The 56,668-nt window shown below is 68.9% G+C and carries 53 protein-coding genes, 2 tRNA genes and 1 pseudogene (2 of these 56 running past the window's edge); 21 read left to right on the forward strand and 35 right to left on the reverse strand.

What is annotated here, in order from left to right; translation table 11 throughout:
* Positions 1 to 564, reverse strand: the 5' portion of a protein-coding gene (locus D6T63_RS04870; protein WP_120147889.1) for a 2-hydroxyacid dehydrogenase. 408 nt of this gene lie to the left of the window's left edge; only the first 564 of its 972 coding nucleotides appear in the window; the start codon lies at positions 562 to 564; its stop codon lies off the left edge, out of view.
* Positions 565 to 647: 83 nt separating this feature from the next.
* Here D6T63_RS04870 and D6T63_RS04875 point away from each other — a divergent pair, with 83 nt between their 5' ends.
* From D6T63_RS04875 to D6T63_RS04895, 5 genes are all read left to right on the forward strand, one after another.
* On the forward strand, positions 648 to 1,775 hold the full coding sequence (locus D6T63_RS04875; RefSeq protein ID WP_120147890.1) for a PQQ-dependent sugar dehydrogenase: 1,128 nt from the start codon (positions 648 to 650) through the stop codon (positions 1,773 to 1,775).
* 92 nt (positions 1,776 to 1,867) lie between these two features.
* Positions 1,868 to 1,940: transfer RNA gene (locus tag D6T63_RS04880), tRNA-Lys, on the forward strand.
* 199 nt (positions 1,941 to 2,139) lie between these two features.
* Complete coding sequence (locus tag D6T63_RS04885) at positions 2,140 to 2,382, forward strand: hypothetical protein (RefSeq protein ID WP_120147891.1); 243 nt, start codon at positions 2,140 to 2,142, stop codon at positions 2,380 to 2,382.
* 121 nt (positions 2,383 to 2,503) lie between these two features.
* A complete protein-coding gene (locus tag D6T63_RS04890) occupies positions 2,504 to 3,214 on the forward strand; it encodes a hypothetical protein (protein ID WP_235830558.1) in 711 nt (236 codons plus the stop codon).
* A gap of 126 nt (positions 3,215 to 3,340) precedes the next feature.
* Positions 3,341 to 3,808 carry a VOC family protein gene (locus tag D6T63_RS04895; protein WP_120147893.1) on the forward strand — a complete coding sequence of 156 codons (468 nt, stop codon included), beginning with the start codon at positions 3,341 to 3,343 and terminating at the stop codon, positions 3,806 to 3,808.
* Positions 3,809 to 3,825: 17 nt separating this feature from the next.
* On the opposite strand, the gene D6T63_RS04900 is transcribed toward D6T63_RS04895, so the two are convergent.
* The 5 genes from D6T63_RS04900 to D6T63_RS04920 all read right to left on the reverse strand — a co-directional run bounded on the left by D6T63_RS04900 (position 3,826) and on the right by D6T63_RS04920 (position 8,990).
* Positions 3,826 to 4,836, reverse strand: a complete 1,011-nt coding sequence (locus D6T63_RS04900) for a cation diffusion facilitator family transporter (protein ID WP_120147894.1) — start codon at positions 4,834 to 4,836, stop codon at positions 3,826 to 3,828.
* Positions 4,837 to 4,902: 66 nt separating this feature from the next.
* Complete coding sequence (locus tag D6T63_RS04905; protein ID WP_120147895.1) at positions 4,903 to 5,091, reverse strand: DUF2795 domain-containing protein; 189 nt, start codon at positions 5,089 to 5,091, stop codon at positions 4,903 to 4,905.
* Positions 5,092 to 5,152: 61 nt separating this feature from the next.
* Entirely contained in the window at positions 5,153 to 6,016 is an 864-nt protein-coding gene (locus D6T63_RS04910) for a glycosyltransferase family 2 protein (protein ID WP_120147896.1), read from the reverse strand.
* Positions 6,013 to 7,578, reverse strand: a complete 1,566-nt coding sequence (locus D6T63_RS04915; RefSeq protein WP_120147897.1) for a PfkB family carbohydrate kinase — start codon at positions 7,576 to 7,578, stop codon at positions 6,013 to 6,015. Before D6T63_RS04915 ends, D6T63_RS04910 begins: the two co-directional genes overlap by 4 nt.
* Entirely contained in the window at positions 7,578 to 8,990 is a 1,413-nt protein-coding gene (locus tag D6T63_RS04920) for an aldehyde dehydrogenase family protein (protein WP_120147898.1), read from the reverse strand. Before D6T63_RS04920 ends, D6T63_RS04915 begins: the two co-directional genes overlap by 1 nt.
* A gap of 355 nt (positions 8,991 to 9,345) precedes the next feature.
* Here D6T63_RS04920 and D6T63_RS04925 point away from each other — a divergent pair, with 355 nt between their 5' ends.
* Positions 9,346 to 10,503, forward strand: a complete 1,158-nt coding sequence (locus D6T63_RS04925; RefSeq protein WP_120147899.1) for a glycosyltransferase family 9 protein — start codon at positions 9,346 to 9,348, stop codon at positions 10,501 to 10,503.
* Here the strand turns inward: D6T63_RS04925 and D6T63_RS04930 are convergent.
* The 7 genes from D6T63_RS04930 to D6T63_RS04960 all read right to left on the reverse strand — a co-directional run bounded on the left by D6T63_RS04930 (position 10,469) and on the right by D6T63_RS04960 (position 17,259).
* A complete protein-coding gene (locus D6T63_RS04930) occupies positions 10,469 to 11,194 on the reverse strand; it encodes an SDR family oxidoreductase (RefSeq protein WP_120147900.1) in 726 nt (241 codons plus the stop codon). The two genes, D6T63_RS04925 and D6T63_RS04930, sit on opposite strands and share 35 nt — an antisense overlap.
* A gap of 61 nt (positions 11,195 to 11,255) precedes the next feature.
* Complete coding sequence (rfaE2, locus tag D6T63_RS04935; protein WP_120147901.1) at positions 11,256 to 12,623, reverse strand: D-glycero-beta-D-manno-heptose 1-phosphate adenylyltransferase; 1,368 nt, start codon at positions 12,621 to 12,623, stop codon at positions 11,256 to 11,258.
* Complete coding sequence (locus tag D6T63_RS04940; protein WP_120148055.1) at positions 12,620 to 13,189, reverse strand: D-sedoheptulose-7-phosphate isomerase; 570 nt, start codon at positions 13,187 to 13,189, stop codon at positions 12,620 to 12,622. The genes rfaE2 and D6T63_RS04940 overlap by 4 nt, the downstream gene beginning before the upstream one ends.
* A 137-nt stretch (positions 13,190 to 13,326) precedes the next feature.
* Positions 13,327 to 14,616 carry a glycosyltransferase gene (locus tag D6T63_RS04945; RefSeq protein ID WP_120147902.1) on the reverse strand — a complete coding sequence of 430 codons (1,290 nt, stop codon included), beginning with the start codon at positions 14,614 to 14,616 and terminating at the stop codon, positions 13,327 to 13,329.
* Positions 14,613 to 15,614, reverse strand: a complete 1,002-nt coding sequence (locus D6T63_RS04950; protein ID WP_120147903.1) for a glycosyltransferase — start codon at positions 15,612 to 15,614, stop codon at positions 14,613 to 14,615. Before D6T63_RS04950 ends, D6T63_RS04945 begins: the two co-directional genes overlap by 4 nt.
* A complete protein-coding gene (locus D6T63_RS04955) occupies positions 15,611 to 16,729 on the reverse strand; it encodes a glycosyltransferase family 9 protein (RefSeq protein ID WP_235830559.1) in 1,119 nt (372 codons plus the stop codon). Before D6T63_RS04955 ends, D6T63_RS04950 begins: the two co-directional genes overlap by 4 nt.
* Positions 16,711 to 17,259, reverse strand: a complete 549-nt coding sequence (locus tag D6T63_RS04960) for a D-glycero-alpha-D-manno-heptose-1,7-bisphosphate 7-phosphatase (RefSeq protein ID WP_120147904.1) — start codon at positions 17,257 to 17,259, stop codon at positions 16,711 to 16,713. The genes D6T63_RS04955 and D6T63_RS04960 overlap by 19 nt, the downstream gene beginning before the upstream one ends.
* Before the next feature lie 130 nt (positions 17,260 to 17,389).
* Here D6T63_RS04960 and D6T63_RS04965 point away from each other — a divergent pair, with 130 nt between their 5' ends.
* Positions 17,390 to 18,439, forward strand: coding sequence for a glycosyltransferase family 9 protein (locus D6T63_RS04965; protein WP_120147905.1), 1,050 nt, complete (start codon positions 17,390 to 17,392; stop codon positions 18,437 to 18,439).
* Between the two features lie 37 nt (positions 18,440 to 18,476).
* Here D6T63_RS04965 and D6T63_RS04970 read toward each other — a convergent pair whose 3' ends face one another.
* Complete coding sequence (locus D6T63_RS04970; RefSeq protein WP_120147906.1) at positions 18,477 to 19,307, reverse strand: sigma-70 family RNA polymerase sigma factor; 831 nt, start codon at positions 19,305 to 19,307, stop codon at positions 18,477 to 18,479.
* Between the two features lie 241 nt (positions 19,308 to 19,548).
* Positions 19,549 to 20,055, reverse strand: coding sequence for a MarR family winged helix-turn-helix transcriptional regulator (locus D6T63_RS04975; RefSeq protein ID WP_120147907.1), 507 nt, complete (start codon positions 20,053 to 20,055; stop codon positions 19,549 to 19,551).
* Between the two features lie 165 nt (positions 20,056 to 20,220).
* Here D6T63_RS04975 and bcp point away from each other — a divergent pair, with 165 nt between their 5' ends.
* From bcp to D6T63_RS05010, 7 genes are all read left to right on the forward strand, one after another.
* Complete coding sequence (gene bcp, locus D6T63_RS04980; protein WP_120147908.1) at positions 20,221 to 20,694, forward strand: thioredoxin-dependent thiol peroxidase; 474 nt, start codon at positions 20,221 to 20,223, stop codon at positions 20,692 to 20,694.
* A 70-nt stretch (positions 20,695 to 20,764) separates the two neighbouring features.
* Positions 20,765 to 20,846 (forward strand) — tRNA-Leu (locus tag D6T63_RS04985).
* Between the two features lie 269 nt (positions 20,847 to 21,115).
* Positions 21,116 to 21,826 (forward strand): fasciclin domain-containing protein, encoded by a 711-nt coding sequence (locus D6T63_RS04990; protein WP_120147909.1) that lies wholly within the window; start codon positions 21,116 to 21,118, stop codon positions 21,824 to 21,826.
* A 205-nt stretch (positions 21,827 to 22,031) separates the two neighbouring features.
* The gene (locus tag D6T63_RS04995; RefSeq protein WP_235830560.1) at positions 22,032 to 23,774 is read left to right on the forward strand and encodes an ABC transporter substrate-binding protein; all 1,743 of its coding nucleotides are present in this window, start codon (positions 22,032 to 22,034) and stop codon (positions 23,772 to 23,774) included.
* A gap of 110 nt (positions 23,775 to 23,884) precedes the next feature.
* The gene (locus D6T63_RS05000; protein WP_120147910.1) at positions 23,885 to 25,378 is read left to right on the forward strand and encodes a malate:quinone oxidoreductase; all 1,494 of its coding nucleotides are present in this window, start codon (positions 23,885 to 23,887) and stop codon (positions 25,376 to 25,378) included.
* A gap of 51 nt (positions 25,379 to 25,429) precedes the next feature.
* A complete protein-coding gene (locus D6T63_RS05005; protein WP_120147911.1) occupies positions 25,430 to 28,771 on the forward strand; it encodes an efflux RND transporter permease subunit in 3,342 nt (1,113 codons plus the stop codon).
* Positions 28,772 to 28,880: 109 nt separating this feature from the next.
* Positions 28,881 to 29,381, forward strand: coding sequence for a MarR family winged helix-turn-helix transcriptional regulator (locus D6T63_RS05010; RefSeq protein WP_120147912.1), 501 nt, complete (start codon positions 28,881 to 28,883; stop codon positions 29,379 to 29,381).
* Positions 29,382 to 29,482: 101 nt separating this feature from the next.
* On the opposite strand, the pseudogene D6T63_RS05015 reads toward D6T63_RS05010, so the two are convergent.
* Positions 29,483 to 29,728: pseudogene (locus D6T63_RS05015) on the reverse strand (transglutaminase); the annotation flags it as partial.
* A 123-nt stretch (positions 29,729 to 29,851) separates the two neighbouring features.
* On the opposite strand from D6T63_RS05015, the gene D6T63_RS05020 reads away from it, so the two are divergent.
* Positions 29,852 to 30,772, forward strand: coding sequence for an oxidoreductase (locus D6T63_RS05020; protein WP_120147913.1), 921 nt, complete (start codon positions 29,852 to 29,854; stop codon positions 30,770 to 30,772).
* 118 nt (positions 30,773 to 30,890) lie between these two features.
* Here D6T63_RS05020 and D6T63_RS05025 read toward each other — a convergent pair whose 3' ends face one another.
* The 6 genes from D6T63_RS05025 to D6T63_RS05050 form a co-directional block, all read right to left on the reverse strand.
* Complete coding sequence (locus D6T63_RS05025) at positions 30,891 to 31,661, reverse strand: hypothetical protein (protein WP_120147914.1); 771 nt, start codon at positions 31,659 to 31,661, stop codon at positions 30,891 to 30,893.
* A 36-nt stretch (positions 31,662 to 31,697) separates the two neighbouring features.
* Positions 31,698 to 32,870: a cysteine desulfurase family protein gene (locus D6T63_RS05030; protein WP_120147915.1), complete on the reverse strand. Its 1,173-nt coding sequence runs from the start codon at positions 32,868 to 32,870 to the stop codon at positions 31,698 to 31,700.
* Positions 32,857 to 33,825, reverse strand: coding sequence for a carboxylating nicotinate-nucleotide diphosphorylase (nadC, locus tag D6T63_RS05035; protein WP_120148058.1), 969 nt, complete (start codon positions 33,823 to 33,825; stop codon positions 32,857 to 32,859). Before nadC ends, D6T63_RS05030 begins: the two co-directional genes overlap by 14 nt.
* Positions 33,826 to 33,854: 29 nt before the next feature.
* Positions 33,855 to 35,552, reverse strand: coding sequence for an L-aspartate oxidase (nadB, locus tag D6T63_RS05040; RefSeq protein ID WP_120147916.1), 1,698 nt, complete (start codon positions 35,550 to 35,552; stop codon positions 33,855 to 33,857).
* Entirely contained in the window at positions 35,549 to 36,832 is a 1,284-nt protein-coding gene (nadA, locus tag D6T63_RS05045) for a quinolinate synthase NadA (RefSeq protein WP_120147917.1), read from the reverse strand. Before nadA ends, nadB begins: the two co-directional genes overlap by 4 nt.
* A 179-nt stretch (positions 36,833 to 37,011) precedes the next feature.
* Positions 37,012 to 37,830 (reverse strand): NUDIX hydrolase, encoded by an 819-nt coding sequence (locus tag D6T63_RS05050; RefSeq protein ID WP_120147918.1) that lies wholly within the window; start codon positions 37,828 to 37,830, stop codon positions 37,012 to 37,014.
* Between the two features lie 248 nt (positions 37,831 to 38,078).
* Between D6T63_RS05050 and D6T63_RS05055 the strand changes: the two genes are divergently transcribed.
* Together D6T63_RS05055 and D6T63_RS05060 are read left to right on the forward strand one after the other, a co-directional pair.
* Positions 38,079 to 38,876 carry an alpha/beta fold hydrolase gene (locus D6T63_RS05055; RefSeq protein WP_120147919.1) on the forward strand — a complete coding sequence of 266 codons (798 nt, stop codon included), beginning with the start codon at positions 38,079 to 38,081 and terminating at the stop codon, positions 38,874 to 38,876.
* Between the two features lie 143 nt (positions 38,877 to 39,019).
* Positions 39,020 to 40,006, forward strand: coding sequence for a serine/threonine-protein kinase (locus tag D6T63_RS05060; RefSeq protein ID WP_120147920.1), 987 nt, complete (start codon positions 39,020 to 39,022; stop codon positions 40,004 to 40,006).
* A gap of 41 nt (positions 40,007 to 40,047) precedes the next feature.
* Here the strand turns inward: D6T63_RS05060 and D6T63_RS19145 are convergent, their stop codons facing one another.
* From D6T63_RS19145 to D6T63_RS05080, 5 genes are all read right to left on the reverse strand, one after another.
* On the reverse strand, positions 40,048 to 40,206 hold the full coding sequence (locus tag D6T63_RS19145) for a hypothetical protein (RefSeq protein ID WP_182976874.1): 159 nt from the start codon (positions 40,204 to 40,206) through the stop codon (positions 40,048 to 40,050).
* 88 nt (positions 40,207 to 40,294) lie between these two features.
* Entirely contained in the window at positions 40,295 to 41,641 is a 1,347-nt protein-coding gene (locus D6T63_RS05065) for an MFS transporter (protein ID WP_120147921.1), read from the reverse strand.
* Between the two features lie 71 nt (positions 41,642 to 41,712).
* Positions 41,713 to 44,814, reverse strand: coding sequence for an AAA family ATPase (locus D6T63_RS05070; RefSeq protein ID WP_120147922.1), 3,102 nt, complete (start codon positions 44,812 to 44,814; stop codon positions 41,713 to 41,715).
* Between the two features lie 9 nt (positions 44,815 to 44,823).
* A complete protein-coding gene (locus D6T63_RS05075; RefSeq protein WP_120147923.1) occupies positions 44,824 to 45,987 on the reverse strand; it encodes an exonuclease SbcCD subunit D in 1,164 nt (387 codons plus the stop codon).
* 66 nt (positions 45,988 to 46,053) lie between these two features.
* Positions 46,054 to 47,094, reverse strand: a complete 1,041-nt coding sequence (locus D6T63_RS05080; RefSeq protein WP_120147924.1) for an aquaporin — start codon at positions 47,092 to 47,094, stop codon at positions 46,054 to 46,056.
* A 150-nt stretch (positions 47,095 to 47,244) separates the two neighbouring features.
* Between D6T63_RS05080 and D6T63_RS05085 the strand changes: the two genes are divergently transcribed.
* Positions 47,245 to 48,393: an ADP-ribosylglycohydrolase family protein gene (locus tag D6T63_RS05085; protein ID WP_120147925.1), complete on the forward strand. Its 1,149-nt coding sequence runs from the start codon at positions 47,245 to 47,247 to the stop codon at positions 48,391 to 48,393.
* Positions 48,394 to 48,483: 90 nt separating this feature from the next.
* Positions 48,484 to 49,398 carry an SDR family NAD(P)-dependent oxidoreductase gene (locus D6T63_RS05090; protein WP_120147926.1) on the forward strand — a complete coding sequence of 305 codons (915 nt, stop codon included), beginning with the start codon at positions 48,484 to 48,486 and terminating at the stop codon, positions 49,396 to 49,398.
* Between the two features lie 35 nt (positions 49,399 to 49,433).
* Here D6T63_RS05090 and D6T63_RS05095 read toward each other — a convergent pair whose 3' ends face one another.
* The gene (locus D6T63_RS05095; RefSeq protein ID WP_120147927.1) at positions 49,434 to 50,426 is read right to left on the reverse strand and encodes an exonuclease domain-containing protein; all 993 of its coding nucleotides are present in this window, start codon (positions 50,424 to 50,426) and stop codon (positions 49,434 to 49,436) included.
* A gap of 93 nt (positions 50,427 to 50,519) precedes the next feature.
* Here D6T63_RS05095 and D6T63_RS05100 point away from each other — a divergent pair, with 93 nt between their 5' ends.
* A complete protein-coding gene (locus tag D6T63_RS05100; RefSeq protein WP_120147928.1) occupies positions 50,520 to 51,212 on the forward strand; it encodes an HAD family hydrolase in 693 nt (230 codons plus the stop codon).
* Positions 51,213 to 51,286: 74 nt separating this feature from the next.
* Here the strand turns inward: D6T63_RS05100 and D6T63_RS05105 are convergent, their stop codons facing one another.
* From D6T63_RS05105 to clpS, 7 genes are all read right to left on the reverse strand, one after another.
* Positions 51,287 to 51,967, reverse strand: a complete 681-nt coding sequence (locus D6T63_RS05105) for a DedA family protein (RefSeq protein ID WP_407923709.1) — start codon at positions 51,965 to 51,967, stop codon at positions 51,287 to 51,289.
* Between the two features lie 142 nt (positions 51,968 to 52,109).
* The gene (rdgB, locus tag D6T63_RS05110; protein ID WP_120147930.1) at positions 52,110 to 52,760 is read right to left on the reverse strand and encodes an RdgB/HAM1 family non-canonical purine NTP pyrophosphatase; all 651 of its coding nucleotides are present in this window, start codon (positions 52,758 to 52,760) and stop codon (positions 52,110 to 52,112) included.
* Complete coding sequence (gene rph / locus D6T63_RS05115) at positions 52,753 to 53,544, reverse strand: ribonuclease PH (protein ID WP_120147931.1); 792 nt, start codon at positions 53,542 to 53,544, stop codon at positions 52,753 to 52,755. The genes rdgB and rph overlap by 8 nt, the downstream gene beginning before the upstream one ends.
* 65 nt (positions 53,545 to 53,609) lie before the next feature.
* On the reverse strand, positions 53,610 to 54,407 hold the full coding sequence (locus D6T63_RS05120; protein WP_120147932.1) for an MBL fold metallo-hydrolase: 798 nt from the start codon (positions 54,405 to 54,407) through the stop codon (positions 53,610 to 53,612).
* Entirely contained in the window at positions 54,404 to 55,315 is a 912-nt protein-coding gene (gene murI / locus D6T63_RS05125) for a glutamate racemase (protein WP_120147933.1), read from the reverse strand. Before murI ends, D6T63_RS05120 begins: the two co-directional genes overlap by 4 nt.
* An 83-nt stretch (positions 55,316 to 55,398) precedes the next feature.
* Positions 55,399 to 55,974 (reverse strand): DUF2017 domain-containing protein, encoded by a 576-nt coding sequence (locus tag D6T63_RS05130; protein WP_120147934.1) that lies wholly within the window; start codon positions 55,972 to 55,974, stop codon positions 55,399 to 55,401.
* A gap of 9 nt (positions 55,975 to 55,983) precedes the next feature.
* Positions 55,984 to 56,292, reverse strand: coding sequence for an ATP-dependent Clp protease adapter ClpS (gene clpS, locus D6T63_RS19490; RefSeq protein ID WP_220725877.1), 309 nt, complete (start codon positions 56,290 to 56,292; stop codon positions 55,984 to 55,986).
* A gap of 132 nt (positions 56,293 to 56,424) precedes the next feature.
* Here clpS and D6T63_RS05135 point away from each other — a divergent pair, with 132 nt between their 5' ends.
* Positions 56,425 to 56,668, forward strand: partial view of a nicotinate phosphoribosyltransferase gene (locus tag D6T63_RS05135; protein WP_268878005.1) — the 5' end (the start) only. 1,070 nt of this gene lie beyond the right edge of the window; only the first 244 of its 1,314 coding nucleotides appear in the window; its start codon is at positions 56,425 to 56,427; its stop codon lies off the right edge, out of view.

Here is a 56,668-nt window from a genome sequence, read left to right on the forward strand (position 1 = left end):
GACGTGCCCGAGGTCGTCGTCGCGGGCCGCGCTGCCGACCCGGGTCACCTCCGCCTCGAAGGTCACGAGCCGGCGGCGGATCTCCTCGCCGATGCCACCGACGCCGACGAGCAGCACCCGCCGGTCCGCGAGGCCCGGGTAGCGGGCGCTGTGCCACCGGCCCTCGGACTGCTGCCGCACGGCGTCGTCGATCCCGCGCAGCGACGCGAGGGCCAGCCCGACGGCCAGCTCGGCGGTGGCCGCAGCGTGCACCCCGGCTGCCGTCGCGATCGCCACTCCCGGTCCGACGAGGTCCGCGACGCCGTCGTACCCCGTGGACTGCGTCTGCACGAGCCGCAGGTTCGGCGCCGCATCGAGGGCTCCGTCGAGGTGCGCCCGTCCCGTGTAGGGCAGGACTGCGGCGTCCAGCTGCGCAGGGTCGAAGCCCTCGGGGGCATCGCTGAAATCCCACAGCACCACGTCGACGGCTGGAGAGACGTCTGCCAGCGAATCGCGCAGATCCGCGGAGGGGACGCTCAGGGTTCGGACGATCGGGCCGGCGGAAGGAGTCGAGGGGTCGGTCATGGTGCCAGCCTAGCGCCGGGGCTGCGGCTGCCCCGCGGCCGACGAGGGTGGACACCCGGAAAAGCCCGTCCTAGGGTCGGAACATGTCAGCCGCAGCACGACGGCGACCCGCCCGATCCCCCTCCCGGGCCATCCTGCCGGCCCTCGCACTGCTGGTCCTGACCGCCTGCTCACCCGAGGCGGCCGAACCGGAGCCGGTCTTCGCCGGTGCCTCCGCAGCCTCCGCTCCCGTCGCGGGTGCCTCGGCCGCCGTTCCTCCCGCCCTGTCCTACGAGGGTGATGCGGTGTCGGGGCTCGGCCTCCCGTGGTCCATCGTGGTGCTCGACGACGGCAGCCTGCTCGTCTCGGAGCGCGACACCGGGGAGATCAGGCGGATCAACGAGACCACCCGGGAGGTCATCGGCACCATCGCCGACGCTACGGCCGCGGCCGGCGAGGGAGGACTCCTGGGCCTCGCCGTCGCAAACAGTGCCGACCCCGCAGTCCTGTACGCCTACTACACCTCGGCCATGGACAACCGCGTGGTGCGCCTCCCGCTGAGCGACGGCGGGCTCGGTGCCCCGGAGCCGATCCTGACAGGCATACCGAAGGCCGACATCCACAACGGCGGGCGGATCGCCGTCGGGCCCGACGGTCACCTCTACATCGGCACGGGCGACGCCGGAGTCCGCCCGAACGCGCAGGATCCCGGGAACCTCGGCGGAAAGATCCTCAGGATCACGGTCGACGGCGACATCCCCGCCGACAACCCCATTCCCGGCTCCCCCGTCTACAGCCTGGGACACCGAAACGTGCAGGGCCTCGCCTGGGACTCCGCCGGTGCACTCTGGGCGACGGAGTTCGGACCGGAGATCGACGACGAACTGAACCTCGTGCAGCCGGGCGGGAACTACGGCTGGCCCGAGGTCACCGGCGCTCCGGGCGATTCCCGTTTCCTCGACGCCCAGGTGGTGTGGCCGTCGACGGCGTCGTCCTCCCCCAGCGGCATGACCATCCTCGATGACATCGCCTACATCGGGGGCCTGCGCGGGCAGCGGCTGTGGCAGGTCCCGCTCGAGGGCGGCACGGCCGGGGAACCGGTCAGCCACTTCGACGGGTCCTACGGACGCCTGCGGGACGTCGCAGGGGCGGGGGACGGTTCGCTGCTCGTCGCGACCAACGAGTCCGGCGGAGCGAGGATCCTGCGCATCGCCGTCGGGCTGTCGGGGTGAGCGTCCGGTTTCATGTTTGGGCGGAAGTGCTGGTAGAGTCTCATGCTGTTGCGGATGACCAGACCGGGTGAAATCGGGAGGTAGAAAGCCACGCACCTCTAGCTCAATTGGCAGAGCAATTGACTCTTAATCAATGGGTTTCGGGTTCAAGTCCCGAGGGGTGCACTTCGTTACCCCGTTCTTCAGGTCTCGCCGCCTGGAGGGCGGGGTTTCGTTATGCCCGGATGTTGTCGAGGGTTCCCGACATGGTCGGCGCGGGGTCAAGCCCGTTCCCAGGTCCCATCACTCATTGCACCACGGTCCACCGGTCTGCACGATGGAAGAAAGCGTGCAGGCGCAGGTGTCGGTCGGCGGAGGGACGTAGATGACCAGGAATGCCGCGGACGATCGGCCCGCCTTCGACTACCATCCCTGGCCCCGTCCGATCCCGGCGCCCTACCTTCCCCTTGTCCGGTTGGCCATCCTCCTCGGCCTCCTGACCGTCCTGTTCCTGACGGTCCTGCCCTCCCTGTCGATCCTCCACCTCCTGGTGAGCACCCTGGTCCTGGTGTCGTTCTTCCGCCGCACGAGGAGGATGCAGAAGCGCCGCGGGGACACGAACGGCTGACGCACGTCGCGCCGTCACGGCGGCCACCGGGCGTGCCGCGACGGCGCCTGCAGCAGTATCGGCACCAGCACCTCGTCATCACGCCGCCGACATGCTTGTCCCCCGGGCCTACGATGGACGCGTGAACGAAATCCTGTCCTTTGCCGGGAACTACTGGTGGCTTGTCTTCCCCCTGTCCGGGGTATTCGCGGTATGGGGTAAGTCGTGGTCCGCGGCGGGCGAGCGGCGCCACCAGCGCAGGATGGAGCTGTACCGGCTCAAGAATCCGGCACTCCCGCAGGCACCGCAGCAGCCGACCGGCGATCCGGCACAGAACCGGGCCGGCCGGGAGCGTGACGTCCGGCACGTCGAGCGCATGCATGACGAGGTCGACAGGAAATGGCTGTCCTACGAGCTCGATGCTGCCAAGCTCATCGACTACCCGATGATGACCGACGTGCGGGAGCCGCTCACCGTCGCCTTCCTCCGCGCCAAGCGGGAGGCCGACTCACTGCGGCCACAGGAACCCGCGGGCGTCTCGTCCGAGGAACTCGCCGCGTACCGCTCGGCGGTCACCTCGTTCGACGTCGCGTTCCAGGTGGCCGAAACCGAGGCCCGACGCGTCAGGGCGAGCGGGTTCACGACCGATGAGCGCCTGCGCCTGGACACGGCGCGCAAGCTCGTCACCGTGGCCGTCGACGACGCCGCGACAGCAGCTGAGCGCCAGACGGCGTATCGACGCGCGCGCCGGGAGCTGGACGGGCTGATCGTCCTCCCCGACGCCACCATCACCTCTCTCGAGAAGAAGGTTGCCGGTGCGATCGGTGCGCGGCCGGAGCCCTCGCCGTCCTGAGCATCGGATGGACGGGGCGGGCGGCGCCTACGCGCCGGGTCTTCCCTGACTGCTCCCACGCGGAGCATAATCGCTCCCACAGGCACCTTCGCCCAGACAGCGCGGGTTATGACAGGAGCAGACATCATGGCGGCGACGATCAACACGTACCTGAATTTCAAGGACAACGCGACTGAGGCGATGGACTTCTACCAGTCGGTGTTCGGCGGTGAGCTGCAGCGCAGCACCTTCGCCGAATACCAGGTCAGCGAGGACCCGGCGGAGCAGGACAAGGTCATGCATTCGATGCTGACGACTCCGTCAGGGCAGGTGCTCATGGCCGCCGATACGCCGAACAGCATGGAGTACAGCGCTCCGAGCGGTCATTCGCTCTCGCTCAGCGGCGACGACGAGGCGGAGCTCCGCGGCTACTGGGATGCCCTCGCCGGGAGCGGCACCGAGATCATGCCGCTGGCTGCGTCACCGTGGGGTGACAGCTTCGGCATGTGCATCGACCGGTTCGGCATCTCATGGATGGTCAACATCGCCGGGGCTGGTGCGGGTCCCGACGCGGGCGGAGCCACCGATGCCCAGGAGGCAGGGATCGGCGGGTAGGAGCCGCCGCTCGACCGTCAGGCCCGCGCACCGGTCTCGAAGGTCAGTGTCGGTTCGTCCGGCATGGACAGCGTGAGCACGGCCTCCTCGATACGCTCGTGGTCCTCGATGTCGTGTTCGACCGCACGGAGGGCGATGGCGACGTCGTGCTCCCGACGGTCCCCCACGAGGTCCACCGCCGCCACCAGGTACAACCGCTCGGGTCCCACGTACTCGAGGTGGAGATAGGTCACGCGCTCGATGCTCCGGTGCGCGCTGAGCCGCTCGGCCACCGACTCGAGGAGGGCGGGAGACACGGCCTGCCCCACGAGGAAGCGCCGGTTGCGGTCGATCAGGATCACGGCTATCACTCCCAGGAGGACGCCCACGAGGATGGAGCCGATCGCATCCGGTACGGGTGAACCCGTGAGCTGGTGCAGGAGGATGCCCACGAACGCGAGGACAAGCCCGATCAGGGCAGCCGAGTCCTCTGCGAAGACAGCGCGGAGCGTCGGGTTCGACGTCGTCGAAACGCTGTGCAGGGTTGAGGTGCCGCTCTCGCGCCCAGCCCTGCGGGCCTGCCGGAACGCCTGGGTGAACGAGATCCCCTCGAGGACGAACGCGACCGCGAGGACGGCGTAGGCGATGCCGTAGTCACCGGCGGGTTCGGGCTCGAGCAGTTGCTGGACCCCGTGCGTGATGGACACGACGGCGCCGGCCGTGAAGAGCCCGAAGGCGGCGAACATGGACCAGACGTAGGCCTCCCGTCCGTACCCCATCGGGTGTGTGCGGTCCCGGTGGCGCCTGGACTTGCGCTCGGCGACGAGCAGGAAGATCTGGTTCCCGGTGTCGGCCCAGGAGTGGGCTGCTTCCGCGGTCATCGAGGCGGACCCCGTGACGATCGCCGCGAAGGTCTTGGCGGCGGCGACCACGAGGTTCGCGACGAACGCGATGATGACCGTCAGCGTGCTGTCGCTGCCCGGGGACGGCTGAGGTGCGTCCGCGGCCGGCGGCGCCTCGGTCACCGGGGTGTATTCCTGGTTCTTCATGCCGTCCTTCCGGGACGTCGGACGACGACGGCGGCACCCACCCCGGGCACCGCCGTCGGGCGCCTCCTACCTGGATGCTTCCTTGTTCACATCCGTCGGCGAATCGAACTCACGGTCCGGCAGGTTCTTCAGCGTTTCCAGCACGGATCCGTCCGCGCCCTTTCCCTCGGCGTGCTTGACGAGGTCCTCCCTGGACGCCGGATACTCCATGCCGCCCAGTGCCTTCTGGATGTCGATCGGACTTGGATCTGCCATGTGGTGCTCCTTCGTATCGGTTCGATTTCCCTGCATGGTGGCGCTCCCGGCGGGGGCGCCGTCACTGGCCCAGGATCACGTGGGCAGCGTCTATCTCACGGTCGGTCACCGTGGTGGGCGCCTCGAGGTGCACCGCGCCGGAGGGGATGATGCCTGCTCCGCCGTAGCGCTCCATGACGCGCCACTGCGCGGCGACGTCCTCTCCGGCGTGCCCGGGCGGAAGCCTGTCCCAGAAATCGAACCCACCGCACGCCACGAGGGCCTCGCGGTCGAACAGGACGCACCCGCCCACCCACGCGACGCGGTACAGCCGCCACTCCCCCTGCGGGATCCCGAGCTCGGCGGCGGCGTGGGCGAGGTTGGCGGCATTGTGGAGGGGCCAGCGGGAAAAACCCTCACTCCCCGGCCGGATCCGCTCCGGGAGCACCTCGTCGTCCGGCCACAGAGCCAGCCCGATACGCTCGTGCGGCCTGCGGTCGGTGAGGTAGGACAGACCCTGCACGGCAGAACCGATGAACCCGCAGCCCGATGCCTCCAACGCCCTGCTCATCCGTACCAGCGAGCCGGGTTCGAGCCATACGTCGTTGTCGAGGAAGAGGACGAAGGGGGCACTCGCCAGTCCCAGGAGGTAGTCCCGGTGCTCGGCGAGCCCCCTGCGGGGCAGGTGACGCTCGAGCTGCACGCGGTGGCCCTGGGCCTCGAGGACCCGGACCATCGCCCGGACCGCCGGCTGCATGAAGGAGGCGGCCTCGCCCTCGGTCTGGTCACTGACGATGACCCGGAAGGGCACACCCTCCTGCGCTGCGAGCCCGGAGAGCGTCACGGCGAGTTCCGCGGCCCGTCCGTAGGAGGGGATCAGCACGTCGACGAGAGGCTCCTCGCTGGGAGCCTCGAGCGCCCACTCCCCCGACCAGCGTGGTGTCACGGCGCGTCACCGGGGACCGGCGTCGACCGGATCCTGCGCACCACGGCGGCGGTCGAGCGCTCGGGCACGTAGTCGAGGATGCTGACCCTGCCCCCGCAGGCCTCGACGGCCGGCGTCTCCTCCAGCATCTGCGCGGTGTAGTCACCGCCCTTCGCATAGACATCGGGCCTCAGGAGCTCGATCAGCGGGACAAGGGTGTCCGTATCGAACACGGTCACGTAGTCCACGCAGCTGAGGGATGCGATGATCCCGGCACGGTCGGCGATCGGGTTGATGGGCCGGTCCGGTCCCTTGAGCCGACGGACGCCGTCGTCGTCGTTGAGAGCGACGACGAGGATGTCGCCGAGCTGCTTGGCCTGGTTGAGGTAGCGCGTGTGGCCGCGGTGCAGCACATCGAAGCAGCCGTTGGTGAGGACGATGCGCCTGCCTGCTGCGCGGTCCTCCTCCACCCGCCGCAGGAGGTCGGCCGTCGAAAGCGCGGTGTCCGCGACCTGCTGGAGGTGGCGCGTGAGATCCGCCGTCGTGCAGACGGAGGTGCCCGGGCGGTGCACGACGACGTCGGCGGCGGCCTGGGCGAGGTCGAGGCTCGTGGTCAGCGGGAGCCCTGCCGCTCGCGCGACGGTGAGGCTCGCGACGAAGGTGTCTCCTGCGCCGGACGCCTGCTTCTCCGTGGCGGGCCTGGCCCACGTCCGGTGTCCGCCGCCGTCCCGCGTGAGGAGCACCGTCCCGTCACGGTCCAGTGTCACGACGACCGCGGCGGCGTTGGTCGCCGCGAGCAGTTCGGCACGGCGCGCGGTAACTGCGGCAGCCCTGTCCGAGCGCGGATCGAGGCGGGTCGCGAGGACCTGCGCCGCTTCTCCGGCGTTGGGCGTGACGAGGTGCGGATTGAGCTCCGACCAGGCAGCGGTATCGTGCGCGTCGACCACGATCAGGATGCGCGGGTCGATGGCCGACACGGCCACGAGAGCCGCGCGGACCTCGTCGCCGAGCGCGCCCGAGCCGTAGTCGCAGACGACGACGGCGTCCACCCCAGCGACGGCGTGCGGGACCCGGGCGGCGAGCGCACTGATCGCCGGCCCGGGGAGCTGGTCGTGCGTGTCGTCGAGGCGCAGCATGACCTGGTCGCCGCCGAGGATCCGGTACTTCGTGGTGGTGCCGACGCGATCGTCCTGCACGAGGTCGGTCGTGTCCACACCGGCGTCATCCAGGATCGCGCGGAGGCGGCGTCCGGCGTCGTCGGTCCCGATCAGGCCGCACATGCGCACCCGTGCTCCGAGGGCGGCGAGGTTCATCGCGGTGTTCGCCGCACCACCGGCTGCGTAGTCGCGGCGCGTGATGTCGACCACGGGTGCAGGCGCCTCACGGCAGAAGCGCTCGATGGTTCCGCTCCACCAGCCGTCCAGCATGGCATCGCCGACCACGGTGATGCTCGGGGCACGGTCTGCGATGGCAGCGGGCACCCAGGCAGCGAGCCCGCGTACCTCCGAGAGCTCGTCCCCGTCACTTCCCCCGTCCGGTTCGTCCGCTGCGGGGCCGAGCCGGTCCTGGAACGATTCCGCCATCAGGCGCCCCCCTGCGGCGGCGAGCTGATGTGGACGACCTTCACGAGGGCGAACTCGTCGAGGAGTTCCGGTCCGTAACCGAAGCCTGCGCCGCTGATGCCGCGCGGCTGGGCGGACCCGCCGGGCGCACCACCGAAGACGGCGTTCACCTTGACCGTGCCCACGGCGAGTCCGGCGATGGCCCGCTGCGCGTGTGCGATGCTGCCGGTCAGGACGGAGGCCGCCAACCCGTAGGGTCCGGCCGCGGCCAGGCGAAGACCTTCGTCGAAGGTGTCGACGACGGTCACGGGGGCGACGGGTCCGAAGGTCTCCTCGGTCATGACGGTCATGGTCCCGGTGCAGTCGGCGAGGACGGTCGCCGGGTAGTGCGCTCCGGGGCCTTCCGGGACAGCGCCGCCTGCCAGGCAGCGCGCCCCTGCGCGGATCGCCTCGCTGACCTGGGCATCGACGGCGTCCCGCATGCGGCGATCGACGAGCGGCGGGAAACTACCGCTCGCGGTACGGGTGCGGGCCTCCTCCGTCAGTGCGGCGAGGAAGGGCTCGGCAATGTCCCGGTGGACGTAGATGCGTTCCACGGACGTGCAGATCTGGCCTGCGTTGGCGAAGGCTCCGAGGGCTGCCTGACCCGCTGCCCAGACCGGATCGACATCGGCGTCGACGATCAGGGGGTCGTTGCCGCCGTTCTCGCGGATGACGTGGGCTCCCGTGAGGACTGCGGCCCGCGCGATCCGCGCACCCGTGGCACTGGAACCGACATGGGCGAACACGTCGACGTCGGTCTCCATGGTGATCATCTGCCCGACCTCGGCGCCACCCGTCAGGGTGGTGAGGACGCCGTCGGGGAAGGACGGCTGGAGCAGGCGTCCGAGCAGTTCGCCCACGTGCGGGCAGCGCTCGCTGGGCTTGTGGATGACGGTGTTGCCCGTGACGAGCGCTGCACCGATCAGACCGGCCGCCACAGCCACGGGATCGTTCCACGGGGTGAGGAGGACCGCGACGCCGCGCGGCTCGGCGACGGTGTAGTCGGTTGCGGTCACGGCTCCCCGCAGGCTCAGCCCGCGGTGCACCGGACCGAGCTCGGCGTACTGTTCGAGCGTCGAGATGCCTGCCTCGATGCCGCCGAGCGAGTCCGAGAACGGTTTTCCGGTCTCTCTGGTATTGAGTTCCGCGAGTTCCCGGGCTCCGTCGCGGAGGGCTGCCGCTGCCCGCCGGAGGGCTGCTCCGCGATCGGCCGGGCTGGTGGCCGCCCACTCGGGCTGTACCGTCCGGGCCAGCGACACCGCAAGGGCGACCTGCTCGCGGGCGGTACCGGGCAGGGTGCCCACCTCGGTGCCGTCCACAGGACTGACGATCGTGATGGACGCGCCCTCCTGCGCATCGAGCAGGGAGGGTGCCTGGGACTGGACGGACATTGCGCTCCTTGATATCGACTGACTGCAGAGGTGCCGCTGCTCTTCGTTCCGGCAGCACGGCTAGTGGTTCCATACCCCCGCTCCCGCTGCTTCACACAGGGAGTCAGCTGATTTCTCCGCCGCGCCGCGCAGCCATCAGCACGCTTAGCATAGGGTGGCGGAAACAGGCCCGGCGGTTCCCGGGCGCCAGGAAAAGGCGTGGACAGCAGCAGCAGCGCTGTGTAGAGGTGGAGGGGGACCCCGAGCCGGCTGCGGTGCGTGCGCAGGGCACCAGGGGTCCATCAGCGGGTCATCGACAGTCTCCAGCTGCGAGCTTCATCAGCAGTGGTGGCGGACAGGAACGGGGAAGGGCTTCATGCGGAACGCGAACACGACGGCGGACTTCGGCGGACGACAGGACACGGCGAGGTCCGTCGGACCCGTCCTCGCCCCGTTCGAGGACGTGCGCCGGATCGCCGTCCTGCGCGGAGGAGGCCTCGGTGACCTCATGTTCGCCATGCCGGCCATCGCTGCCCTGAAGCGCTGCTACCCCGATGCGGACATCACCCTGCTCGGCATGCCGGGGCATGCCGCCCTCCTGGAGGGCAGGCCCGGTGCGGTCTCCCGCATCGTCGAGCTTCCCTACTTCCCCGGAGTCCGTCCGGGCCATGACGAGGATCCTGTCGCCGTCGAGCAGTTCTTCGCCGGCCTCCGCGGATCCTTCGACCTCGCTGTGCAGCTGCACGGTGGTGGACGCAACTCGAATCCCTTCCTCCTGCGCCTGGGCGCGCGCCACACCATCGGTACGCGGACGCCCGACGCCGTCGGGCTGGAGCGGACCATTCCCTACGTGTATTACCAGCACGAGGTCTTCCGCGCGCTCGAGGTCGTCGGGCTGGCGGGCGCCGTGCCGGTGGACCTCGAACCCCGCCTGGACCTGAGGCCGGAGGAGGTCGAGCGCGCGGCGCAGCTGACAGGCGGCGGACCCGTGGTCGCACTGCATCCCGGAGCCACGGATCCCCGCCGACGGTGGCCGTCGTCGTCGTTCGCGGAGGTCGCACTGCGCGCGGCGGCCGACGGGTGCGAGGTGGTGGTCGTAGGGGACGAGACCGATGCCCCGACGGCGGAGGAGATCGTCCGCCTCGCCCTTGAGGCGGACCCGACCGCGAACGTCCGCTCGCTCGCCGGTCGGCTCACCCTGGGAGAGCTCGCCGGGATCCTCGACCGGAGCGCCGTGATGGTCGGCAACGACAGCGGTCCGCGGCATCTGGCCCAGGCGGTCGGCACGCCGACGATCGGCGTCTACTGGATCGGCAATGTGATCAACGCGGGCGCCATGGGACGCTCACTCCACCGCGTGCACTTCTCGTGGGTGACCCGGTGCCCGGTGTGCGATGTGGACGTCACGCAGGTCGGCTGGACGGCGACACGCTGCGAGCACGATGACTCGTTCGTTGCGACCGTCCAGCCCGACGCCGTCTACGCGGACGTGGCGGAACTCAGGGCCACGAGCCTTCTTCTGCGTGGGCGATGACCATCTCGCGGATCTCGCAGCTCTTGGGCTGCGAGAGCGCGAAGAGGATCGCCTCGGCGACCCGCTCCGGGTCGTTGAGCCGTGAGTCGTCCTGCGGCTTGTACTGCTCGTCGCGATCGTCGAAGAACCGTGTCTTCATGCCGCCGGGAATGATCGTCGTCACCCCGATCTGACCTGCCGTCTCGGCTGCGAGGGCCTGCGAGAAACCCATGACGCCGAATTTCGAGGCGCAGTAGGCCGTCGCGTCGCCGACGGCCTTGATGCCGAGCGTCGAGGCGATCGTCACGACGCGGCCGTGTGTCTTCTTCAGGTACGGCAGCGCGGCGCGCGCGGTCGACGCCGTGCCCATGAGGTTCACGCCGATCACCTTCTCCCACTGGTCGGCGGGGACGGTATCGAGCGCACCGCAGCGGTCGATCCCGGCGGCGGTCACGACGGCGTCGAGCCCGTCCATCATCTCGGCGGCCTCCTGCACGGCTTTCTCGACGGCCTGCCGGTCGGCCACGTCCACCTCGAAGGCCTTGACGCCGGTCACGCGGCTGATGTCGCGGTCGAGGACCACGGGGGTTCCCCCGGCCCTGATGACGCCCTGCACGATGGCGGCGCCGAGGCCGGAGCCTCCGCCGGTCACCAGGACGCGTCCCGGGTTGAAGCCGTTCGTTCCTGTGGTGGTCGTTGCGTTCTCAGTCATGCTGTTCCCTTCGGTGCTTGGCTACGGACCGACGGTTCGGTCCGGCCGGATTTGCAGCTCGTTACCCGACGCGTGCGAGCGCGGCTGCGAGTTTGGTGGTGGAGCGGGCGGGTATGTAGGGGACGGTGACCGTTCTGCCGCCCCAGCTGCTCACGAGTGCGGCTTCGGGGAGGTCCTCCGCCGCGTAGTCGCCGCCCTTGACCCAGATGTCGGGCTGCAGGCGGGAGATGGCGTTCTCCGGTGTCGACTCGCTGAAGACGAGGACGGCATCGACGCACTCGAGCGCGGAGAGTAGTTCGGCGCGGTCCTCCTGCTTGATGATGGGGCGGTGTTCGCCCTTCAGCCCCCGCACGGATTCGTCGGAGTTGAGGCAGACGATCAGGCAGTCCCCGAGCCGACGGGCCGCCGCGAGCGTCCGGGCGTGGCCGGCGTGCAGGAGGTCGAAGCACCCGCCGGTCGCCACGACGGTGCCGCCGGCTTCCCTCGTGCGCTGCGCGACGGTCAGGGCATCGAGTCCGTCGACGGGCAGTTGCCGGGGAGCGTCTTCGACCCGCCGACCCATGGCGCCGACGCCGCCGGACCCGAGGAAGTGCGCCGCGGCCTCCGTCGCCTGCTGCGCGGCCGCATCGATGGGGAGGCCCTGCGCGAGGCCGGCGGCGAGGGCCGAGGCGAAACGGTCTCCTGCCCCGCACGGGTCGGCGGCGCCGACCCGTGGAGCGGGCACCACCTGGGGCAGCAGGCCGGACGCTACGACGAGGGCTCCGTGTTCGCCCATCGTGACGATAACGGCCCGGCTCCTCCAGGCGGCCAGCAGCACGTCGGCGGCGGCGGCGGCGGCCTGGGTGCCGGGGCCCCTGACCTCGGCGAACCGGAGTGCTTCTCCGAGGTTCGGCGTCACGGCGGCGACCCCCGGTACCGGCTGCGCCCCCGAGGGGTGGGGATCCCATACCACCGGAGTGGATTCCACGAGCGCTTCGAGGCGAGCACGGAGCTCCTCGTTCGCGAGCAGTCCCCTGCCGTAGTCCGCCGCGATGATCGCGTCGGCGCCGTCGAGCGCTGCGAGCATGTCCGCCGTGCACCCCGGAACGGGCGGCGTCGCACATCCCTCGTCGAACCGGACCACGGGCTGGCCAGAAGCACGGACGCGCGTCTTGACGGGCGTGGGCGCACCCGAGGGGCCCGCGACGAGGGTGATGCCGTCCAGCTCGGCGCGGAGCAGGGCAGCGGAGTCGTCGTCACCGAGGACCGTCACCAGAACGGCATCGTGCCCGTCGGCCTGCAGCATGCGGGCCACGAGACCTGCGCCGCCCGCGCGGCGCTGGACGGCGTCGACATCGACGACGGGCACGGGTGCATCCGGCGACAGCCGGCCGGCTCCACCGGACAGATCAGTGTCGAGGAGGACGTCCCCCACCACCACGATCCTCATCGCTGCTCCTCCTGACGACGACGGTGCACTTCTGCGTCGAAGGCCCGGCAGATGGCGTGGAGGGCGATGAGATGGCCCTCCTGGGCATTGGCGGACTGTGCCTCGACCGCCACGAAGTCGTCCACGCACTCGGTCAGGGGATTCGGTCCGGCGCCTGTGAGCGCCCAGGTGGTGATTCCGGCTGCCCTGGCGGCGGCGACGGCGTGCAGCAGGTTGGGGCTCCTGCCGCTCGTGCTCAGCAGGACCAGGATGTCGCCGGGACGGCCGTGGGCGCTCACCTGGCGGGCGAACATCCGGTCGAATCCGTAGTCGTTCGCGATGGCGGTGACCGCGGAACTCTCGGCGTGGAGCGAGATCGCGGAGAACGGTTCGCGCTCCCCGTCGAAGCGGCCCACGAGCTCCGCCGTGAGGTGCTGCGCCTCCGCGGCGGACCCTCCGTTGCCGGCCGCGAGGAGGCGCTGGCCCGTCATCAGGCGCGAAGCCAGTTCCACCCCCCATGCCGCGAGGGTCCCGGCGTTCTGCGCCAGGGACTCGAGGGCGGGGGTCACGGCCCGGAGGTGCTCCATGACGATCCGGCGCGCATCCTCCTGGACGACATCCTGCGGACGTGCTTCCTGGACGCGGCGGTTCGGGGACGTCGGTAGCGCCTGCGGCGGCGCAGTGTCGCTGCGTGTCTGCAGATATGCGTCTGTAAGGTGCGTGGTCACAGTGCCCTGCCTCCGGTGCTCTCGAGTCGACGCGCGGCACTCCGCCGCGCGGTGGCCGGTTGGGTGGGTGCCGCCGCGCCCAGTGCCGACTGGTAGGCCCTCTCCGTGTCGGCGGCGATGCGGCTCCAGGAGTAGCGGGCCCTGACGCGGCGATGACCGTGGTCACCGAGTTCGCGCGCCCACTCGGGATCGGCGATCATCTCGGCGACAGCGGCGGCGATCGCCCCGGAATCCTGCGGCGGGACGTGGAGACCGGTCTTCCCGTCCACCACGGTGTCGACGAGACCTCCGACCGCCGCGGCGATCACGGGTACGCCGCAGGCCATGGCTTCGAGTGGAACGATGCCGAACGGCTCGTACCAGGGAGCACAGACGACGGCGTCGGCGCTCCGGAGGACTGCCGGCATCTCTGCGCGGGAGACCTGGCCGCGGAGGATCACCCGGTCGGCGATCCCGAGGTCAGCGGCCAGGCCGAGGAGCCGCTGCGCCTCCGGATCATCCTCGAGCCCGGAGGTGTTGCCGCCGCCCACGATCACGAGCTCGACGTCGTCGCGCCCTTGGTCCGCGAGGTCGCGGAGGGCGCGGATGACGAGGTCCATGCCCTTGCGCGGGACGAGCCGCCCCACGCTGACGATCCGATGGGCGCGGCCGCGGTCCTCCACCGGTCCCCGGGGAGTGAACAGCTCGAGATCGACGCCGCAGGGCGCGATCGAGATGCGACTGCCGGACACTCCCATGGCCTTGAGCTCGAACACCTCGTCCGAGCAGGTGGCGACGACCCGGTCGGCACTGCGGCCCACCATGGCCTCCAGCATGAGCCGCTCGGACGGGCTCGTGTCCTCCGAGCCCTGGTGGCGCCGCTTGACGGTGCCGAGGGCGTGGAAGGTCTGGAGGACCTGCACGGGCCGGCCGGCGCTGCGCGACTGGCGCGCGGCGTCGAGCGCTGCCAGGCCCGACATCCAGAAGTGCCCATGGACGATGTCTGGTGGCTCCTGTCCCCAGTCCTCGACGATCCCGTCCGCGAGGTCACCCATGAACGGCAGGAGCATGTCCTTCGGGACGTGGCGGACCGGACCGGCCGTGATGTGCACGACCTCCAGATGCGGGTCCGTCCGTACCCGGTCCGGCAGGGCGGGGTCGTCTCGGCGCGTATACACGGTCACATCGTGTCCCCGGTGGGCGAGCGCCAGGGACAGTTCGGCGACGTGGACGTTCTGCCCTCCGGCGTCGACTCCTCCCAGGGCCGCGAGCGGGCTTGCATGCTCAGACACCATCGATATCCTCACTGTGCATTCCTTTCTGTAACCGCCAGGACCCGGTGCCGCGTCGGCTCCTGCTCGAGGACGTCGTCCCAGTCGGCGAGGAACCGGGCGAGCCCGTACTGTTCGAGGGCCGCTTCGCGAGCGACCAGCCCCCGTGCTCGAGCCTCATCCGGGTCGGCGATGAGGCGTGCCGCCATACGGACGAGGTCGTCGACGCGCGTCGAGATGGCGCCGGCTCCGGCGGGGACCGCGCGTGCGGCCTCCGTCGTCGCGAGCGCCAGCACCGGAAGCCCCACGTGCATGGCCTCCAGGAGCGAGAGACCGAGCGAGGTCCACCGCAGCGGGTGCACATACGCCCGGGAGCGCCCCAGCCTGGCGTGCAGCTCCGCCATCGGCAGGTCACCGCCGATACGCAGCTCTCCCGGACCGAGATCGAGTGTGTCGCCGAGGCCGTCGGTCCCCATGCCGAAGACTTCCACGGGCGCGACGCCGGCGAACCGCGGGAGGAGGTCGGTGCCGGTGATGCGGCCGCGGCGGACCGGCTCGTTGATGACGGCGGCGAGCTGCTCGACCTCACCGGTGTAGAGGTAGCCCGGATCGACGATGCCGTGCTCGATGACCGTGGTGCTCGCTACGCCGCTGTCCCAGAACAGCTCGTTGAAATGGGTGACGTGGATGACGGGGATGTCCGTCTGGGCGGCGAGCGGATGGACCGTGCCCACGATGTCCCGGCGCGGAGTGTTGTGCTCGAGGAACACGGCCGGAAGGTCCTGGCCGGGCGTCCGCCCGAGCAGGCGTTCGCACTCGGCGATCTCCTCGATCCGCTGCAGGACGACGAGGTCGATGTCGGCGTCCGCGAGGTCGGAGGGTGCCACCTCGATGACGGATGCGGGCCAGTCGCGCCCCGCCCGCCCGAGACCCCAGGCGCCGCCGTCGGGCGTGGTGGGCAGCACGTAGGTGTGCCTGCCCCTCACGAAGGCGTCGGTCCACCCGCCGTGGACGTGCCATAACAGGATCCTCATCGGTTTCCCCTCGTTGTTCTGCGGCCGTCGGTGCGGCCGATGCTGCGGCGTGAGCCGAGCGACGATATTCCGGAGCTGAGCCGGAGGACGGCGTCGACGACGTCCTCGGGTGAGACGTTGGACAGGCACGGATGGCCCTGGACGGGGCAGATCCGGGCCCGGCTCAGTGCGCAGGCCGCATCTTGGTCCCCGAGGAGTTCGACCGGGACGCGGTACGGGGCCCAGCGGATGGCCGGGACCACGGGTGAGAAGAGGCAGACGACCGGAGTGCCGACGGCGGCGGCCAGGTGGGCGGGACCGGTATTGCCCGTGATGACCACGGAGGCCCCTGCGAGCACGGAGCCCAGCACGGCAAGGTCAGTACGGCCGCCGAGGTCGACGGCTTCCGGACCGGCGACGGTGGAGGTGAGGTCCGTCTCGGTGGGTGAGCCCGTGACCACGACGCGGAACCCGGCAGCGGTCAGGAGTTCGACGGCGGCGGCGTGATGCAGGGGCGGCCATGCCCGGGCGGGCACGGAGGCGCCGGGGTGCACGACGACGTAGGGTCCTCTACCGACGAGGGCCGAGGCATCGGCGAGGTGCGTCACCTGGAGCCTGCCGTCGTCGCCGGTCGGGAGCGCGTACCCCGCGGCCTCCGCGATGCCGAGCGCCCGCTCGGCCTCCGGCTGGTCCTCCGGGAAGTCCTCGCCCGGTTTGAGCCGGACATCGAGCAGCGACCCCGCGTAGTCGACGGATGCGCCGGCGATCCGCCGCACCCCCGCGAGGCGGAGGAGGAGTGCGAGCGGCAGGGGTGACTGATGGAACGACGTCAGGATGACGGCCTCGTCGACGCCCAGCGCCACCAGGGCGTCGTGCAGTTCTCCGACGAGGTCCGGCGTGAGCTCCGGGGCCGGGTCGATGATCCACGGAGCTGACCAGGTAAGGACGTCGACGACGCCGGGCAGGAGCCTGGCCGCGGCTGCACCCTGCGGGCCGCACAGCATGACGACGTCGTTCGGCGAGTCACCGTGGTCACCGGCCGCGATGGCGCGTACGGCAGGACCCGCGAGGAGGACATCGCCGGCGCTGTCGAGGCGGGCGACGAGGACGCGGCGCCTCACACCGTGCCTGCCCACAGCGATTCCACGGCTTCGGCGAGACTCCCGGCGACGGCGGGAGCCGCGCTGATCTCCTCCTCGAGGGTGATGTCGGTCGGGACCAGGACCGCACGAGCGCCCGCGGCCGCAGCTGCGCCCATGTCCGCTCCAATGTCCCCGATCACGGCGACCTCACCGGGCTCGAGCTGCAGGCGGGCACTGGCCGAGAGGACCATCCCGGGACCGGGCTTGCGGCACGAGCAGGCGTCGCCGGCACCGTGGGGGCAGATCTCCCAAACGTCGAAGGGGCCGAGCAGTTCCTCCACGCGGGCGTTGACGGCGTCGACCTGCTCGCGCGTGATCAATCCCCTCGCGATGCCGGACTGGTTGGTCACCACACCCACGGGGATGCCGCGTGAGCGCAGGCCGTCGAGGACCTCGCGGGCGCCGGCCATGGGCTGCACCAGGGACGGGTCGCCGTTGTACGGGACGTCCACGACGATGGTCCCGTCGCGGTCGAACAGGACCGCCCGGGGGGCGGTCGGCGTGAGCTCGGCCGAAATATGCATACAGGCTTAGTTCCCGAGAAGCAGCAGTACTAAACACTTCTCGCCGAACTTCTTCTCCTGCTCCTTCTTCCGGCCCCGTCCGACGGCGCCGCGAGCAGTACCCGTTCGATCCTCTGGCAGGATGATCGGCATGACTTCCGAGGGCACGAGCGCCGCGAGCGCCCAGCAGCCGACCCCCCTGACTTCACCTCCACAGCCGGCCCCTTCGGAGCCCCGGAGTGCACGCGGAGTTCCCGCGTCGACCCCCGCCCCTGACGGGCGCCCCGAGATCCTCGCACTGCGCGCGTTGAAACTCGGTGACCTCCTCGTCGCTGTTCCCGCCCTCAAGGGGCTGCGCAGGGCCTTCCCCGAGCACCGCATCCTCTACGCCGCGCAGGAGTGGCTCCGCCCGATCATCGGCCTCACCGATGCCATCGACGACCTCCTTCCCACGCACGGACTCGACGATCCCCTGCCCATCGAGTACGGGCGGATCGACCTCGCCGTGAACCTGCACGGCAGCGGAGGGGAGAGCAGGGCCCGGCTCGAGGAGATCGGCGCGAAGCGGCGCATGGGCCACCGGTCACCGGGCTGGGACGGGCCGGGCTGGCAGGACGGCGTGCTCGAGCGGGACCGCTGGGCGCACCTCGTGAGCTGGCACGGCGTGCCGGCCGACCCACTGGACTGCAGGCTGCGCGTGCCCGACGGCGAGAGCCCTGCACCCGAGGCCGTCGTCGTACACGTGGGCGCCGCGTACGGAAGCCGGCTGTGGCCCGTGGAGCGGTTCGCCGAGGTCGCTCGCACCCTGGCTGCGGCGGGGCACCGGGTCGTCTTCACCGGCAGCGGCAAGGAGCGGGCCCGCGCGCTCGCCGTCGCCGACGCCGCCGGCCTGCCCGAGGACACGGTAGCCGCAGGCCAGCTACCCCTCGACCGCTTCGCACGGCTGATCGCAGGAGCATCACTGGTGATCTCGGCTGACACGGGCGCTGCGCATCTGGCGTCGGCCTACGCCCGGCCGTCCGTGGTGCTGTTCGGTCCGGCGCCGGCGTCGGAGTGGGGACCCCCGCCGGGACCGCACACGGTGCTGACGGACGAGTCCCTCCGCGTCGGCGAGACCTTCTCACCCACGCCGGATCCGGCCCTGATGGCCGTGACGGTCGAGCAGGTGCTGGCTGCCGCGGCGAACCACGGCATCAGCTGACGCAGGCGCGGTCCGCTTCCGAGCGGGATTTCCCGAATCAGGCGATGCTCGTGCGCAGTCCCCGCTGGTCCTGCTGCGCGGGTGCGCCGAGGAGGCGCTTCTGGAGCTTGACCAGGATGCGGGCGAGCATTCGGGAGACCTGCATCTGTGACATCCCCAGTTCGTCGCCGATGGCCTGCTGCGTCTGCTCCATGAAGTAGCGGCGGTACAGGAGCTCCTTCTCGCTGGCATCGAGCTCATTGACCGCGCCCCGCAGCGAGATCATGTCGTCACTGCGCTCCATGCCGCTGGAATCCGCCGCCAGGGTGTCCGCCCAGCTGCGGCCCTCGAACGGAGCATCGAGCGAGTCGGGTCGCAGGCTCCAGTGGGAGGCCTGCGCTTCGAGGACCTTGTCCTCCGGCCAGCCCAGTTCGATCCCGAGTTCCCGCGCCGTCGCCTCCCGTCCGAGCCGCTGCGCCATGGCGGGTGCTGTGCGGGCGATCTCCGTCCGGAGATCCTGCACATCCCGAGGAGGTCGGACCACCCAGCAGGAATCCCGGAGGTAGCGCTTGATCTCCCCCGTGATCGTGGGCACGGCGAACGAGGCGAAGGGCACACCGCGGGCCGGATTGAACCGCTGTACCGCCTTGATGAGCCCCAGGTACGCGACCTGCCGGATATCCGACGCCTCCGGCCCGGTCGTCGCGAAGGACCGGGCGACCGCTTCGGCGATGTCCATGTGGCGAAGCGCGATATCGTCCTGCAGCGCCGCCTTGAGGGGACCCTCCGTACACGTACCGTTTACAGCCCGGTCGTCGACGGCGGGCACTCCTGCCGGCGGGCGCCGGAGGCCTCCGATGATCGACTGGGGTGCGGCGGTACTCTGCATGCTGTTCTCCGTTGGGCGCTGGACACGTACGCTTCCCAACAAAACATCAGCCTGCTTAGTACGCAACCTGTTTCTACTACTGCACTGCTTTCTCCCTAAACCTTTCCTTTTTCACCAGGCTCGTGTAACGCCGCGCATCGCCAGGTGCCTCCGGAGGCATGCAGAAAGCCCCCTGCCTCGGTGGCAAAGGGCTTCGATAGTGTCGTCCTGCCGGTGACGGCGTTGGGCTGCAGCCCTGGCGTCAGCCGGGTACGGTTGCCGCCGGCCCTGACGCGCCGGGATTCTCGAGCGACGAGCCCTCAGCTGACGGGCTCGCAGCGGGCCAATTCCAGCGGGGCGCTCCCAGTTCCCTGATGACGACCTGCAGGTGGCCCCGCAGCTCGTCCGACACGAGCCCTCCGCCCGCGACGAGCGTCCGCTCGATGTCGTCGGCCGCTTCGAGGACATGCCGACCGCCGGGAGCGATCGAGACCATGTGGGAGCGACGATCGAGGTCGTTCCGCACCCTCGTCACGTGTCCCCTCGACTCGAGCCGTGACAGCGTCTTACCCATGGTCTGCGCCTGGACGCGGACGATCTGCGCGAGGCTGGCCTGCGTCATGGCGCCCTGGTCGGCCAGGACGCCCAGTGCGATTACGCCTGCATGGGTGACCCCGATGTCCACGAGTCGCTCGTTCCACGCGTGCTCGACGAGCCGCGCCGCCGTCGTCAGCAGTCGACCGGTGGGCCATTGGTCCAGATCGGGCATAGAACCGTGCACTTCCTCTCACTCGCGGAACCGGCGACCGCCTCGGCGTCGGATCCTCTACCTATGATAGCTAGGATGGCTAGTCAATCCCCACGGCAGTAGCCCGGGGCTCGCTTTCCGGCGGGTCCACCGCTCCGGCCGCTCGTTCGATCCTCAGGAGTATGCATGTCAGAACGACTAGCCGCCGGCGAGAGTGCCCCCGACTTCACGCTCGATGACGCCGCAGGCAACGAGATGACACTGTCCTCCCTCCGGGGCGGGAAAGTCGTCGTTTATTTCTATCCGGCCGCCGCCACCCCCGGTTGCACCACCGAGGCGTGCGACTTCCGCGACAACCTCGCCTCCCTCGGCGCCGCGGGGTACACCGTCCTGGGGATCTCCCCCGACCCAGTCGCCAAGCTGGCCTCGTTCTCCGAGCAGGAATCTCTCACCTTCCCACTCCTCTCCGACGAGGACCACGCGGTCGCAGAGGCCTACGGCGCGTGGGGCGAGAAGAAGAACTACGGCAAGACCTATGAGGGACTCATCCGCTCCACGATCGTCGTCGACGAGGAGGGCAGGGTTGCTCTGGCGCAGTACAACGTGCGCGCGACCGGCCACGTCGCGAAGCTACGTCGCGACCTCGGGATCGATCAGTAGGGAGTCCTGCCCCTGCCTCCCATGGCGCTAAAGTAGGAGGCAGGGTGCCCCTCTGGCGAGGCGCATCGAAGCGCGAGTGGCGGAATTGGCAGACGCGCTGGATTTAGGTTCCAGTGTCTTCGGACGTAGGGGTTCAAGTCCCCTCTTGCGCACATCAAGGCCCTGGCCGGAGTGATCCGACCAGGGCCTTTCCGCTGCATGCAGGGATTGTCCTCCACGCCGCCGACGCCGGTATCACCGCAGGTCACGGGCAGGTCACGGCGTGCTGGGCCCAACCGTGCGCGGAAATTTAATTTTGCAGAACCAACCCATCCACCCCCACCGGTCCCCCGAAGTAACTGTGAGACATCGACACGATGTGTTTCATCAAACAGTCACAGACCGCAGGCACTCGCCGGGTCACTTCTACGGAGGAAATCTCATGGAACTCACCAAGCGCAGGAACCTCTCGATCCTCGGGATCGCAGCCGTCTCGATGTTCGGTCTCGCAGCCTGTGGCGGCGGCACCGAATCAGCGTCCGAGGCCACCCCGAGCAGCATGGCCAGTGAGACCAGCATGGCCAGCGAGTCCCCCTCGGCAGAGGCAAGCATGAGCCCCTCGGCTTCCGCTGACGCCGCGATGGACCCCGCCGCCAACCTCGTAGGCCCCGGCTGTGCCGGCTACGCCGAGACGGTTCCCGACGGCGCAGGCTCGGTTGCCGGCATGGCCCTCGATCCCGTAGCGACCGCCGCGTCCAACAACCCCATCCTGACCCAGCTCACCGCTGCCGTCTCCGGTGGAATCAACCCCGACGTCGACCTCGTCGACACCCTCAACGGTGGCGAGTTTACCGTCTTCGCCCCGGTCGACGAGGCTTTCGCAGCCCTGCCCGCCGAGGCCGTCGAGGGCCTCAAGACCGACACCGAGGGCCTCTCCAGCATCCTCACCTACCACGTCGTGCCCGGCAAGATCCAGCCGGCCGAGCTCGAGGGCACCACCCAGACCACGGTCCAGGGCGCCATGCTCGAGGTCACCGGCTCGGGCGATGAGCTCAAGGTCAACGATGCCAACGTCATCTGCGGTGGCGTCCAGACCGCCAACGCCGTCGTGTACCTGATCGACGCCGTCATGATGCCCCCCGCAGCCGGCTAAGGACCACTGATCTCCCTGGTTCAAACCTCTAACGCGTTCCAGGGATAACGGACGGACCCTCTCACCCCCGCGGTGAGGGGGTCCGCTCCTTTGTCGTCGGACCCGCGTACCTGAGTGGCAGGGACAGGAGGATCGCCTAGACTGAGGGCTTCCAACCCCCGGATCGCCAGGACCGGGATTCCCCTGCCTTTCGGAGATCCTGCTTGTGAAGAACGCCGCCGCGCGCCGCGCCCGCCACGGACAGGCTCCCACCAGGACACTCGCGCACCCGCTGCGGGCCGTGATCGCGTTCCTGTCCGTGGCCTCGCTCGTGTCGTGCACCGGTGGCCAGGTGGCACCACCACAACCCTCCGCGACGACGACGCCGTCCGCTACTGCTGCCGCTGAAGTCTCCACCTTCACCTTCGGGACCGCTGCCGATCCCCGCACCCTCGACCCCGCACTCGCCAATGACACGGAGTCCTATCGCGTCACCCAGCAGATCATGCAGGGCCTCGTCGGGGTCGACCCGCTGACGTCGGAGCCGACGGCGCTGCTGGCCGAGTCCTGGGATGAACAGGACAGCGGCCGTTCCTACGAGTTCACGCTGAGGGACGACGTTGTTTTCCAGGACGGGGAACCCTTCGACGCCGCAGCCGTCTGCGCGAACTTCGACCGCTGGTACACCCTCCCCGCCACCGCTCGCACCGGTACCGGCCGCCTGCCCTTCGAGAATGTCTTCAAGGGCTACGCGGACCAGCCCGAGACAAGCCTGTACGAGGGCTGTACGGCTACAGCTGAATACACGGTCGACCTGCAGCTCGCCGGCCGGATTACCGGCCTGATCCCCGCGCTTGCCGCTCCGGCCTTCGCCATCTCCTCCCCCGCCGCACTGGAGGCGGGCGCCGCGAACGACCTCACGGAGTCCCTGGACGGAGCGCCCATGTCCCGCTACGGGCAGGCTCCTGTCGGAACGGGTCCCTTCCAGCTCGCCTCATGGGAGCCGGGCGGGGTGGAACTGTCTTTCTTCGACGGGTACTGGGGCGAGCGGGGCGAGGTGGACCGCGTCGTCTTCACCACCATCTCCAATCCGGACTCGCGAGCCAGGGCCCTGACCTCGGGCCGGATCGACGGGTACGACTTCGTCTCCGTGGACAGCGCCGTCGATCTCGCCCGCAACGGCCTGCAGTTCCTGCAGCGGGATCCCTACTCCGTGCTGTACCTCGGAATGAACGAGGACTTCCCCGGGGTGGACAACCTGCTGTTCCGGCAGGCCGTAGCCCACGCCATCGACAAGGACGCGCTCATCCAGGGCCGCTTCCTGGACGGTACGAAACCGGCCCGGCAGTTCATCCCCGAGAAGCTCGGCGTCAGCGGCGAGACGGTGGAGGCCTACGGCTACGACCTCGGTCGGGCGAAGGACCTCCTCGACCAGTCCGGGTACGACGGGCGCGAACTTCCCTTCTACTATCCCCGCAACGTGTCCAGGGCATACCTGCCGTCCCCGGAGAAGGCCTACGCCGAATTGAGCCGCCAACTGACGGAGGCCGGATTCGTCATCAAGCCCGTACCGATCGACTGGAGCGAAGGCTACATCGAGGCGGTCCAGCAGACGGGCGACCGGGCCTTCCATCTGCTGGGCTGGAGTGGCAGTTACGAGGATCCGGACAATTTCGTCGGAGCCCTGTTCGGCGCCTACAACGAGGAGTTCGGCTACGAGGACCCGCAGTTGTTCAGCAAGATCAACCGCGCCCGCGGACTCCCCGCCGACGAGGACCGAACAGGGGCGTATGCGGACATCAGTTCCCAGATCTCGGCCCGGATCCCGGCCGTCCCCCTCGCCTTCCCGATCTCCGCGCTCGCGATGAGCGCACGGGTGACCACCTACCCCGTCAGCCCCGTGATGAACGAGGTCTTCAACCGCATCGACCTGGCCGACGTCGAGCCGAGGCCCGAGCCGTCCAGCTGATGCATCGTGCGTATCCTTCCGGTACTTCTCGACGGGGGCGTGCGGATTTAAATATGGTCACCGCCAGACGCTAGGCTTTCCCTGCTAGGACCTCGCGACTGGAGACAACGTTGACCACCACCCATCAGGGCTTGCCCGCCAAGACCACCGACGTCGTCCTGATCGGCGGCGGGATCATGAGTGCGACGCTCGGAGCGTTCCTGCGACAGTTGCAGCCCACCTGGGACATCTCCCTCTTCGAGAGGCTCGACGTCGCCGGCCTCGAGAGTTCCGACCCCTGGAACAATGCAGGCACCGGGCATTCCGCACTCTGCGAACTGAACTACTCGCCCGCTGCCAAGGACGGTTCGGTCGACCCGGCCAAGGCAGTCGCCATCAACGAGCAGTTCCAGGTCTCACGCCAGTTCTGGTCCCACATGGTGTCCGAGGGCCACATCGGCGACCCGCGCACCTTCATCAACACGGTGCCTCACATGAGTTTCGTCTGGGGCCAGGCCAACGCGGAGTACCTGCGCAGGCGCTATGAGTCGCTCAGCGCCCAGCCGCTCTTCTCCACGATGGAGCACAGCGAGGACCACGGCACCATCGCCGGCTGGACTCCACTGGTCATGAAGGGTCGCAACCCCTCGCAACCCGTTGCTGCATCCCGGGTCGAGGGCGGTACCGACGTCGACTTCGGAGCATTGACCCGCCACCTCACCACGTACCTCGACGGCACCGGCGTCGACCTCCACTACGGCTTCGACGTGCTCGACGTCGCGCGCGCCGGCGATGGCCGCTGGGATGTGAAGGTCAAGAACAGGGTGACGGGCGAGGCCAGCACTGTCACCACGAAGTTCGTCTTCATCGGTGCGGGCGGCGGCGCCCTGCACCTGCTGCAGCGTAGCGGAATCCCCGAGGGTCGCGGTTTCGCCGGTTTCCCCGTCTCCGGGCAATTCCTCCGCTGTACGGATCCCGAGCTCGTCGACCAGCACAACGCGAAGGTCTATGGCCAGGCCTCGGTCGGCGCTCCCCCCATGTCCGTCCCGCACCTCGATACCCGTTTCGTCAAGGGTGAGCGCTCGCTCCTGTTCGGTCCGTACGCCGGTTTCTCCACGAAGTTCCTGAAGCGCGGATCCTACCTGGACCTGCCCACCTCCATCAGGACCTCGAACCTCGTGCCCATGCTGGCCGTGGCCAAGGACAACATGTCGTTGACCAAGTACCTCATCACGGAGGTCCTCAAGAACCGCGAGGCCAAGAACGAGGCCTTGAACGAGTTCCTGCCAAGCGCCGAGGGCGGCAGCTGGGAACTCATCTCCGCCGGGCAACGTGTACAGGTCATCAAGAAGGCTCCGAAGAAGGGCGGCGTACTGCAGTTCGGTACCGAAGTCATCACGTCGTCGGACGGTTCGGTCGGAGCACTGCTGGGCGCCTCCCCCGGGGCATCCACAGCCGCTCCCATCATGGTGGAACTGCTCAGGCGGTGCTTCCCCGGGAAGATGTCCGATTGGGAGCCGAAGCTCAAGGAGATGCTGCCCGGGTACGGCGTCCAGCTCAACGAGAACCCGTCCCTGGCGGCCGAGGTCCAGTCGCTCACCGACAAGGCCCTCAAACTCGCATAACGACCGCGGAGCCAGCCAGCCGGGCGACCGTCAGCACCGAAGGCAGGTTAATTGTTCCGTCTTGCCCAGCTCTCGCTCGGTAATCGCGCGCTCATCGCGCTCATCACGATCTTCGCCTCCGTCTTCGGTGTCATCACCCTGGGGTCACTCAAGCAGGAACTCATCCCCTCGCTCGAGTTCCCCCGGATCACCGTGCTGTCCGCCGTTCCGGGAGCATCACCGGAGTACCTCGACCAGCAGGTGAGCGAACCGCTCGAGGCGGCGCTCAGCGGAGTCGAGGGTTTGGAATCGTCGTCGAGCACCTCCCGCACCGGCGTCTCCACCGTCAACCTCGTCTTCGTCTACGGCACGAACCTGGACCGGGCTCGGGCGCAGGTCGACAGGGCCATTTCCACAGTCCGTCCGACGCTTCCCGATGACGTCGAGCCGCAGGCGCTGGCCGGCAGCATCAGCGACCTGCCGATCGTCTTCATGGCGGTGTCCTCGGACCAGTCCCTCAGCGAGCTCAACGGGGACCTCGCTCGGCTGACCGTTCCCCGTCTCCAGAAGATCGACGGCGTGCGCACGGCGGACGTCTCGGGCGGAACCTCCCAGCACGTGGCGATCCTGCCGAAGGACGGAGCCCTCGAAGCGGCCGGCCTGACTGTCGGTGACCTCACCAGCACCCTCGAGGACAACGGCGCACTGTTCCCTGTCGGAACACTCGATGAAGATCCGCGGTCATTGACCATCCAGGCCGGGAGCCAGATCGGGTCGCTCGATGACGTGGAGGCACTGCCGGTGCTGCCGTCCACCTCCTCCGGTGCACCCGATTCCACCGCCCCCGCCCCTGGGCGGACCGCGACTGCTCCCCGTCCGGCCGTCACGATCGGTGAGGTCGCCGACGTCGGCCTGGCCGATGATGCCCCCACCTCCGTCGCCCGTACCAACGGGGTCGAGACGCTCGCCCTGACGGTGACGAAGGTCCCCGATGGCGACACGGTCGAGATCTCGCACGAGATCGTCGCCCTTGTCCCCGAGCTCGAGGCCGAACTCGGCAATGCCGCCGACATCACAGTGGTCTTCGATCAGGCGCCGTTCATCGAGAGCAGCATCGACGACCTCACCACGGAGGGCATCCTGGGGCTCGGATTCGCCGTGCTCATCATCCTGATCTTCCTGCTGTCGGTCCGCTCGACGCTCGTCACCGCCATCTCGATACCGCTCTCACTGCTGATCACCTTCATCGGCCTCTACGCTGCGGGCTATTCGCTCAACCTGCTCACCCTCGGAGCACTGACCATCGCCATCGGTCGCGTCGTGGATGATTCGATCGTCGTCATCGAGAACATCAAGCGCCATCTCGGCTACGGGGAGGAAAAGCGCGAGGCCATCCTGACGGCGGTCCGCGAGGTCGCGGGAGCCATCACCGCTTCCACACTGACCACGGTCGCCGTCTTCGCCCCGATCGGCTTCGTCGGCGGGCTGGCCGGCGAGCTCTTCCGGCCCTTCGCCGTGACCACCGGGATCGCGCTCCTGGCGTCCCTCGCGGTGTCGCTGACCATCATCCCGGTGCTGGCCTTCTGGTTCCTGCCCCGGACGTCGGTGGCCCCCGCGACGTTCCCGACGTCCGCTTCCTCGACCTCCTCGTCCTCAACCTCCGCGTCCTCAACCTCCGCGTCCTCAACCTCCGCGTCCTCAACCTCCGCGTCGTCGACGCCCGCCGGCTTCGAGAACTCCGCGGCGGTCACACGCCGCGGTGCCCGTCACGCCGCCGCCGTGCCGAATGACGGCGGGCAGATCACACCGAGTCCGGAGCGGACCTCTTTCCTCCAGCGCGGCTACCTGCCGATCCTGACGAGCACGCAGCGTCACCCCGTCGTCACGCTCATCAGTGGGCTCATCGTGCTGGGAGCGACGGCGGCAATGGTCCCGTTCCTTCCTACGAACCTCCTGGGCGGATCAGGGCAGAACAGTTTCTCGATCACACAGACCCTCACCCCCGGATCAAGCCTGGCCACCACCACGGAGGCAGCGGGCCGGACGGAGGAGATCCTCGCCGACAATCCGGAGATCCGCGACGTCCAGCTCACCGTCGGCAACGCCGATGGTGCGTTCGCCGCCCAGTTCTCGGGCGGTGCCTCGGTGGCGACCTTCACCGTCATCACCGACGAGGAGGCCGACCAGGAAGTCCTTCAGGAATCCGTACGAGAGGACCTCGAGGAACTCCAGGACGCCGGCAGCTTCTCGTTGTCGAGCCAGCAAGGCGGCTTCGGAACGTCCAGCACGATCGACATCGATATCACGGCACCGGTGAGCGAAGACCTCGAGTCCGCCAATGCCGCCGTGCTCGACGGCATGCAGGGGCTCGACGGCGCCGGCGAGGTCACGAGCAACCTCTCCGCGGCCCAACCGCAGGTGCAGATCGACGTGGACCGGGCCGGCGCCGTGGAGGCCGGGCTCACGGAGGGCCAGATCGCCGCCCTCCTCGGGGGCCGCATCAGTCCGGTCCCCGCGGGCACCGTGCGCTTCGATGCGAGTGACTTCCCGGTCCTGATCGGTGAGGGAACGGCGATCACAAGCCTCGAGCAACTGCGCACCCTTCGGATCCCGACGTCTCGGGGGCCCGTCGCCCTGACGGACGTCGCGTCGGTGGAGGAGGTCCAGGTGCCTCTTTCGGTGACCAGCTCCAACGGTGAGCGGACCGCCCGCATCTCGATCACGCCGTCGGGCGACGACCTCGGGACACTGACGACGGCGGTCGACGAGAGGCTCGCCGGCATCGATCTGCCGACCGGCGCAACCGCCACCGTCGGCGGCGCTTCGTCCCAGCAGACGGAGTCCTTCGATCAGTTGTTCCTGGCGCTCTGGGCGGCCGTGGCCATCGTGTACGTCATCATGGTCGCCACCTTCAAGAGCCTCGTGCAGCCCCTGATCCTGCTCGTCTCGATTCCCTTCGCGGCCACAGGTGCCATCGCGCTCCTGCTGATCACCGGAATCCCCCTCGGGCTGCCCTCTCTCATCGGCATGCTGATGCTCGTCGGCATCGTGGTCACGAACGCGATCGTGCTGATCGACCTCATCAACCAGTACCGGCTTCCGCGGAACGGTTTCCCCGGCCTCCGTGTCGCGGATGCCATCCGGGAGGGAGCCCGCCAGCGCCTCCGGCCCATCCTCATGACCGCGTTGGCCACCATCTTCGCGCTGACGCCGATGGCACTCGGGCTGACGGGCGAGGGCGGCTTCATCTCGCAACCACTCGCCGTCGTCGTGATCGGTGGGCTCGTCTCCTCGACCGCGCTGACGCTCGTCCTCGTGCCGGTCCTGTACCGGCTCGTCGAGGGCCGCCGGGAGGAACGGGCGTCGCGCCGGGAGGAGCAGTCCCGGGGCTTTACGGGCGAACAACCCGCCTAGCCAGCAAGGACGCATCGTGACTGTCAGGTGCGGTACCTTGATCGGCGGCTACACTAGATGCAAAGCTATCTAGTTGTCGGCGGCGCCGGCAGAAGGCCGGGACGCAGCCATGGCTGAGCAGGTGGACACAACGATCGGACGCACGGATCAGGACGACCCGAGCGATACCGGGCCCTCGGTCCGGCAGTCGTCGGAGACCTGGGAGTCGCTGTTCCGCGCTCAGGTCGGCGTCATGCGGCGAATCCGCATGGATCCGGTGTTCAGGGAGCTACCCATCGGCGAGTACGACGTCCTCTTCAACCTGACCCGCTGTCCCACGGGCTGGACGCGCCTCAACGAGCTCAACCACCACCTACTCATCAGCCAGCCCAGCCTCAGCCGGATGGTGGACCGGCTGGAAGCAAAGGGCCTGGTGGTGAAGCGGCCCGCGCAGACGGACCAGCGCGGCGTCGAACTCGCGCTCACCGACGAGGGCCGGGCGTTGCAGAGGCGCATCGGATCGACGCATGTCCACCGCATCCAGGAGGTGCTGGCGCCCGTGCTCAGCACATCCGAGATGGAGCAGCTCAAAGCACTCACCGACAAGATCAACGCGCACCTCGGCGACTAGCACGGCGTACCTCCCCGGACCGTCGACGCGGAACGCGGGAGGGCTTCGTCATCGCCGGCGTCGGGTGGGCTCGTCCGTCTGGGGAGCAGTCAGCGCGGCAATCAGCGGAGGACGAGCCGCTCTTCGCTGCGCTCCAGGGGGAGGTTGTGGACCGAGGCAGTCACCAGGAGCCGTGAATGCTGCAGCGAGCCGCCGACCGTCGAGAGGAAGGCCGTGTCGGTAGCATCCCTGCCGGTCTCAATGCGCAGCATCGAGGCCCTCGGCGCAAGCCCGGTCGCGTCCAGCAGGAGCCAGGAACCGTCGACCCACGCCTCGACGGCGGCGTGGAAGTCCATCGGACTGAGGCCGGTTCGTTGCTCCCGGTAGACGGTCGGTTCGCCTCCAACTCTATGCTTGAGAAAAGGCCGCACACGTCGGCGTCGGCCGGGCATCTCCGGGCCGGCGGGCCGTAGCAGCATGAGAGGAACATCATGAGCGAGTTCACAGCGGATGCCATCGGTGACCTGACCGGAAAGCGTGCGATCATCACGGGCGCCAACAGCGGGCTCGGACTGCAGACCGCCGTCGGGCTGGCGCGGAAGGGTGCCCATGTCGTGCTCGCGTGCCGCAGCGAGCAGCGGGGGCGCGACGCCGAACAGAGGGTGCGTTCCCTCAGCGGAAGCGAGCACGTGCACATGCGCGTGCTCGATCTGGCGAATCTCGCCTCCGTGCGCGACTTCGCGGCCGGCACGGAGGGACCGCTCGATCTGCTCGTGAACAACGCGGGAGTCATGGCGACGCCGAGGTCGACCACCGCTGACGGGTTCGAGCTGCAGTTCGGCACCAATCACCTCGGCCACTTCGCACTGACGGGTTTGCTGCTGCGGAACCTCCATGCGGCCACTTCGGCGCGCGTGGTCACGCTGTCGAGCCTCGCGCACAAGCGCGGCCGTCTCGACTTCGGGGACCTGCAGTCCGAGCGCGGCTATCGCCGATGGGGTGCCTATGGACAGAGCAAGATCGCCAACCTGTACTTCATGGTGGAACTTGATCGACGCGCCCGTGCCGCAGGGTGGGACCTCGTCTCGGTGGCAGCACACCCGGGGCTCGCAAACACCAACCTGACCGCCGGCATGCAGACCCCGGCCATGCTTGACGTCTTCTCCGGCTTCGTTCGGCTGATGAGCCAGTCCGATGCAGCCGGAGCACTGCCCACCCTGTACGCGGCGACGGCCCCGGACGTCAGGGGCGGCGATTACTACGGCCCGTCCGGTCCGGGCGAGACCCGCGGCGCTCCCCGCCTCGTGGCACCGGTGGCCAGGGTTCTGGACCGGGACATCGCGGTGCGGCTCTGGAACCGCAGTGTCGAATTGACCGGAGTGGACTACGCGTCGCTCCAGCCTGCCGGATGACCGACGGCCTGCCGGCCAACCGAGAGCCAAGGATGGGCCTGCCTGCTTGACCGACGGGAAAGTGGGCCTGCCGGCTGACCGACGGCGATAGGGTCGGCCGCCGGCCGAAGGCGAGGAGTCAGCCCGTCGGCGGTGCCGCGACCTGCACCGAGAGGATCATCTCGCGGATGGTGGCGAACTCCGGCGTGGCGTAGTACTCCTCGGCCTCCCCGATCGTGCCGAAGGAGACGGTTGCCGGACCGGTGTTCGCCGGCGCTTTCGGTGCGAGCACCTCGAGGTCTCCGAAACTGAAGCGGCCCAAGGATTCGCCGCCCTGGACGGTGTTCGACAGGGAGCAGGCCAGCGCGTCCGCCCCGCCTACTCCGTCGGTGATCCCGTACGCGCCGAAGAAGCGGAATCCGGTGATGAGCCGGACGACGAATCGCGGCTCGATCCCGGTTGCGGCCGCTGGTTCGTCCGTCAGCGCGAGCGGTTCGCTGCCGATGACGTAGTAGGGCGTGCGCTCCGACTCGGGGCAGGGCGCTTCCGGTGTGAGGATGCCGGAGTGCAGCTCTGCGGTGGTCATCCCGTCCGGCGTGCGGACGGCGTAGTGCAGCGAATCGGGCGCGTAGAGGCCGGGCGCGGGAGCGAGCGGTTGCACCACCCAGTCCTGGGGCAGTTCGAAGCTCACGAGCCTCGAAGGATCGGTGAAGACTTTCCACCCGTCCCGTGCCTCGCGGAGGGGCGCCACGGTCGGCTCGGGTGTTGCGCTGGCAGATGATCCTGATGACGACGCACTTCCGTCGCCCTCCTCCGCCGCGGTGCACGACGCGAGGAGGAGCGCGATGAGCGCCGCGGTGAGGATGCGCGAGAACTGCCAGGCGCTCGTACTGGGTCGTGCCTCGATCATTGCGGTCCTCCCTCGGCGTCGCCTCGTGCCGCCAGTCTAGGTGTCGGCGAGGTGACCGAGCCCATGTGCCGCGCCGAGGGAGCGGGCGGCGAGGACCGACGCGATGACGGCGTCGGCTGCCTCCTCGAGGTCCTCGCGTGCCGTGGCCTGGGTCCACGACAGGCGGACGGCGCTGAGGGCTGTCCCCTCGTCGAGCCCGAGTGCCAGCAGGACGGCCGACGGCTCCGAGGATCCGGCCGCGCAGGCCGACCCACTCGAGCAGACGACGCCGCGCCGCTCGAGTTCGAGCAGGACGGTCTCCCCGCTCACGCCTGGGAAACAGAAGGAGGCGAGGTTCGGCAGTCGGTCCTCGGCATGACCCGTCAGAAGGGCATCCGGAACACGCGTCAGAATCCGCGCGATGAAGGCGTCGCGCGCCGACGCCGCGTCAGCGGCTGCTGCAGGTAGCGCGCCCCGGGCCAGCTCCAGCGCCCTCGCGAGGCCGACGGCGCCGGCCACGTTCTCCGTGCCCGAGCGGCGCCCCCGTTCCTGGCCCCCGCCATGCAGCACCGGTTCGCAGCGGATTCCCGAGCGCAGGTACAGCAGGCCGATACCCTTCGGCGTGCCGAGTTTGTGTCCGGACAGGCTGAGCGCCGAGACGCCCAGACGGTCGACGTCGATAGGAAGCCAGCCTGCAGCCTGCACGGCGTCCGTGTGGAAGGGGACGCCTCTCCTCCTGCAGATTCCCGCCAGAGCGGCGACGTCCTGCACCGTGCCCATCTCGTTGTTGGCGTACATCACGGTGCACAGCGTGGTGTCCTCCCTCAAGACAGCCTCGAGTGCGGCGGGCGCTACGACACCGGTGTCGGAGACGGGCAGCACGGTGATCCGAAAATTATGCGTGTCCCGCAGGTAGGCGAGGACCTCGGTCACCGCGGGATGCTCGATCGCGCTCGTGACGATATGGCGGCCCCGAGGGGAGGCGAGGGAGATACCCTTCAACGCGAGATTGTTGGCCTCGGTGCCGCCCGAGGTGATGATGACCTCCGACGGCCTGCAGCCGAGCATCCCCGCGAGCCGGACGCGGGCGGTCGAGAAGGCGTCCGCGGCGGCCTCGCCATAGGTGTGGTGGCTCGAAGGGTTCCCGAACGTCGTGGTCAGGAGGGGCCACATCTCCTCGAGGACCTCACGCCGGACCGGTGCCGTCGCGGCGGCGTCAAGGTAGATCATGCTCGCCGCCCTGATCGGTAGCATCCTCCGTTACCCCATCCGAAGCAGCCGCCACGGGCCTGCCGGGGCCCGCCGCGAAATCGAGCCCCAGGTCGAGGGCACGGACGCTGTGCGTGAGCGCACCCGCGGAGATGATGTCCACCCCGGTTGCAGCGATCGCCGCCACCGTGTCCAGGCGCACGTTCCCACTGGCCTCGACAAGCGCACGGCCGCCGATCATGCGTACGCCCTCCGCCAGTTCCTCGAGGGCGAAGTTGTCGAGCATGATCGTGTCGACCCCCGCTGCGAGGACCGGCTCGATCTGGTCCAGCCGATCGACCTCCACCTCGACGTGCACCGTGTGCGGCAGCCGCGAGCGGGCTGCCAGCAGTGCAGCCGTGAGTGCCCAGGGCCCGTCGACGGCGAGCAGGGCAAGGTGGTTGTCCTTCACCATCACGGCATCGGAGAGGCTGGATCGGTGGTTCGAGCCACCTCCGCACCGGACCGCCCACCGCTCCAGCACCCTGAGGCCCGGGGTGGTCTTGCGGGTGTCGACGATCCGGGCGTCCGTACCGCCGGCAGCCTCCACGAAGGCTTGGGTCATGGTCGCGATCCCGCTGAGGCGTTGAACGATATTGAGGGCCGTCCGCTCGGCCTTGAGGATACCCGCGGCCGGCCCGGAGATGTCGGCTATGGTGTCTCCAGCCTCGAAGCGGGAGCCGTCCGGGCGTGGGAACGTGACGCTGATACGGCCGTCGGTCAGCTGCATGGCCACCTCGATGGCCGCCGTTCCGCAGAGGACACCTGGTTCGCGTGCCGTAATGGTCGCCGTCGAGCAGAGGTCGGGGTCGATGAGCGCCTGGACCGTGATGTCACCCCAGGGTGCGTCCTCGGCGAGCGCAGCGGCGACGATCGACTCGATGAGGTGCCGCGGCGGAACGGTCGCCTGCGGTACCACCGGGGTCGGCCTGCTCATGGCGGCCCTCGTGGGGCTGGTCGTGGGGGTCATTCGGTGGCTCCTTCAGCAGCTCGTACATAGGACCGGCCGGGTGCGGGCCGGGGGGAGGTCTCGGTCTGGTCTGCCCGGTAGTGGGCTCCGCAGGACGCCGTGCGCTGCGTGGCTGCGTGCACGAGCAGGCGCGCGCACAGCAGTAGGTTGTCCGTCTCTGGATCGGCACCGGCACGGTAGGAGGCGAGGTGCTTGCGGGCCAGGTCGAGGCCAGCGCCCGTGCGCAGCACCCCGGCGTGGTCGGACATCAGGTCCTGCAGGTCGCGGCGGCTGAAGGCGTAGGACGCCGCCCTGGGTGAGTCGAGGTCGACGGGCTCGGCGTCGAAGCTGGGCGCCCCTGCCCTGCCGTGGACGATCGCCGCCGCGCAGCGGGCACCGAACACCACGCCCTCGAGCAGGCTGTTCGAGGCCAGGCGGTTGGCGCCGTGGACGCCCGTTCTCGCCACCTCTCCGACGGCGAACAGCCCGGGCACGGACGTCCGCCCGTCGGCGTCGGTCCGCACTCCTCCCATCCAGTAGTGGGCTGCGGGCACCACCGGGATGATCTCCGACGACCAGTCGAATCCGTAGCGCGCAGTGAGCTCCGTCAACGAGGGGAAGCGCCGGGTGAGGAACTCCTCCCCCAGGGCGGTCGCGTCGAGGTACACCCGGTTTCCGGAGGAGTGATCCGGCGCGCCCGCCACGGAGCTGTTCGCCGAAGGGGTCGCCGGATCGGAGGCGCGGAGCGCGAGGTGTCGGGCGATGCTGCGGGACACGACGTCGCGCGGGGCCAGGTCCCCGTCGGGGTGGTAGTCCGCCATGAAGGCCCGTCCGTCGGCATCGACGAGCCGGGCACCCTCGCCCCGGACTGCTTCGGAGATCAGCGGGTTGCCCGGAACATCGAGTGACGTCGGGTGGAACTGGAAGAACTCGAGATCGGCGACCACAGCTCCTGCTCGCCAGGCCAACGCTACGCCGTCGCCCGTGGCGATCACCGGGTTCGTCGTGGAGGCGAAGAGCTGGCCCGCCCCGCCGGTCGCAAGCACGACGGCGTCGGCGGTGATGTCGCGGAGGCGACCGGCCGCGAGTACGCGCACCCCGACGGCCAGGGGCAAGCTTCCCGTCGGGGTCGACAGCAGGACGCGCGACACGAAGGTGTTCTCGAGCACCTCGATGCCGTCATCCCTCCTGACGGCCGCGGTCAGCGCGTCAACGAGGCCGGCACCCGTCGCGTCCCCTCCGAGATGCAGGATACGGGCAGCCGAATGGGCGGCTTCGCGTCCGAGGGCCAAGGATGTTCCCGTGTCGCCGACGGTGTCGAAGACGACTCCCGCGCGCCGCAGGGCCCGAATGCCGTCGGCTGCACCATGGCAGAGCACCGAGACGGCGAACGGGTCGGAGACACCTGCACCCGCGGCCTGGGTGTCGGCGATGTGCGCGGCGACGGAGTCCCCGGTGTCCCCGTCGGCCCGCCGCGAGTGCCGCCCGTCAGTCTCCTCGACCCGAGGAACGACGGCGGCGATGCCGCCCTGCGCATACCGCGTGTTGCTCTCGGTGAGGGCGACCTTCGAGACCAGGACGACGGCGCACCGCGCATCGAGCTGACGCAGCACGAGTGCCGTCTGAAGCCCTGCGATGCCGGCGCCGACCACCACGATCCGACGCGCCCGACCGACGGAGGGAGCCGTCGTGCCACGCGTGCCCGTCCGGGTCATGGGCGGACCGCGAGCATCCGGTTGAGGGCCACGCGGGCCGGCTCCGCAACGTTGTCCGCAACCGTGATGCGATTCATCACCCTGCCCTCGACGAGTCCCTCCAGCACCCAGGCGAGGTAGCCGGGATGGATGCGGTACATCGTCGAACAGGGGCAAATCACGGGATCGAGGCAGAAGATGGTGTGCTGCGGATACTGGGCGGCGAGGCGGTTCACCATGTTGATCTCGGTGCCGATCGCGAACGTGCTGCCGGGCTCCGCCGCATCGATCGCCTTCCGGATGTAGTCGGTGGAGCCCGCCTCATCGGCGGCGTCGACGACGGGCATCGGGCATTCCGGGTGCACGATCACCCGGACACCGGGGAACTCCGCCCGGGCCTTGTCGATCTGGGCGACGGTGAAGCGCTTGTGCACGGAGCAGAATCCGTGCCAGAGGATCACACGGGAGTCCCGGAGGGTCTGCTCGTCCGTTCCGCCCCATGGCTTCCTCGGGTTCCACATCGGCATGTGCTCCAGCGGGACGCCCATGGCCTTGGCGGTGTTGCGTCCAAGGTGCTGGTCCGGAAAGAAGAGGACGCGCTGGCCACGTTCGAACGCCCACTCGAGCACTGCGGCGGCGTTCGACGACGTGCAGACTATTCCTCCGTGCTCGCCGCAGAAACCCTTCAGTGCGGCGGAGGAATTCATGTACGTCACGGGAATGACGGGTTGGCGTCCGTCGGCGTCGGGTTCCGAGCCGAACAGCTCGGTCAGCTGTTCCCAGCACTCGGAGACCGAGTCGATGTCGGCCATGTCGGCCATCGAGCAGCCGGCGGCGAGGTTCGGGAGGATGACGGCCTGCTGCGGAGTCGAGAGCATGTCCGCCGTCTCGGCCATGAAGTGGACCCCACAGAACACGATGGCCTCCGCCTCGGCCCGCTCCGTGGCTGCACGCGCGAGCTGATAGCTGTCGCCGACGAAATCGGCATACTGCACCACCTCGTCACGCTGGTAGAAGTGCCCGAGAATGACGACCGACTCCCCCAGCGTCTCCTTCGCCGCGCGGATGCGTCGGTCCAGGTCCGGAGCGGAGGCTGTCCTGTACTCCTCGGGCAGTTCGCCCTGGCGGGGTGTCGCAGGCGGAGCGGTATCCCCCATGGAGGCGCCCGGCCCGTACTCGGGCATGGGCAGCGCGTCGAAGGCCCAGGGATCCCGGGCGAGCGCCGGAGAACAGGTCGAGGTGGGCGCAGGTACGGCTGTTGTTCCGCGTGAGATGAGCTCGATGGCAGTGGTGACGGACAAGTGCTTCTCCCTAGGGTGGGCCCTCGCCCGGCAGGGCGTGGGGGCGGTACGGCGGGGCGTTCGATCGAAGGGGTCCGGACCGGATGGGTCCGGACGAGCGCGGAGCAGGAGTGCCTGGCTGAACAGGCTCCGACCATGCGGGGGGCCGCGGATCGGCCGACGTGGCGTGCGGGCCGGGCCTAGGACTGCCCTCCGGCAGCCTCTGCGACGACGTCGGCCTGCATGGCCCCAGGAACGCCGACCGGGTTCCGGACTCCAGTCCCCGGCGCCAAGCCCGTTCTGGTGCCGGCACCGGTGCCATCGTCCACGCCCGGAGGGTCCGCCCGTGCTCCCGTGTACCGGTAGAGGCGCGGCGGCCTGTTCCGTCCTCCCTGGAGCACCTCGTCGGTCGGCGCGATGTCTTTGGCGGACCGGAATTGCCGTCGGAAGTTCGCCGGGTCGAGCTGCTTGCCGAGCACGGCCTCATAGACACCCCTCAGCTGCGCCAGCGTGAAACGATCACCCAGGAAGTGGTAGGCGACCGAGCCGTACTCGATCTTGCCCCTCAGTCTTCCGAGTGCGTAGGCCACGATCTCGTCGTGGTCGAAGGCCAGCCCCGCGACTTCGGACGCGCGGAACCACTGGACGTTCTCGGAGGCCCGTGCCAGGTCTGCCTGCTCCGGGCGGACGAGCGCCCAGTAGACGATCGACACGAGCCGTTGCGTGGCCGATCGATCCAGCCCTCCGAAGGCGTACAGCTGCTCGAGGTACGTGGGATCGAGGTCCGTGGTCTCCCGGAGGTTCCGCGCTGCGGCGTCCTGCAGGGACTCGCGGCCGTCCAGCGGACCTCCGGGAAGGGCCCATCTGCCCAGGTGCGGCTGGCGGATCCGGCGGACGAGAGGCAACCAGATCTCCGGGCGCCCGGTAGCCGTGTCGTCACGCAGCGCGAAGATGACAGTGGAGATCGCAAGGGACGGAGCCTGCACCTGCCGCTCCGACACATTGGCGGAACTGTCCATGAAGCCCTCCGGCCGGTCAACGACGCGTGTCTTGTTAAGGTCAGTTTGACTATAACTCATATCGAGGCGACAGCGTGAGCGAGGGCCGACGGCACTTGGCCCCCGCACCGCCGCCCCGCGTCATAACCGCGCTTCGGGTTGCCCCGAGGAGGAGGAGTGTCTAAAGTCACATGCGTCGGCCATTCGAGGCCGCGCGGCGGGGATGTGTTCAAGGATGCACATGTCCCTGCCGCCCTTACCATAGGTCCATGGACCACCACGCTGTACACGACGTCGAGGGTGTCGACCCACACCTGTCCATCACCCGCAGCGATGCTCGCGATCCACGTCCGCTTCCCCCGGTCCTGCTGCTGCACGGCTTCGGATCCTCGTCGCAGCGGAACTGGGTCGACACCGGCTGGGTACGAGTCCTGAATGATGCCGGGCGCTCGGCCGTCATGGTCGACCTGCCCGCGCACGGGGACAGTGCTGCTCCCGCGGATGCCGGCGCCTATGCGCCGAGCAGGATCCGCGCGGACATCCTGCAGGCGCTCTTCGACGAACGCATCACCCCCCTGAGGGACGGCGAGCCCACCTCCGGCGTCGACGTCGTCGGATACTCGCTCGGGTCGCGACTGGCCTGGGAGTTCGGCGCCACGCAGCCGGAAACGGTCCGGCGGATGGTTCTCGGCGGGCCCGGAACGGCTGATCCGCTCGCCACCTTCGATCTCGCCGGCGCGGAGCGCTTCCTTGCCGGGGGGCCGGCGTCCCAGGACCCTACGACGGTCGACCTCCTGCGCATGGCTCAGGCCGTCCCTGACAACGACCTCCCATCACTCCTGGCGCTTGTATCGGCCATCACCACGGAGCCCTTCGATCCGCAGGCAGCCGTACCGAAGATGCCGCTTCTCCTGGTCGCGGGCGATCAGGACGACTATGCAGGAGGCATCGACGACCTCCAGGACTGGGCCCCGAATGCCCGCATCACCCGTCTTCCGGGCAGGAACCACACCAACGCCATCACCTCCCGGCTGTTCAAGGAAGCGGCGGTCGAATTCCTGGCCTGACACCCGGTGTTGACGGCTCGGCGAGGTGCGCGCCGCTCCGGGAAATCGGCACCGGAGCGGCGCTATACTGAGAACTGATCAGCCGCCTTACTCTGAGGCTCGGCGATGATCCATCATCACAACCTGTCACGGGAGGACACCCCATGGATGTGCTCCTTGCTGACCGCTACCAGACCACCGACCTCCTCGGAGTGGGTGGGGCTGCTTCCGTCTACCGCGCCGTCGACCACAACCTCGGTCGCGATGTCGCGGTCAAGATCTTCAATCCGACGACGCCCGACGACGACGACTACCGGCGCCAGCACACGGAGACGATGCTGCTGTCGACGCTGAATCATCCCGGCCTCGTGACGCTGCATGACGCAGGTATCCACCAGGACCGGGATGGCCGCACCACCGGCTTCCTCGTCATGGAGCTCGTCGACGGCGAGGACCTCCGGCACCTGCTCAAGCGCGGAGCCCTTTCCGCAGTCGACGTCGCGCAGGTGGGTGCCGACCTCGCCGATGCCCTGGCCTACATCCACTCCGAGGGCGTTGTGCACCGCGACGTGAAGCCCGCCAACATACTGATGTTCCACAGCAGGGACAACAGCACCCGCCTGTATCCGAAGCTCACCGACTTCGGCATCGCACGCATGATCGACGCAACCATGGCGACTGCTGCCGGTGCAACAATCGGGACCGCGAACTACCTCAGTCCCGAGCAGGCCAGGGGTGATGCGTTGGATGAGCGGAGCGACATCTACTCCCTCGGGCTCGTGCTCCTGGAGTGCCTCACTGGTGAAAAGGCCTTCTCGGGCCCTGCCGTCGAGGCTGCGCTAGCCCGCCTGCTGCGCGATCCGGAGGTGCCCGAGTCCCTGGGCGCGGACTGGAGCGATGTGTTGCATCGAATGACCTCACGGGATCCGACGGCACGGCCCTACGCCCACGACGTCGCCCTGCAGCTCCGAAGCTATGCGGACGAGCACTTCGATCCGCCCCTCACCCCTGCTGATCAACCTCGGGCCGCGGGCACGCCCTCGTACTCCCGGGACGTGGACATGCTGACGCTCGAAGCCATCACAGGCGGCGTGATCACGGGCAATATCCACATCCCCGAGCCACCGGGCAGGGCTCCCCGCACCAGCTGACAGCCGCGGGTGATGCATCCGCTGCTGCGGACGGGGCGCCCCTAGGCGCCGTCGTCGTCCTCTTCCGGTTCGAAATTGCTCGGCTCGTCCATCGTCCCGGCTGCGACCCCGTCAGCGCCCGCGGGGATGGTTCCTTCGGGTCCCACGCCCTGCGAGTCCGCCTGATCGTCGTCGTTGCGGTTGGTTCCTTCGGTGCTCATGTGTCCTCCTGCTGATCGGCCGTGCTCCGATCCTAGGCGCGGCGGTAACCGATGAACAGTCGGTTGATGACCCGAGGTCGACTCGTGGTCAGGCTGCGCTGACGCGACGGAGAGCGATGGCGGACAGCGCCCCGATCAGCAGCAGGATTCCGGCTGCCACGCCCGGCACCATCGCGGCACCTGCAGCGCCGCCCGCTTGGGCGAGAGTACCGGCGAGCGCTGACCCGACCGCCGTGCCTGCCACGATGCCGCTCGCGAGGAACGTCATGACGGTGCCGAGGCGATGAGCCGGTGCCACTGCGGAGCCGATGGAGAAGATGGTGACCATGGCGGGTCCGACGAAGAGTCCCAGGATCAGCAGGACCACCACCATGACGGCGATCGACACGGGCAGGGCGAGCGCGGCCGCGGCACCGGTCATCGCCGCTGCCGACACCATCCAGCGGCTCGTGTGACGGAAGCGCGGCGACCAGTAGGCTACCGACAGTGCGGCGATGGCGGAACTCGACCCCATGACGGCATACAGCAGACCGGAAGATTCGGCAGCGCCGAACTCGCCGGTGAAGGCGGTGAGGAAGGTCTGCGTGGAACCGAAGAAGCTGCCCATGGCGACCATGCCTGCAACGGGGAGCAGCACGAGGGCCGGACCGAGACGCGGAACCGACGCGCCCGTTCCATCCTGCCCGAGGGCTCCACCATCGGCGTCCACCTGGGACTCCACGAGCCGACCCGCATCGCTGAAGGCAACAGTGGGATGCACGGCGAAGGCGCAGACGAAAGTGATGGTGAGTGCGGCGGCGAGGGCCAGCGGAAGCCATGGTGCGATCAGGCTCGCAAGCAGCCCGACGAGTGCCGGGCCGAGGACGAACGTCAGCTCATCGGCGGTGCCTTCATAGGACAGTGCTGTGTCCAGGGCAGATCGGGGACTCCTGCGGGTCATGGCCATCCACCGCACGCGGGCGAGCGGGCCGACCTGCGGGCAGGTGAATCCCATGGCGAGGGACGATACGAGGACGAGTGCGAGAGCCCGACCGGTGAAGCCGGCGCTGGTCGATGTCACGACCAGCAGGGCCGCGATGGCCAGGGTATTGAGCACCGCCGACACGAGCAGGACGATCCGCTGGCCACGCTTGTCGGCGAGGAATCCGAGCAGGGGTGCTCCGAGGGCGGATCCGAGACCGACGGCACCCGCTGCGAAGCCTCCAACCGCATAGGAACCGCTGGCGGTGGTGACGAGCGTGAGAGCTCCGACCGCGAGCATCGCCAGGGGAAGCCGGGCGAAGAGGCCGAGAACGAGGAAAGAAGTTCCTGCCAGCTGCGGGAGGACACCGAACTTGCCCAACCGGGATCGTCGAGGTGCTTCGGCGGTCGATGCAGGGGATGTGTCCGGGGATGGGACAGGACTCGGCGAGGCCGGTGTGGGGTTCTTGTACATGTACTTTCCGGGTGCGCGAAACGCGCATCGTCCCCCCTCCCGATGCGCCCGACCCGGTAACGCATGAAATTTTACACGCTCACACGCCGCTCCACATAGTGCAGACTCGAACCCTGCCTGCCTTTCACGACCTGCAGTTGCGCACTGATGCGCTGCTTGAGTTCAGGCACGTGGCTGACGAGTCCGATGACCCGCCCCCCACTCCTCAAGCCCTCGAGAGCGTCCATCACCTGCTCGAGGGCCTGGTCGTCCAGCGAGCCGAACCCTTCGTCCACGAACAGCGTCTCGATGTCGAGTCCACCTGCCTCCTGCTGCACCACGTCAGCCAGCCCGAGCGCGAGCGCCAGGGACGCCATGAAGGACTCTCCACCGGAGAGCGTCGATGTGTCCCGTCGATTGCCCGTCCACCCGTCGATCACATCGAGGCCGAGGCCCGACCGCTTGTTCCCCGCCGTGGCATCGCTGTGGACGAGCTGGTACCGCCCGTCGGACATCTGGAGTAGCCGCTCGGTCGCGGCGGCCGCGACCTGCTCGAGGCGGGACGCGAGCACATACGTCGCGAGGGACATCTTGTACAGGTTCTCACCGCCTCCGCGCGTGGTGTCGGCTATGGCCGAGGTGAGGTGCGCCCGCTCCCTCAGCGGTGCGATGGTGCGTTCACGGTCGGACAGCTCTCGGGCGTAGGTCTCGAGCTGCACCACGGAGTGCCCCAATACCTCGGCGCTGATGCCTGCCCGGTGGGCGCGGGTCCGAAGATCTGCCGCTGCTGCTGCCGCATCGCGTTCGTCGTCGTCGGATGGCGAAGTCAGGCCGTTCTCCTCCTCCCGCAGGCACTCCCTGATGTCCTCGGAGTCCCACTCCGCGTCAAGGCGGTGACCCTGGATCTCGTGGTCCCTGACGGATTGCATGTGCCGGGCGTGACGGTCCTCCGGCAACAATGCTGCTCGTACATCAGCCGCCGAGGTGAACGGCGTGCTGCCCAGCGCCTGCTCGAGCCGCTGTCGGCTCTCCTGCAGCGCAGTCGTCGCCCGGTCCAGAGCATCGAGCGCGCTCCGGGCGCACTCGATCCTCTCGGCGGCGCGCTGCACCTCGTCCACACGGTCCGCCAGGGACGCAGCCCCTGCCTGCAGTCCCTCCAGTCTTCGGGCCAGCATGGCGTCCTGGTCGGTCAGCGATGCCCGGCGCTTCTCCACCTCGCTCCGCTCGTGACGCAGGACGTCCCGCAGTGCCCGCAACCGCTCCTCCTCCTCGGTCGCGCGCACAATCCGCTCTTCGACGGAAACACACTCCGCCTGCGCCGCCTCCGTCCGGTCCACCCTGAGACGGGCGGCGCGGGTCGAGGAGGCAACGTCCTCGGGAACTCTGGCGCCTCCACGAGCCGCGAGATCAGCCAGTTCGAGCCGGATGCGGTCCCTTGCCTCCCGGGCGGCCTGCAGGGCGGTTTCGGCATCGGCCTGTTGCCGGCGCGCGGACTGCTCCTCCGCGAGGGTGACGCGGTCACCGCCGGGCGATGTCACAGGAGCCGGATGCTCCTCGCTACCGCAGACCGGGCAGGGCTGTCCCTCCTCGAGTCGTTCCGCAAGCTCCTCCGCGGCCTGCTCGAGCCGGAGTTGCAGCTTGTGCAGCCATTCCTCCTTCAAGGCGAGAAAACGCTCCGACGCGAGGACGTACTCCGCTTCAGCCACGCCCCGACGCTCCTCGGCAATGCCATGCTGCCGGACGATATCCTCCGCAGCGACTGCCGCGGCGAGTTCGGCGCGGACATGCGTGAGGCCATCGGCGGCCAGCCGCAGGGGTACCAGGCTGTCGGAGTCCTCCGCGCGCCGGCGCTGCAGCGCACTGATCCCTCCGTCCGCCTCGTCGATCCGTCCGTCGAGGCGGCCGACCTCCGTCGTCAAGCCGCCGAGTTCACGTCGCACGTCGATCAGCCGCTGTTCCTCCGGCAGCGCAGCACGCAGGACTGCCAACGCTGACGAGGACGCTTCGCAGGCCGCCGTGAGGGCTTCCCTCGGTCGCTCGGAGGAGTCAGTGCCAGGACCGAGCAGACGGAAGTCCAGATACTCTCCGGCGACACGGTCTGCCTCAACACGGCGCCGGGCATCTTCCTCACCCGTCTGTGCACGTTCCAGCTCCGAGGTCGCCTCGTCGCTCAACCGGAGAAGGGCAGCAAGCCCCTGCGCCTGATCATGACGGCGCGTCTGCTCCACCAGGCGCGCGATGCCCTCCGTTCGGCTCTCATGCTCCCGGCGTCGCCGCCGGAGCTGCGCAAGGGCTTCGAAGCGGAGCCGACGTCGGCTGATGCTTGCCAGCGAGCCATCGGCGAGCGCACTCTTCTCAGCAAGCTCCGTGTTCTCCGCGGCCGCCACCTCCCATCGGTCGCGCAGCGCCTCCGTAAGCGCATGCACCTCTCCATCCCGCTCCTCCGGGGACATGGTTCCGATGACTTTGTCTGCCGCACCGGGTGCATCGTCAGGGGGAGTTGCCGTTGTCATGCCCAGACCGTGCCGCTCGGCTTCATCCGCCGCCCGGAGGAAGAGATGCCGCTGCTTGCCCTCCTCCTCGGCCAGCTCCCGGGACGACCGCTGGCTCTCCTCGGCGAACAACCGTTCGAGGTCCTCGAAGCGGACCGTCGAGAAAAGACGCTGCAGCAGTTCACGCCGTGGCTTTGCGTCGGCCCGCAGGAACGCCGCGAACTCACCCTGAGGGAGCATCACCACCTTGGTGAACTGCTCCTTGTCCATGCCGAGCAGGGATTGCAGTTCCAGCCCCGCCTCGTCACTCCGTGCAGACTTCTGCACCCACTCGGAGCCGATCCGCTCGCTGAGCAGGGTGCGCGCCTGCTCCGTCGTGGTGCCACTCCCCCGGCGCGCCGGCCGCTCCCAGGCCGGTGACCGCACGACCCGGAAGCGACGATCGGCGACGGAGAACTCCAGGGAGACCTCAGGGGCCACCGACTCCGCCGCGTGATCGCTCCGGAGTCGCTTGGCTCCCTGTCGTGCGCCCGGAACTGAACCGTAGAGCGCGAAGCACACAGCGTCCAGCACGCTGGATTTGCCGGCCCCGGTTGGGCCGTTCAGCAGGAACAGTCCCTGACTCGACAGGGCGTCGAAGTCGACGACCTGGCGGTCGGCGAACGGGCCGAACGCCTGGATCTCGAGGTTGTGGATTCTCACAAAGCCGTCCTATCGCTCGTGCGCGAGGCTCAGCGCGGAATCGACGGTCGACCGGATGAGCGCCTCTTCCCCCGCCGACGCGGCGCGGCCGCGTACGTGATGCAGGAAACCACTGCAGATGTCGGCATCGTCCCGTGCCTCCGCCATGCGCTGGCTGTAGGTCCGTGCGTCCTCCCGCTCTCCGCCCTCGGGCGCGAAGGCGAGGACGAGGGTATCGGGGAATCTCGTCCGGAGGCGTTCCATGGCTCGTGCCGGCCGCTCCCTGTCCGTCAGCGTGATGTGGCAGTAGGCGTTCTGGGCCGATCGGAGGTCCTCGCGGATCAGGAGGTCCTCGAGCGGGCCCCGCAGAACGGCGAGGTCACGTGGCGCCGGCCACTCGATGGCGCGAACCATGCCGATGCCGTTCTCCGTCGCCTCGATGAGCCAGGCACCCTTGGTCTGGTTCACCTCCGAGAAGGAGTAGGCAAGGGGCGATCCCGAGTAGCGCACGCTGTCGGAGAGTTTCTGCCTCCCGTGCAGGTGCCCGAGCGCTGCGTAGTCGAAGCCATCGAAGAGGGAGAGGGGGACGGAGCCGAGGCCGCCGATGGCGAGGTCGCGCTCACTGTCAGAACCCGCACCACCTGCAGCAAAGGTATGCGCCATGACGATCGACACCACGCGGCGCTCGGAAGCCCGCTGGGCGATGTCCGCGCGGACCCGGTCGAGTGCCGCCGTCGTGACGGCCGTGTGCGTGCTTGCCTGCGCCTGGAGGATCTCGGCGACGACGCGCGGCTCCAGGTACGGGACGCCGTAGATGGCGAGCTCTGCACCTGCTCCGAGTGTACGCACGACCGGCGTCCCGATGTCCTCGATGCGCGTACGCAGGTGCACTCCGCCTCGCGCCAGGATCCGTCCGCCGAATCCCAGCCGCGTCGCGGAATCGTGGTTCCCGCTACTGACGACGACGTGCGCTCCGGCCACGGTCAGCCGATCGAGGGCGTCATCGAAGAGGGCGACGACGTCGACGCCGGGCAGTGCCCGGTCGTACACGTCCCCGGTAATGAGGACGACATCGACCCCCTCCTCGCGGACCGTCTTCTCGAGGTTGTCGATGAAGATCCGCTGGGAGTCGAGCATCCCGGTGCCGTGGAACGATCGGCCCAGGTGCCAGTCCGACGTGTGGAGGATCTTCATGATTTTCACGCTACCGCCGCTCGCCGACATTCCGCGAACCAGCGCGCGGCGGGCCGCGAAAGGACGCTAGCGCCCCGTCCCGGGTGCATTCGGATCGTCCATTCGTGTTGCCTCGCGCGCATCGGTGTCCCGCGTCTCGAAGAAGGTTGCCGCGTCACGTCCGCGGCGCTCGTCACCCTGCACGACGCGGTCGCCTGCCGCGGTTCCGCCAGGGGTGTCCCGCGCCGCGGGCGAACCGTGCCTCGAGGGCTCGGTCGTCATCGACTCGGAGCTCCCCTCACCGGCCGCAGGATCTGCCGGGGCGGAGACGGGGGCATCAACCGTGCCACGGCCGGCTCGGGCGGGTTCCCAGCTGTCGACGGTGCGGAAGACCAGCCCTGCGATGACGCCTCCGATGATCGGCGCGGCCCAGAACAGCCACAGCTGCTGAAGCGCCCAGGAGTCCGCGAAGATGGCCGACGCGGTGGCCCGGATGGGATTGAGGGCACCGTTCGTGACGGGCAGGAGGAACGAGAGCAGGCCCGCGAAGGCCAGGCCGACGGCGAACGGTGCCAGGTCGCGCCGAGCACGGCGCGAACCGGCGCCGAGGAAGACGGCCACCAGGATGGCGGTCGCGGTGACCTCCAGGAGGAAAGCACTCGTCAGGGGGAACTGGGCCGGCGAGTGCTCACCGAAGCCGTTGGAAGCCGAGCTGAAGAAGGTACGGATCCCGGTGAGCTGCGAGTTCGCGCTGAGGACCAGCCAGATCAATCCGGACGCCGCCACCGCCCCCAGGACCTGCGCCACGATGTAGGGGACCACGGAGGCCCAGCCGGTCCGCCCGGCGATCGCCGAGCCGAGGGTGACAGCCGGGTTGAAGTGGCCCCCGGAGATGTAGCCGAAGGCGATCATCGCTGCCACGACGGCGAACCCGAACACGAGCGTCGGCTGGAGGGACGTCTCCGTCGCGAGCATGGTGGCTCCGAGGCCCACGAGGATGATGAAGAACGAGCCCACTGCCTCGGCGATGGAGCGTGCCACGAGGCCGGACGCCTGTGGCCCGTCGTCCCCGCTCGTCATCGGGGCGGAGTCCGGCGTCGAGCCGGTCGCGGTCGTAGGGTGCGTCATGGGGTCGTAGTCCTTCTATCGAGCCTGCGGGAGACCGCCCGGTGGTATACCGGGCCGCCGACGAGCCTTCCATCCTAGTCTGGACGCTAGCTGGGATCGGGCTGGTCCTCGCGGCGCAGGAATGAACCCGCACCTCTTTAGACTGGGGACGTGACCAGAGACAGCGCCGCCGCCAGCACTCCCGCCGACGTCCCGGAAGAGGTCGACGAATCATCGACGGACCCGTCCACCTATGCGGACCGGGTGCTGGGATGCCTTCTGGGCACCATGGCCGGGGACGCGTACGGCGTCCTCCACGCCGTGGGCGACGATCCCTCCGCCGCGCTCGGCGATCCTGCGGCACTCGCCGTCTCCGACGCGACCCAGCTGACCCTGTACACCGTCGACGGCCTCGTCGACGCACTCGAGTGGGCGAACGACGGCGTCGCCGCCGACGAGACCGCCTGCCTCTGGCTCGCCTATCTCCGCTGGCTCGTGCGGCAGGGCGAGCACCTTCCGGCGAACGCACCGGCACCGCCCGGACGATGGCTGGACCGCCAGGACGACCTGCTGCCCGTGCACGACCCCGATGCCGACACGGTTCGCGCTCTCCTCACGGGTGCGATGGGCACGCGGTCACGCCCCCTCAACCCGCAGGCGGAGGGCGCCGGTGCCCTGATGCGATCGGCTCCCTTCGGTCTGGTCCCCAGGATTCCGGCGAGCATGGTGGAACGGCTGACGGTCGACGCCGCCGCGCTCACGCACGGGTCCCCTGCCGCCCGGGGCACGGCAGCCCTGTTCAGCGGCCTCATCCGTTCGCTCGCCATCGATGAACTGACCCTGGACGAGGCAGTTCGCATCATGCGCGGCGAGGAAGACCGCCTGGCGCACACGTCCGGACACGACGACGGCACCAGCGGTGTGACGACGGGAGCGACAGCGCCGACAGCGTCGGGCGGACCGGCCGCGAGGGTCGCGCCGGGAGCAATGGCGGGAACGACCGCGGACGCGACGACGACGGGCAGCAGGGCCGACGCCACGACGGCGGCAGGGACGTTCGAGGCCGCACTGCAGGCCGTGCTCGAGGGTGCCTCCGAGTCGTCCTCTCCGCAGGACCATCTCGCAGCTGCACTCGCCCACGCCTCGTCTGCCGGACGCCCTGATGCTTCCTCCACGGTCGCGGCGTCCGTGGCGGGTGCGATCGTCGGCGCGCTGCACGGCACCCGGGCCATTCCGGCCTCGTATCGGAACGCCGAGGGAATGCCCGCCGTCGTCCGGGGCATGGCCCGCACCCTCGTGAGAGCCACGACGGGCTCGTGACGCTCCGCCGATGGATCCAAGGCCCCGGGACCGTCGCCGTGTGCCGAGGAAGCTCCTCGGTCGACCGGAGCACCTGCCTAGGCTGACATCATGTGGAATCCCACCGACCTCCCCCAGCTCTCCGATCACCGCGTCCTCGTCACCGGGGGCAATGCCGGTCTCGGCTACTTCGCCTGCGAGCAGCTCGCGGGAGCCGGTGCGAGCGTGGTCATGGCGTCGCGCAGTGACGAGAAAGCCCGTCGCGCCATCAGCGCCATACGCGGACGACATCCTCACGCCGATGTGTCCTTCCAATCCCTCGACCTCGCGGACCTCGCCTCGGTGCGTGCAGCCGCGGACGCGCTCGCCGACGCACCGCCCCTGACTGGCCTGCTCGCCAACGCGGGGGTGGTGGGGTCCTCACAGCACCGGACGACGGCGGACGGTTTCGAACTGCAGTTCGGCACCAACCACCTCGGCCATTACGCCCTCGTGGCGCTCCTCCTGCCCACACTGTCCGCTGCCGGTACGAGGATCGTGCACCTCGGCAGCATCAGCCACCGATGGGCGCGTCTGACGCCGACGTCCCTGCAGCCCTCGACCTACCGCAACGCGCGCGCCTACGCCACGTCCAAGCTCGCCGTGATGGCGTTCGGCTTCGAATTGGCCCGGCGTCTCGACCTGACCGGCAGCGCTGCCACGAGCGTCGTCGCCCATCCTGGCTTGGCCCTCCGTATGTTCACGCCGGAAAGGCCCGGAGTGGCCACATTCGAGGACGCAGCGGCGTGGCGGCAGCGGATTCTGCGGCCGGTTGCGCAGGGAAAGGACCACGGCGCATGGCCGCTGGTGCGCGCGACCGTGGATCCGACCATCCCCAACGGTGCCTACTGCGGACCGGAAGGCTGGTTCCAGCTCACGGGATCCCCCGCCGTCGTCCCGGCGAAGCCGCACGCCCGGGAGAGCAACGCGGCATCGAGACTCATCGACCTGTCAGCCGGCCTGACCGGAATCGAACTCAGCTTCTGACCGCACCTGGGAACCCTGGCACGCGCGTCCTGTGCCTACTGGCTCTCCGCGGGCCACCGGCCGCCGGTCATCTGCAGGAACTCCGCCTCGGAGAGCACCTCGATGGCCTGTCCGCGCTCATGCAGCTCCAGGACGCGTCGGGCCTTGCCGGTGACGCGTCCGTTCCTGAGGTCCGAGGCGACGAAGCCGTCGCCGACCACCAGCACCGTCGTGCGGCGCGTGACGGAACTGGCAGGCTGCGCTCCGAGGCGCGCCGCCCGCTCCTTCGCCTGCGGCCGCGAGATGCCGAGGCTGCCCGTGAACACGACGGTCTGTCCGTAGAGCGGGTGTCGCGGGTCCGCCTGGGCATTGGCGTGGGGGTTCTCGCCCTCTTCGGGCCAGCCCGACCAGCCCGACGGCGATGCACTGCGCTCGAGTGCCGTGCGGGTGGCTTTCGACAGTTCATCGATGCCCGGTGCGTAGGGCTCGGCACGCGACAGCGGCAGGTTGTGGGAGCCGAGCACGTCCTCCACGGTGGAGGCCTCGTACCGCCGGGCGATATCGATCATGATGCCGGCGCAGGCCCTGGCGTCCTCCACGGCATCGTGGTGGTTGACCAGGGGCACGCCCGCCGCTTCGGCCACGAACGGGAGCGAATAGGACGGGAGGAAGTAGCTCCTGCGGGACAGCACCACGGTGCACGCGTACTCCCAGGCCGGGCCGGCGAGCGCGGAGACCTCGAGGGCCGAGCGGATCACACCGAGATCGAATGCCGCGTTGTGCGCCACCAGTACATCGGAGCCGATGAACCCGCCGATCTCGGGGAACAGCTCCCCGAATCTCGGGGCGCCGGCCACCATCGAGGAGGTAATGCCGTGGATGGCGATGTTGCGGGGGTCAAAATGGTCATGCCCCACGGGCGGGCGCATCAGCCATGATGCTTCTTCCACGACCCTGCCGTCGCGCACCTTCGTCAGGCCGACGGCGCACGGGGAGCCACGGAAGCCATTCGCCGTCTCGAAGTCGATGGCCGTAAACGCAATTCCCACGCATTCAACTGTACTGCCGCCCACCCACACCCGTTCACCGAACGTTCATCGCGCCCCGGCGCGTTCCCGCAGCAAGTGGTCCTACCCTGAATCATGGCACGCATTGACTCCTCCCGCCGGTGGTACCTCTTCGACTACGGGAACGTGATCTCCACCCCTCCCACGCCGCAGGACTGGGACGCGCTCGCGGAGGCGATCGGCATCCCGGAACTCCAGGAACCGACGTCCACCTATTGGCTCCACAGGTACGCCTATGACGCCGGCTCGCTGTCCTCGGACGAATACTGGTCGCTGGTGAGCGGCGCGCGGGTCAACCCCGTGAGGGCCGCCTGGCTCGACATCCTCGACGGAAATCAGTGGTCGCACCCGAACCTCGAGGTACTCGACGTCCTGGAGGATCTCGATGCCCGGGGCGAGCGCCTGGCGTTGCTGTCGAACATGCCGGCCGCCATGGTCTCCCACCTCGGAGACGCTCCCTGGACGAAGCTTTTCCAGCACCTGTTCTTCAGCTCGTCCCTGAGACTGGTCAAACCGTCGGCGGCGATCTTCGAGCACGTGCTGACAGAGCTCGCCGTCGACCCCGGACTGGTGACGTTCGTCGACGACTCGCCGGCGAACATCGCTGCTGCCCACTCCCTGGGGATCGACGCGCGACTGTTCGACCCGTCGTCGGACCTGTCGAGGACACTCGTAGCGCCCGGCAGGGCGCAAGGCACCGCGCGAGGCTTCGAGGCCGTGGCCCTGCCCGGCGCGGAACCGGCGGTCAGCGCGCTGATCCAGGAGTAGGGACAGCCAGGGCCCCGGGCACCCCGGCTGTCAGTCCTACCCTGCGGAGTCCCCACGTTCCAGGAGCCCGGTGCTCACTGGACCCGCTTGTCCGCCCGGTGCTTGCGCACCTTGGAGACGACGAACCAGACCGCGAACACCACGACGGCGACGATCACGAGTTTCTGGAAGGTGTCGGCGTACTGCTCGACGATGTGCCAGCTCTCCCCGAGGTAGAACCCGGCCATGACGAAGATCGTATTCCAGATCAGGCTGCCGGCCGTGGTCAGCAGGAGGAACTTGCCGATCGGCATGCGTTCGATACCCGCCGGAATGGACACGAGACTCCTGAAGAGGGGGATCATCCTGCCGAAGAAGACCGCGCGGTAGCCGTGGCGATCGAACCAGGCCTCCACCTTGTCGACGTCCTCGAGGTCGATGAGGGGAACCTTGGAAACGAGGCGCCGCATGCGGTCACGCCCGAGCCACGCGCCCAGGGCGTATAGCGCGTAGGCACCGACGACCGACCCCAGTGTTGTCCAGAGGATCGCCTCGAACAACGAGAAGTTGCCCCTGCTGGCGGTGAATCCCGCGAGGGGGAGGATGACCTCGCTCGGCAGCGGCGGGAACAGGTTCTCGAGGGCGATCGCCAGGCCCGCTCCGGGTGCGCCGATGGTCTCCATCAGGTTCACCGCCCAGTCCGTGACGGCGCCGAGGGCCGAGCCGTCCGACGTCGTGGTCGCCGTTGAGACGTGGACCGCCTGGACTGTTTGGATGATGCTCACGGGTGAATCCGTCCCTCTCGTGGTCCGCCCTGCGGGCGGCCGGTGCGTGCGTGCTGGCATGCGGTGCTGCCGGCTGACCCTGCGGTCCTACTCGCGCTGTCGGGTCAGCAGTGTTGGTGCGTCAGGCGTGTCGCTACTCGGTAGGACGAGAAGACAGCGCGTCGACGAGGTGCGGCAGCAGCGCCCTGAAGGCGATACCGCGGTGGCTGATGGTGTTCTTCTCGTCGGGTGCGAGTTCGGCGCAGCTCCGGTCGAGTCCTTCGGGGACGAGGATCGGATCGTAGCCGAAGCCCCCGGTCCCGCGGGGTGCGTCGAGCAGTGAGCCGCGGAGTTCGCCTCGCTCGGTGCGGCTGGCGGCCGCATCACCGGTGGGATGCGCGAGTGCGGCCGCGCAGACGAAGGCTGCGCCCCGGCGCTCGCGCGGGATGTCGCGCAACTGACCGAGCAGCAGCTCCAGGTTCGCGGCGTCGTCCCCATGGTGTCCGGACCAGCGGGCGGAGAAGATGCCCGGGGCTCCTCCGAGGACATCGACGGCCAGGCCGGAATCATCGGCGACGGCGACGAGTCCCGTCGCGCGCGCAGTCGCTTCGGCCTTGAGGAGTGCGTTCTCCTCGAAGGTCACACCGCTCTCGACGACGTCGGGGGCGCCCGCGGACGCCGCGTCGATGACCTGGGTGTCGACGTCGAGTCCCGGCACCTGGTCACGCAACAGCTCGCGCAGCTCCCGCAGCTTGCCTGCGTTGCGCGTCGCGAGGACGAGGCGTGGCTGCTTGCCCTCAGCCACCCTGGGAGTCCCGCAGCGTATCGATCTGGATCTGCGCCAGTTGCGCCGTCCCCAGCAGTGCCAGGTCGAGCAACGCGTCGAGCTCGGCACGATCGAACGGCGCTCCCTCGGCAGTGCCCTGCACCTCGACGAACTTCCCGGACCCGGTGACGACGACGTTCATGTCGGTCTCGGCGCGCACGTCCTCGACGTAAGGGAGGTCGAGCATGGGCACGCCGTCGATGATGCCGACGCTGATGGCGGCGACGGTATCGGTCAGCGGCGAGGCCGACGCCGGGATGAGCTTCTTGTCCTTCGCGTACCGGATCGCGTCGGCCAGGGCCACGTAGGCACCGGTGATCGCCGCGGTGCGGGTGCCGCCGTCGGCCTGCAGTACATCGCAGTCGAGCACGATGGTGTTCTCGCCGAGCGCCTTGGTGTCGATGATGGCGCGCAGCGACCGCCCGATCAGGCGGGAGATCTCGTGCGTCCGGCCGCCGATCTTGCCCTTGACCGATTCACGGTCCGAGCGGGTGTTCGTGGCACGCGGAAGCATCGCGTACTCGGCGGTGACCCAGCCCTTACCCTCGCCCTTCAGCCAGCGGGGTACGCCGCTCGTGAGGGACGCGGTGCAGAGCACACGCGTGTTGCCGAACTCGATCAGGGCGGATCCCTCGGCCTGCTTGGACCAGCCGCGGGTGATGCTGATGTTCCGCAGCTGGTCGGGCGTCCTGCCGTCCGCTCGCAGCACGGGAGGTACAGCCGCGTCGGACACAGGGCCGGGTGTGGAATTCGCAGAGGTCATGATTTCCAGTCTAGACGGCTGCGCATGGGAGGTTGCTGGTAACACCGTCGCGCGGCCGACGCCGGTCAGACTGTGTAGGACACGCCGGCGACGGCGACCGCGAGCTGTCCGTCATAGCTCTGCCGGGCCTCGCTGACGGCGAGGTTCGCGTCGTTCCACACCGGGAGGTGGGTCAGCAGCAGGCGCTTGGCCGAGGCGCGCGTAGCGACGTCGCCCGCCCGCTTGCCCGTGAGGTGTACGCCTGTGATCCCATCGTCCCGACCCTCGTGGAACGCCGCCTCGCAGAGGAAGATGTCGGCGTCGCGCGCAGCCTCCACCAGTCCGTCGCAGGAGTCGGTATCACCCGAGTAGGTGAGGATGTGAGGGTGCGCGACACCGTGCTCATCCGTCTCGGCAACCACGACCCGCAGCGCGTATGCCTCCTCGATGGGGTGCAGGACCTGATAGGGCGTGATGGTGAAGGGACCTACCCTGACCGGATCACGATCGCCCCAGGAGTGGAAGTCGAAATCCTCGTGCATCCCGGGGTCGAGTTCGAGGCCGTACGCACTCGCCATCCTGTCGGCGGTCGCCGCCGGCCCCCAGACGGGGATACGCGGCATGCCCCAGCCCGAGGGGTCCCAGTGCACGGCGACGTGGAGTCCGCAGATGTCCATGCAGTGATCGGGATGGAGGTGGGACAGGAATACGGCGTCGATCTCGCGGAGGTTCATGTATCGCTGCAGGGCGCCGAGCGAACCGTTCCCGAGATCGAGCAGGATACGCCACGTCCGGCCCTCCCACTCCGCGCTCAGGAGGTAGCAGGAGGCCGGGGACTGCGGCCCGGGGAAGGACCCGCTGCACCCGACGATGGTCAGCTTCATGCGCGTGGGAAGCCGGCGGCGGCGATCATCTCGGGGGTGATCCGCGCCAGGCTGCCGGTGGGGTACTGCGCTGCGACGTGGTCCACGTGCTGCACGCTCAGCACCTCGGGTCCGAGGAAACGGCGCGCCAGCACCTCGAAGCTCCCTGCATCGCCCGTCGCGATGAAGCGGTGCACGGCGGGCGCCGCGCTTTTGCGCTCGAGGCCGTGCGAGACCAGTGCCCTGTAGACGTCCTTGGCGGTCTCCTCGGCGCTCGAGACGAGGGTGACGTCGTCTCCCATGACATAGGAGATGACGCCGGTGAGCAACGGATAATGGGTGCAGCCGAGCACGAGGGTGTCGATGCCGGCGTCCTGCAGCGGCGAGAGGTACTTCTCGGCGGTGCGGAGCAGGGCGGGGCCACCCGTGATCCCTGCCTCCACGAACTCGACGAAGGAAGGGCAGGCGACGGAGGTGACGTCGAGGTGTGGGGCAGCTGCGAAGGTGTCGTCGTAGGCGCGCGAGCCGACGGTCGCGGCCGTCCCGATCACGCCGATCCGGCCGGACCGGGTGGAGGCCACCGCTCGCCGGACCGCCGGCTGGATGACCTCGATGACGGGGATGCCGTACCGGTCCGTGTAGCGCTCCCGCGCATCGCGGAGCACTGCTGCCGACGCCGAATTGCAGGCGATCACGAGGAGTTTGACGCCCGAGTCGACGAGCTCGTCCATCACACCCAGCGCGTGGGCACGTACCTTGGCGATCGGCAGGGGGCCGTAAGGGCCGTTCGCCGTATCACCGACATACATGATCGATTCATGGGGAAGCTGATCGATGACGGCACGCGCCACGGTCAGTCCCCCGACGCCGGAGTCGAAGATGCCGATGGGCGCTTCGCTGCGGTCCGTGTTCAATGGCGAGAGGGTCATGATTCTCTGAGAATAAGACGTGGCGCCGACGAAAACTATTCGCCCCTGCGTGGGGTGCATCACAGACCACGCGTGCCGGGCCGTCAGCGATCCAGGCGAACGGCCTTCAACATGGCCTGCACAAGGGATTCCTGCAGCCAGGTGACGAAGTTGTACACCAGCGCGAGATAGGACTCGACGTCGTCGACATCCTTCGAGTCCGCGATGTCGTGGAGGCGTTCGGCGTCCGCCTCGGATTCGATCCTGAGCCGGTCCGCGAGAACGAGCCGCACATCGTTGAGCGCCTGTGCCAGGAGCCTCGCCTGCTCGTCGTTCAGCGTCATGGGGCTGAATTCGATGAGCAGGGCGCTGCCGCGCAGGGCACCGATCTTCTGCTCCCGCAGGGAACGTTCGGTCAGCCGGCGGAACGCGAGGGCCTCGTCGTCGTCCCCGCGGACAGCGTCGGGCAGGAGGCGGCGGACGGCGGAATCGTCCGGCGTCGTGGCCTCGGCATCGGCACCGGACATGCCGACGAGCGCGGCCAACGGATCCTCGCTCGGCGCCGTCTCGGGCTCGAGCATCGAGATGACGTCGTCGAGCAGGGCACCGAGGAGGCGCGCCTCACCCGGTTCCAGCGCTCCGGTGATACCGCGTCGGGTCGACTTGAAGTGCTTCGCCATGGGGTGGGCTTACTCGCTTCCGGCTTTTTCGAAGGTGGCCCAGAGTCCGTACGAATGCAGGGCTACGGTGTCCTGCTCCACCTTCTCGCGGCTGCCGGAGACGACGGCGGAGCGGCCCTGCTCGTGCACCTCGAGCATGAGGGTCCGGGCCTTCGCCTCGGTGTAGCCGAAGTAGGACTGGAACACGTAACTGACGTAGCTCATGAGGTTCACGGGATCATTCCAGACCACGACGACCCAGGGCTGGTCGAGGTCGGTCTTCTCGGTCGTCCGCACCTTCTCCTGGGTGTCGGTGCCGGTTGCAAAGCCTACTGTCATACCGTCCATTCTAGGTCGCATCGCCGATGCCCGGTGGCCTGGTACTCCTACGGCGGACGCCCCGCTATCGTTTTGAGGGTGACTGATGCCCTGACCACCGAATCACCTGACGCGGGTTCGGCCCCCCCTGCCGTGGATGCGCCGAACAGCGCCCTCTTCACCGACCAGTACGAGCTCACGATGCTGCAGGCATCCCTCCACTCCGGGGCGGCACACCGCCGATCGGTCTTCGAGGCCTTCGCCCGGCGCCTCCCGGCGGGGCGGCGCTACGGCGTCGTCGCAGGAACGGGACGCCTCCTCGAGGCGCTGGCCAGCTTCCGGTTCGACGAGGCGCAGCTCACGTTCCTCAGCGACCACAGGATCGTCGACGACACCA

Source organism: Arthrobacter cheniae (assembly GCF_003602275.1).
GTDB lineage: Bacteria > Actinomycetota > Actinomycetes > Actinomycetales > Micrococcaceae > Arthrobacter_D > Arthrobacter_D cheniae.

Bases quoted from the DNA above. Each gene is read 5' to 3' on its own strand.
- D6T63_RS04875 (WP_120147890.1), top strand. From the start codon at position 648: ATGTCAGCCGCAGCACGACGGCGACCCGCCCGATCCCCCTCCCGGGCC.
- D6T63_RS04885 (WP_120147891.1), top strand. From the start codon at position 2,140: ATGACCAGGAATGCCGCGGACGATCGGCCCGCCTTCGACTACCATCCC.
- D6T63_RS04895 (WP_120147893.1), top strand. From the start codon at position 3,341: ATGGCGGCGACGATCAACACGTACCTGAATTTCAAGGACAACGCGACT.
- D6T63_RS04900 (WP_120147894.1), bottom strand. From the start codon at position 4,836: ATGAAGAACCAGGAATACACCCCGGTGACCGAGGCGCCGCCGGCCGCG.
- D6T63_RS04905 (WP_120147895.1), bottom strand. From the start codon at position 5,091: ATGGCAGATCCAAGTCCGATCGACATCCAGAAGGCACTGGGCGGCATG.
- D6T63_RS04915 (WP_120147897.1), bottom strand. From the start codon at position 7,578: ATGGCGGAATCGTTCCAGGACCGGCTCGGCCCCGCAGCGGACGAACCG.
- D6T63_RS04920 (WP_120147898.1), bottom strand. From the start codon at position 8,990: ATGTCCGTCCAGTCCCAGGCACCCTCCCTGCTCGATGCGCAGGAGGGC.
- D6T63_RS04925 (WP_120147899.1), top strand. From the start codon at position 9,346: ATGCGGAACGCGAACACGACGGCGGACTTCGGCGGACGACAGGACACG.
- D6T63_RS04930 (WP_120147900.1), bottom strand. From the start codon at position 11,194: ATGACTGAGAACGCAACGACCACCACAGGAACGAACGGCTTCAACCCG.
- rfaE2 (WP_120147901.1), bottom strand. From the start codon at position 12,623: ATGAGGATCGTGGTGGTGGGGGACGTCCTCCTCGACACTGATCTGTCC.
- D6T63_RS04940 (WP_120148055.1), bottom strand. From the start codon at position 13,189: ATGGAGCACCTCCGGGCCGTGACCCCCGCCCTCGAGTCCCTGGCGCAG.
- D6T63_RS04950 (WP_120147903.1), bottom strand. From the start codon at position 15,614: ATGAGGATCCTGTTATGGCACGTCCACGGCGGGTGGACCGACGCCTTC.
- D6T63_RS04960 (WP_120147904.1), bottom strand. From the start codon at position 17,259: ATGCATATTTCGGCCGAGCTCACGCCGACCGCCCCCCGGGCGGTCCTG.
- D6T63_RS04965 (WP_120147905.1), top strand. From the start codon at position 17,390: ATGACTTCCGAGGGCACGAGCGCCGCGAGCGCCCAGCAGCCGACCCCC.
- D6T63_RS04970 (WP_120147906.1), bottom strand. From the start codon at position 19,307: ATGCAGAGTACCGCCGCACCCCAGTCGATCATCGGAGGCCTCCGGCGC.
- D6T63_RS04975 (WP_120147907.1), bottom strand. From the start codon at position 20,055: ATGCCCGATCTGGACCAATGGCCCACCGGTCGACTGCTGACGACGGCG.
- bcp (WP_120147908.1), top strand. From the start codon at position 20,221: ATGTCAGAACGACTAGCCGCCGGCGAGAGTGCCCCCGACTTCACGCTC.
- D6T63_RS04990 (WP_120147909.1), top strand. From the start codon at position 21,116: ATGGAACTCACCAAGCGCAGGAACCTCTCGATCCTCGGGATCGCAGCC.
- D6T63_RS05010 (WP_120147912.1), top strand. From the start codon at position 28,881: ATGGCTGAGCAGGTGGACACAACGATCGGACGCACGGATCAGGACGAC.
- D6T63_RS05020 (WP_120147913.1), top strand. From the start codon at position 29,852: ATGAGCGAGTTCACAGCGGATGCCATCGGTGACCTGACCGGAAAGCGT.
- D6T63_RS05025 (WP_120147914.1), bottom strand. From the start codon at position 31,661: ATGATCGAGGCACGACCCAGTACGAGCGCCTGGCAGTTCTCGCGCATC.
- D6T63_RS05030 (WP_120147915.1), bottom strand. From the start codon at position 32,870: ATGATCTACCTTGACGCCGCCGCGACGGCACCGGTCCGGCGTGAGGTC.
- nadC (WP_120148058.1), bottom strand. From the start codon at position 33,825: ATGAGCAGGCCGACCCCGGTGGTACCGCAGGCGACCGTTCCGCCGCGG.
- nadB (WP_120147916.1), bottom strand. From the start codon at position 35,552: ATGACCCGGACGGGCACGCGTGGCACGACGGCTCCCTCCGTCGGTCGG.
- D6T63_RS05050 (WP_120147918.1), bottom strand. From the start codon at position 37,830: ATGGACAGTTCCGCCAATGTGTCGGAGCGGCAGGTGCAGGCTCCGTCC.
- D6T63_RS05055 (WP_120147919.1), top strand. From the start codon at position 38,079: ATGGACCACCACGCTGTACACGACGTCGAGGGTGTCGACCCACACCTG.
- D6T63_RS05060 (WP_120147920.1), top strand. From the start codon at position 39,020: ATGGATGTGCTCCTTGCTGACCGCTACCAGACCACCGACCTCCTCGGA.
- D6T63_RS19145 (WP_182976874.1), bottom strand. From the start codon at position 40,206: ATGAGCACCGAAGGAACCAACCGCAACGACGACGATCAGGCGGACTCG.
- D6T63_RS05065 (WP_120147921.1), bottom strand. From the start codon at position 41,641: ATGTACAAGAACCCCACACCGGCCTCGCCGAGTCCTGTCCCATCCCCG.
- D6T63_RS05075 (WP_120147923.1), bottom strand. From the start codon at position 45,987: ATGAAGATCCTCCACACGTCGGACTGGCACCTGGGCCGATCGTTCCAC.
- D6T63_RS05080 (WP_120147924.1), bottom strand. From the start codon at position 47,094: ATGACGCACCCTACGACCGCGACCGGCTCGACGCCGGACTCCGCCCCG.
- D6T63_RS05090 (WP_120147926.1), top strand. From the start codon at position 48,484: ATGTGGAATCCCACCGACCTCCCCCAGCTCTCCGATCACCGCGTCCTC.
- D6T63_RS05100 (WP_120147928.1), top strand. From the start codon at position 50,520: ATGGCACGCATTGACTCCTCCCGCCGGTGGTACCTCTTCGACTACGGG.
- rph (WP_120147931.1), bottom strand. From the start codon at position 53,544: ATGACCTCTGCGAATTCCACACCCGGCCCTGTGTCCGACGCGGCTGTA.
- D6T63_RS05120 (WP_120147932.1), bottom strand. From the start codon at position 54,407: ATGAAGCTGACCATCGTCGGGTGCAGCGGGTCCTTCCCCGGGCCGCAG.
- murI (WP_120147933.1), bottom strand. From the start codon at position 55,315: ATGACCCTCTCGCCATTGAACACGGACCGCAGCGAAGCGCCCATCGGC.
- D6T63_RS05130 (WP_120147934.1), bottom strand. From the start codon at position 55,974: ATGGCGAAGCACTTCAAGTCGACCCGACGCGGTATCACCGGAGCGCTG.
- clpS (WP_220725877.1), bottom strand. From the start codon at position 56,292: ATGACAGTAGGCTTTGCAACCGGCACCGACACCCAGGAGAAGGTGCGG.